General features: G+C 70.9%; 46 protein-coding genes, 2 tRNA genes and 2 pseudogenes (1 of these 50 running past the window's edge). 44 read left to right on the forward strand and 6 right to left on the reverse strand.

Going from position 1 to position 57671, the window contains the following annotated elements; translation table 11 throughout:
• Positions 1 to 254 precede the first annotated feature (254 nt).
• The gene (gene ppdK, locus ACFQUZ_RS06500) at positions 255 to 3002 is read left to right on the forward strand and encodes a pyruvate, phosphate dikinase (RefSeq protein ID WP_377438860.1); all 2748 of its coding nucleotides are present in this window, start codon (positions 255 to 257) and stop codon (positions 3000 to 3002) included.
• A 138-nt stretch (positions 3003 to 3140) separates the two neighbouring features.
• On the opposite strand, the gene ACFQUZ_RS06505 is transcribed toward ppdK, so the two are convergent.
• Complete coding sequence (locus ACFQUZ_RS06505; RefSeq protein ID WP_377438863.1) at positions 3141 to 3677, reverse strand: roadblock/LC7 domain-containing protein; 537 nt, start codon at positions 3675 to 3677, stop codon at positions 3141 to 3143.
• Positions 3678 to 3917: 240 nt separating this feature from the next.
• Here ACFQUZ_RS06505 and ACFQUZ_RS06510 point away from each other — a divergent pair, with 240 nt between their 5' ends.
• The 8 genes from ACFQUZ_RS06510 to ACFQUZ_RS06545 all read left to right on the forward strand — a co-directional run bounded on the left by ACFQUZ_RS06510 (position 3918) and on the right by ACFQUZ_RS06545 (position 11831).
• The gene (locus ACFQUZ_RS06510; RefSeq protein WP_377438865.1) at positions 3918 to 4280 is read left to right on the forward strand and encodes a VOC family protein; all 363 of its coding nucleotides are present in this window, start codon (positions 3918 to 3920) and stop codon (positions 4278 to 4280) included.
• A 39-nt stretch (positions 4281 to 4319) separates the two neighbouring features.
• On the forward strand, positions 4320 to 5567 hold the full coding sequence (locus ACFQUZ_RS06515) for a deoxyguanosinetriphosphate triphosphohydrolase (RefSeq protein ID WP_377438868.1): 1248 nt from the start codon (positions 4320 to 4322) through the stop codon (positions 5565 to 5567).
• A 139-nt stretch (positions 5568 to 5706) separates the two neighbouring features.
• Positions 5707 to 7059: a tachylectin-related carbohydrate-binding protein gene (locus ACFQUZ_RS06520; RefSeq protein WP_377438871.1), complete on the forward strand. Its 1353-nt coding sequence runs from the start codon at positions 5707 to 5709 to the stop codon at positions 7057 to 7059.
• A gap of 94 nt (positions 7060 to 7153) precedes the next feature.
• The gene (locus tag ACFQUZ_RS06525) at positions 7154 to 8401 is read left to right on the forward strand and encodes a M23 family metallopeptidase (protein WP_377439424.1); all 1248 of its coding nucleotides are present in this window, start codon (positions 7154 to 7156) and stop codon (positions 8399 to 8401) included.
• Between the two features lie 123 nt (positions 8402 to 8524).
• Positions 8525 to 9382: a siderophore-interacting protein gene (locus ACFQUZ_RS06530; RefSeq protein ID WP_377438874.1), complete on the forward strand. Its 858-nt coding sequence runs from the start codon at positions 8525 to 8527 to the stop codon at positions 9380 to 9382.
• Between the two features lie 133 nt (positions 9383 to 9515).
• Entirely contained in the window at positions 9516 to 10148 is a 633-nt protein-coding gene (locus tag ACFQUZ_RS06535; protein WP_377438877.1) for a universal stress protein, read from the forward strand.
• Positions 10145 to 11299 (forward strand): AI-2E family transporter, encoded by a 1155-nt coding sequence (locus ACFQUZ_RS06540; protein ID WP_377438880.1) that lies wholly within the window; start codon positions 10145 to 10147, stop codon positions 11297 to 11299. Before ACFQUZ_RS06535 ends, ACFQUZ_RS06540 begins: the two co-directional genes overlap by 4 nt.
• Positions 11300 to 11387: 88 nt before the next feature.
• Positions 11388 to 11831, forward strand: coding sequence for a hypothetical protein (locus ACFQUZ_RS06545; protein WP_377438882.1), 444 nt, complete (start codon positions 11388 to 11390; stop codon positions 11829 to 11831).
• 233 nt (positions 11832 to 12064) lie between these two features.
• Here ACFQUZ_RS06545 and argS read toward each other — a convergent pair whose 3' ends face one another.
• The gene (gene argS, locus ACFQUZ_RS06550) at positions 12065 to 13837 is read right to left on the reverse strand and encodes an arginine--tRNA ligase (protein WP_377438884.1); all 1773 of its coding nucleotides are present in this window, start codon (positions 13835 to 13837) and stop codon (positions 12065 to 12067) included.
• A 505-nt stretch (positions 13838 to 14342) separates the two neighbouring features.
• On the opposite strand from argS, the gene ACFQUZ_RS06555 reads away from it, so the two are divergent.
• Genes ACFQUZ_RS06555 through ACFQUZ_RS06565 form a run of 3 tightly spaced genes read left to right on the forward strand, consistent with a single transcriptional unit; the run spans position 14343 to position 16433 of the window.
• Complete coding sequence (locus ACFQUZ_RS06555) at positions 14343 to 15323, forward strand: ABC transporter ATP-binding protein (protein ID WP_377438887.1); 981 nt, start codon at positions 14343 to 14345, stop codon at positions 15321 to 15323.
• Positions 15320 to 16168 carry an ABC transporter permease gene (locus ACFQUZ_RS06560; protein ID WP_377438889.1) on the forward strand — a complete coding sequence of 283 codons (849 nt, stop codon included), beginning with the start codon at positions 15320 to 15322 and terminating at the stop codon, positions 16166 to 16168. The genes ACFQUZ_RS06555 and ACFQUZ_RS06560 overlap by 4 nt, the downstream gene beginning before the upstream one ends.
• A gap of 13 nt (positions 16169 to 16181) precedes the next feature.
• Positions 16182 to 16433 carry a helix-turn-helix transcriptional regulator gene (locus ACFQUZ_RS06565; RefSeq protein ID WP_377438891.1) on the forward strand — a complete coding sequence of 84 codons (252 nt, stop codon included), beginning with the start codon at positions 16182 to 16184 and terminating at the stop codon, positions 16431 to 16433.
• Positions 16434 to 16600: 167 nt separating this feature from the next.
• Here ACFQUZ_RS06565 and ACFQUZ_RS06570 read toward each other — a convergent pair whose 3' ends face one another.
• Positions 16601 to 18178 carry an FG-GAP repeat domain-containing protein gene (locus tag ACFQUZ_RS06570; protein ID WP_377438894.1) on the reverse strand — a complete coding sequence of 526 codons (1578 nt, stop codon included), beginning with the start codon at positions 18176 to 18178 and terminating at the stop codon, positions 16601 to 16603.
• A 360-nt stretch (positions 18179 to 18538) separates the two neighbouring features.
• Here ACFQUZ_RS06570 and ACFQUZ_RS06575 point away from each other — a divergent pair, with 360 nt between their 5' ends.
• The 6 genes from ACFQUZ_RS06575 (at position 18539) to ACFQUZ_RS06600 (ending at position 26897) form a co-directional block, all read left to right on the forward strand.
• Positions 18539 to 21682 carry a BTAD domain-containing putative transcriptional regulator gene (locus tag ACFQUZ_RS06575; RefSeq protein ID WP_377438897.1) on the forward strand — a complete coding sequence of 1048 codons (3144 nt, stop codon included), beginning with the start codon at positions 18539 to 18541 and terminating at the stop codon, positions 21680 to 21682.
• Between the two features lie 112 nt (positions 21683 to 21794).
• A complete protein-coding gene (locus ACFQUZ_RS06580; protein WP_377438899.1) occupies positions 21795 to 22385 on the forward strand; it encodes a hypothetical protein in 591 nt (196 codons plus the stop codon).
• Positions 22386 to 22530: 145 nt separating this feature from the next.
• Positions 22531 to 24411 carry a DNA primase gene (gene dnaG / locus ACFQUZ_RS06585; protein WP_377438901.1) on the forward strand — a complete coding sequence of 627 codons (1881 nt, stop codon included), beginning with the start codon at positions 22531 to 22533 and terminating at the stop codon, positions 24409 to 24411.
• Positions 24412 to 24413: 2 nt separating this feature from the next.
• Entirely contained in the window at positions 24414 to 25061 is a 648-nt protein-coding gene (locus tag ACFQUZ_RS06590; protein WP_377438903.1) for a hypothetical protein, read from the forward strand.
• Between the two features lie 142 nt (positions 25062 to 25203).
• The gene (locus ACFQUZ_RS06595) at positions 25204 to 25851 is read left to right on the forward strand and encodes a PadR family transcriptional regulator (protein ID WP_377438905.1); all 648 of its coding nucleotides are present in this window, start codon (positions 25204 to 25206) and stop codon (positions 25849 to 25851) included.
• A 182-nt stretch (positions 25852 to 26033) separates the two neighbouring features.
• Positions 26034 to 26897, forward strand: coding sequence for an alpha/beta fold hydrolase (locus ACFQUZ_RS06600; protein ID WP_377438907.1), 864 nt, complete (start codon positions 26034 to 26036; stop codon positions 26895 to 26897).
• Positions 26898 to 26912: 15 nt separating this feature from the next.
• Here ACFQUZ_RS06600 and ACFQUZ_RS06605 read toward each other — a convergent pair whose 3' ends face one another.
• Complete coding sequence (locus ACFQUZ_RS06605; RefSeq protein WP_377438910.1) at positions 26913 to 27506, reverse strand: TetR/AcrR family transcriptional regulator; 594 nt, start codon at positions 27504 to 27506, stop codon at positions 26913 to 26915.
• Positions 27507 to 27578: 72 nt separating this feature from the next.
• Here ACFQUZ_RS06605 and ACFQUZ_RS06610 point away from each other — a divergent pair, with 72 nt between their 5' ends.
• The 18 genes from ACFQUZ_RS06610 (at position 27579) to ACFQUZ_RS06695 (ending at position 51289) form a co-directional block, all read left to right on the forward strand.
• Positions 27579 to 28151 (forward strand): dihydrofolate reductase family protein, encoded by a 573-nt coding sequence (locus ACFQUZ_RS06610; protein WP_377438913.1) that lies wholly within the window; start codon positions 27579 to 27581, stop codon positions 28149 to 28151.
• Between the two features lie 133 nt (positions 28152 to 28284).
• Entirely contained in the window at positions 28285 to 29415 is a 1131-nt protein-coding gene (locus ACFQUZ_RS06615) for a YihY/virulence factor BrkB family protein (RefSeq protein ID WP_377438916.1), read from the forward strand.
• A gap of 156 nt (positions 29416 to 29571) precedes the next feature.
• Positions 29572 to 30750 carry an ROK family protein gene (locus tag ACFQUZ_RS06620; RefSeq protein ID WP_377438918.1) on the forward strand — a complete coding sequence of 393 codons (1179 nt, stop codon included), beginning with the start codon at positions 29572 to 29574 and terminating at the stop codon, positions 30748 to 30750.
• 119 nt (positions 30751 to 30869) lie between these two features.
• The gene (locus tag ACFQUZ_RS06625) at positions 30870 to 32420 is read left to right on the forward strand and encodes a sugar ABC transporter ATP-binding protein (RefSeq protein WP_377438920.1); all 1551 of its coding nucleotides are present in this window, start codon (positions 30870 to 30872) and stop codon (positions 32418 to 32420) included.
• Positions 32421 to 32475: 55 nt separating this feature from the next.
• Positions 32476 to 33645, forward strand: coding sequence for an ABC transporter permease (locus ACFQUZ_RS06630; RefSeq protein WP_377438922.1), 1170 nt, complete (start codon positions 32476 to 32478; stop codon positions 33643 to 33645).
• A 95-nt stretch (positions 33646 to 33740) separates the two neighbouring features.
• The gene (locus tag ACFQUZ_RS06635) at positions 33741 to 34814 is read left to right on the forward strand and encodes a substrate-binding domain-containing protein (RefSeq protein WP_377438925.1); all 1074 of its coding nucleotides are present in this window, start codon (positions 33741 to 33743) and stop codon (positions 34812 to 34814) included.
• Positions 34815 to 34849: 35 nt separating this feature from the next.
• Entirely contained in the window at positions 34850 to 36058 is a 1209-nt protein-coding gene (locus ACFQUZ_RS06640; RefSeq protein ID WP_377438928.1) for a Gfo/Idh/MocA family protein, read from the forward strand.
• A gap of 505 nt (positions 36059 to 36563) precedes the next feature.
• Positions 36564 to 37709: an inositol-3-phosphate synthase gene (locus ACFQUZ_RS06645; protein WP_377438930.1), complete on the forward strand. Its 1146-nt coding sequence runs from the start codon at positions 36564 to 36566 to the stop codon at positions 37707 to 37709.
• Positions 37706 to 38653, forward strand: coding sequence for an SCO3242 family prenyltransferase (locus tag ACFQUZ_RS06650; protein WP_377438932.1), 948 nt, complete (start codon positions 37706 to 37708; stop codon positions 38651 to 38653). Before ACFQUZ_RS06645 ends, ACFQUZ_RS06650 begins: the two co-directional genes overlap by 4 nt.
• A 38-nt stretch (positions 38654 to 38691) precedes the next feature.
• Positions 38692 to 39606 carry a sugar phosphate isomerase/epimerase family protein gene (locus ACFQUZ_RS06655; RefSeq protein WP_377439426.1) on the forward strand — a complete coding sequence of 305 codons (915 nt, stop codon included), beginning with the start codon at positions 38692 to 38694 and terminating at the stop codon, positions 39604 to 39606.
• Positions 39607 to 39674: 68 nt separating this feature from the next.
• Positions 39675 to 40319: an EboA domain-containing protein gene (locus ACFQUZ_RS06660; RefSeq protein ID WP_377438934.1), complete on the forward strand. Its 645-nt coding sequence runs from the start codon at positions 39675 to 39677 to the stop codon at positions 40317 to 40319.
• On the forward strand, positions 40319 to 41167 hold the full coding sequence (locus ACFQUZ_RS06665) for a TatD family hydrolase (protein WP_377438936.1): 849 nt from the start codon (positions 40319 to 40321) through the stop codon (positions 41165 to 41167). The genes ACFQUZ_RS06660 and ACFQUZ_RS06665 overlap by 1 nt, the downstream gene beginning before the upstream one ends.
• Positions 41167 to 42405, forward strand: a complete 1239-nt coding sequence (gene eboE / locus ACFQUZ_RS06670; RefSeq protein WP_377438938.1) for a metabolite traffic protein EboE — start codon at positions 41167 to 41169, stop codon at positions 42403 to 42405. Before ACFQUZ_RS06665 ends, eboE begins: the two co-directional genes overlap by 1 nt.
• Complete coding sequence (locus tag ACFQUZ_RS06675; protein ID WP_377439427.1) at positions 42402 to 43796, forward strand: alkaline phosphatase family protein; 1395 nt, start codon at positions 42402 to 42404, stop codon at positions 43794 to 43796. Before eboE ends, ACFQUZ_RS06675 begins: the two co-directional genes overlap by 4 nt.
• Entirely contained in the window at positions 43793 to 45022 is a 1230-nt protein-coding gene (locus ACFQUZ_RS06680) for a polyprenyl synthetase family protein (protein WP_377438940.1), read from the forward strand. The genes ACFQUZ_RS06675 and ACFQUZ_RS06680 overlap by 4 nt, the downstream gene beginning before the upstream one ends.
• Before the next feature lie 279 nt (positions 45023 to 45301).
• Positions 45302 to 48166: a carbohydrate-binding protein gene (locus tag ACFQUZ_RS06685; RefSeq protein WP_377438942.1), complete on the forward strand. Its 2865-nt coding sequence runs from the start codon at positions 45302 to 45304 to the stop codon at positions 48164 to 48166.
• Between the two features lie 77 nt (positions 48167 to 48243).
• Positions 48244 to 49956 carry a ThuA domain-containing protein gene (locus tag ACFQUZ_RS06690; protein ID WP_377438944.1) on the forward strand — a complete coding sequence of 571 codons (1713 nt, stop codon included), beginning with the start codon at positions 48244 to 48246 and terminating at the stop codon, positions 49954 to 49956.
• A gap of 325 nt (positions 49957 to 50281) precedes the next feature.
• Positions 50282 to 51289, forward strand: a complete 1008-nt coding sequence (locus tag ACFQUZ_RS06695) for a sugar phosphate isomerase/epimerase family protein (protein WP_377438946.1) — start codon at positions 50282 to 50284, stop codon at positions 51287 to 51289.
• 123 nt (positions 51290 to 51412) lie between these two features.
• Here the strand turns inward: ACFQUZ_RS06695 and ACFQUZ_RS06700 are convergent, their stop codons facing one another.
• Positions 51413 to 51781, reverse strand: coding sequence for a hypothetical protein (locus ACFQUZ_RS06700; protein WP_377438949.1), 369 nt, complete (start codon positions 51779 to 51781; stop codon positions 51413 to 51415).
• Between the two features lie 282 nt (positions 51782 to 52063).
• Between ACFQUZ_RS06700 and ACFQUZ_RS06705 the strand changes: the two genes are divergently transcribed.
• The 8 genes and pseudogenes from ACFQUZ_RS06705 (at position 52064) to ACFQUZ_RS06740 (ending at position 57267) form a co-directional block, all read left to right on the forward strand.
• Positions 52064 to 52136: transfer RNA gene (locus tag ACFQUZ_RS06705), tRNA-Asn, on the forward strand.
• A gap of 144 nt (positions 52137 to 52280) precedes the next feature.
• On the forward strand, positions 52281 to 54443 hold the full coding sequence (locus ACFQUZ_RS06710; protein ID WP_377438951.1) for an MMPL family transporter: 2163 nt from the start codon (positions 52281 to 52283) through the stop codon (positions 54441 to 54443).
• Positions 54418 to 55661: pseudogene (locus tag ACFQUZ_RS06715) on the forward strand (NAD(P)/FAD-dependent oxidoreductase). Before ACFQUZ_RS06710 ends, ACFQUZ_RS06715 begins: the two are co-directional and overlap by 26 nt.
• Positions 55662 to 55736: 75 nt before the next feature.
• Positions 55737 to 55810: transfer RNA gene (locus ACFQUZ_RS06720), tRNA-Ile, on the forward strand.
• Between the two features lie 173 nt (positions 55811 to 55983).
• Complete coding sequence (locus ACFQUZ_RS06725; protein ID WP_377438953.1) at positions 55984 to 56331, forward strand: type II toxin-antitoxin system RelE/ParE family toxin; 348 nt, start codon at positions 55984 to 55986, stop codon at positions 56329 to 56331.
• Positions 56332 to 56333: 2 nt separating this feature from the next.
• Complete coding sequence (locus ACFQUZ_RS06730; protein WP_377438956.1) at positions 56334 to 56633, forward strand: multiprotein-bridging factor 1 family protein; 300 nt, start codon at positions 56334 to 56336, stop codon at positions 56631 to 56633.
• A 38-nt stretch (positions 56634 to 56671) separates the two neighbouring features.
• Positions 56672 to 56953, forward strand: a pseudogene (locus ACFQUZ_RS06735) (type II toxin-antitoxin system RelE/ParE family toxin); the annotation flags it as partial.
• Positions 56953 to 57267, forward strand: a complete 315-nt coding sequence (locus ACFQUZ_RS06740; RefSeq protein ID WP_377438959.1) for a helix-turn-helix domain-containing protein — start codon at positions 56953 to 56955, stop codon at positions 57265 to 57267. The pseudogene ACFQUZ_RS06735 and the gene ACFQUZ_RS06740, both read left to right, overlap by 1 nt.
• Before the next feature lie 185 nt (positions 57268 to 57452).
• Here ACFQUZ_RS06740 and ACFQUZ_RS06745 read toward each other — a convergent pair whose 3' ends face one another.
• Positions 57453 to 57671 carry the 3' portion of a Txe/YoeB family addiction module toxin gene (locus ACFQUZ_RS06745; protein WP_377438962.1) on the reverse strand. The gene runs 36 nt beyond the window's last position, so 219 of the gene's 255 nt are visible here — the last part of the coding sequence; its start codon lies off the right edge, out of view; the stop codon is at positions 57453 to 57455.

Consider the following 57671-nt stretch of genomic DNA (forward strand, 5'->3'; position numbering starts at 1 on the left):
GGGGAGGAGGGGGCGGGAGGGGACGGGGGAGGGTGCGCGGTCGTGCGCGGAAGTGCGGTTCCGCGTGCTCTGTTGGGCGCGTTCGGTGGTGGTCGTTGTGCATATTGTCACCGGATGCTGCTCGGGTATTGGCCGTTCGCTTAGCCTTCGCCCACCAACGGCCCATGGTTGCTCTGGTGCGCCATGGCCATGCCGGGGTAAGAACAACGAACTAAACCTTCGTTCAGTGGCGAACGGCGCGCGGGAGGCTCACGGTGGCATCGCAGAACACGGCGGCACGGAAGTACGTCTACGACTTCGCCGAGGGCAACAAGGGCATGAAGGACCTGCTGGGTGGCAAGGGCGCCAATCTGGCGGAGATGACGAACCTCGGACTGCCGGTGCCACCCGGGTTCACCATCACCACCGAGGCGTGCCAGGCATACCTGGCGACCGGGGACACCCCGGACGGCCTGGCCGAGGAGATCGGCCGTCACCTCGACGCGCTGGAGAGCGCGATGGGCAAGCGGTTGGGCGACCCGGACGACCCGCTGCTGGTCTCGGTGCGGTCCGGGGCGAAGTTCTCCATGCCCGGCATGATGGAGACCGTCCTGAACGTGGGGCTCAACGACGCCAGCGTGCACGGCCTGGCCAGGCAGGCCAGTGCCGGCGGTGACGGAGCCGACGACCAGGGTGGGGAACGGTTCGCCTGGGACTCCTACCGCCGGCTTATCCAGATGTTCGGCAAGACCGTCTGTGACGTGCCGGGCGAGGAGTTCGAGCACGCCCTCGACGGCGCCAAGCGAGCCAAGGGCACCATTGACGACCTCGACCTGGACGCCAACGACCTGCGGATGCTTGTCGACGCGTACAAAACGATCTTCGTGAAGCACACCGGACGCGAGTTCCCCCAGTCCCCGCGCGAGCAGCTCGACCTGGCCGTCAACGCGGTTTTCCAGTCGTGGAACGCGGAGCGGGCGGTGCTCTACCGCAGGCAGGAGCGGATCCCGGCCGACCTCGGCACCGCCGTCAACGTCGTGGCGATGGTGTTCGGCAACCTTGGCCCGGACTCCGGCACCGGCGTCGCGTTCACCCGCGACCCGGCCAGCGGCGCCCAGGGCATCTACGGCGACTACCTGGCCAACGCCCAGGGTGAGGACGTGGTCGCCGGCATTCGCAACACGGTGCCGCTGCAGGACCTGGAGCGCCTCGACAAGACCTCGTACGACCAGCTGATCGACATCATGGCCCGGCTCGAGGGGCACTACAAGGACCTGTGTGACATCGAGTTCACCATCGAGCGCGGCAAGCTGTGGATGCTGCAGACCCGGGTCGGCAAGCGCACGGCCGGCGCCGCCTTCGTCATCGCCACGCAACTCGTCGACGAGGGGCTGATCGACCTGGACGAGGCGTTGACGCGGGTCAACGGGGTGCAGTTGAGCCAGCTCATGTTCCCCCGCTTCGGGAACAGCTCGGACGCCGAACGGCTGACCCGGGGCATGAACGCCTCCCCGGGTGCCGCCGTCGGCCGCGCCGTCTTCGATTCGTACACGGCGGTGAAGTGGTCCCGGTCCGGGGAGAAGGTGATCCTGGTCCGCCGGGAGACCAACCCCGACGACCTGGACGGCATGATCGCCGCCCAGGGCATCCTCACCTCGCGCGGCGGCAAGACCTCGCACGCCGCCGTGGTGGCGCGGGGCATGGGTAAGACCTGTGTCTGCGGCGCCGAGGAACTCGATGTGGACACCAAGGCCCGCCGGTTCACGGCGCCCGGCGGGGTGGTCATCGAGGAGGGCGACGTCATCTCCATCGACGGCACCACCGGTGTCGTCTACCGCGGCGAGGTGCCGGTCGTCCCGTCGCCGGTGGTGGAATACTTCGAGGGCCGACTGGAGCCGACCGACGAGGGCGCCGACGAGCTGGTCCGGGCCGTCCATCGGATCATGTCGCACGCTGACGAGGCGCGCCGGATGGCGGTACGGGCCAACGCGGACACCCCCGAGGACGCGGAGCGGGCCCGCCGGTTCGGCGCCCAGGGGATCGGGTTGTGCCGTACCGAGCACATGTTCCTCGGTGAGCGGCGGCAGTTCGTGGAGCGGCTCATCCTCGCTGACTCCGACGAGGAGCGGGAGCAGGCGTTGGCGGCACTGCTGCCGTTGCAGCGGGAGGACTTCCTCGGCATCTTCACCGCGATGGACGGGCTGCCGGTGACGGTCCGGCTGCTCGACCCGCCGCTGCACGAGTTCCTGCCCGACATCACCGAGCTGTCCGTCCGGGTAGCGGTGGCTGAGGCGCGCGGTGAGCGGCACGAGAACGAGCTGCGGCTGCTCCAGGCGGTACACCGGCTGCACGAGCAGAACCCGATGCTGGGGCTGCGCGGCGTGCGGCTCGGCATCGTCGTACCCGGGTTGTTCGCCATGCAGGTACGGGCGATCATCGAGGCGGCGGCCGAGCGGCGCAAGGCCGGCGGTGACCCGCGGGTCGAGATCATGATTCCGCTGGTGGACGCCGTGCAGGAGCTGGAACTGGTGCGCGAGGAGGCGGAGCGGGTCGTCCGGGAGGTCTGTGACCGCGAGGACATCGACGTGCCATACCTGATCGGGACGATGATCGAGCTGCCCCGGGCGGCGCTGACCGCGGGCCAGATCGCCGAGGCCGCCGAGTTCTTCTCCTTCGGCACCAACGACCTGACCCAGACCACCTGGGGCTTCTCCCGGGACGACGTGGAGGCCGCGTTCTTCTCCGCGTACCTGGAGCGGGGCATCTTCGGGGTGTCGCCGTTCGAGCAGCTGGACCGCGACGGCGTGGGCCGGCTGGTGCGGATCGCCAGCGAGGAGGGCCGCGCCGCCCGGCCGGATCTCAAGCTGGGTATCTGTGGTGAGCACGGTGGTGACCCCGACTCGGTGCACTTCTTCCACGAGGTGGGGCTGGACTACGTCTCCTGCTCGCCGTTCCGCGTTCCGGTGGCGCGGCTGGAGGCTGGTCGGGCGTCCGTCCAGACCACCGGCTCCGACAGCCGCTGATCACCGCCGCGTCCGGACCGACCGCCGCTGATCACCGCCCGGGTACGGGCGGACCGCTGACGGTCCGCCCGCACCGGGGCGGATGGCTGAGGCCGCTGCGGGGTGGCCTGGCGGCGCGGGCGTGGATGGCTGAGGCCGCTACGGGTGACCCGGGGGGCGGCGACGATCGTCGTGACCGTTGCGGGAGCCCGTCATCGGACTGCGCAGGCTCAGCGGGGGCCGTGGCTCGGGCGTCGGGCGGGACGCCGGCGCCAGCCTGCCCGGAGCGGTCATGCCCGGTGCCGTCGCGCCGGGCGCCGGCGGCCACAGCGAGTCGACCAGGTCACCGAGGCGGTGCGCCGCCGCTCGGGCATCCGGGTGCAGCCGGGACAGGTCGGTGTCGGCGGGGGTGATGACGGCGAGCAGCGCCTGCCAGCCGGCGGGATAGCAGACGACATGTCCCTCGGAGCCGTGCACCGTGAACTCGCGCAACCGGCCATGCCCGACGGTGTCGGCGAACCGGCCGGCCAGTCCGGCCCCGGCCGCGGCCATCGCCGCGACGTGTTCCGGGTTGACGCTCACCAGGTCGCTCGCGATGTGCAGGCCGTCAACGCCGGCAAGCACACATCCGGAAACCTCGGATCGGCGCCGGCGCAGCAGGTGCAGCTCGCCACGGAGGGTGGCTTCGGCATCCACGGGGTCTCTCCTCTGGGTGATGGGAGGCCGTCGCGGAATCGCGCTCCGACCCGACCGTGACGTTCCGCTTCCGCGAAGCTACACCCGGCCCCCGGGGACAGTGATCCCCAGTCGGTCGGCGATCGGACAGCAACTCCCGTCTGATCGGGGGTTGCGATCACCGCCCCGCGCGGCAGTTCCGCACGGCGTAACCTGAGCGTCACGCGCACGCCCCCGTTGCGCGCGAAGGAGGTACCCGCGGTGGGCAGTCTGTGGGAGAACCTGGTGATCGACGCCCGGGATCCTGCCCGGTTGGCGCGGTGGTGGGCCGAGGCGCTGAGGTACCAGGTGGTTGCCGACGAGCCGGACGAAGTGGAGATCCGGCGAGCCCCGGAGACACTGCCCGCCCTGATCTTCGTGCCGGTGCGGGATGAGAAGTCCGTGAAGAACCGACTGCACATCTGCCTGCGCCCGGACGACCAGGAGGCCGAGGTCGAGCGGTTGGTGGACATGGGCGCCCGGCACGTCGACGTGGGACAGCCGCCCGACGCGACCTGGACCGTGCTCGCCGACCCGGAGGGCAACGAGTTCTGCGTTCTCCAGGCGCGCGGGAACACCGGCTGACCCGGCGTGGTGACACCGGCCCCCGGCTACGCTCGGCCGGTGACAGCCACGCCCGACAGGTCCGACGACGACGCCGAGCGGTGGGTGACCGAGCAGCCGAAGGACACCGGGTCCGGACGGAGCCCGTACCAGCGCGATCGCGGTCGGGTGCTGCACTCCGCCGCGTTCCGGCGCCTGGCCGCGAAGACCCAGGTGCACACCGCCGGCACCGACGACTTCCTGCGTACCCGGCTGACCCATTCCCTGGAGGTCGCGCAGATCGCCCGCGAGATGGGCCAGCGGCTGGGGTGTGATCCCGACGTGGTCGATGTCGCCGGCCTGGCGCACGACCTCGGCCACCCGCCGTTCGGCCACAACGGCGAGCAGGCGCTGGACGATGTTGCCGCTTCTTGCGGCGGATTCGAGGGCAACGCCCAGACGCTGCGGGTGCTGACCCGGCTCGAGGCCAAGGTGTACGGCCCGGACGGTCGCTCGGCCGGACTGAACCTCACCCGCGCCGCGCTGGACGCGGTCGGTAAGTACCCGTGGCCGCGCCGCCCGGGGGAGCGGAAATTCGGCGTGTACGCCGATGACGACCCGGTGTTCGACTGGCTGCGTCGGGGCGCCCCGGACGGCGTCCGCAGCCTGGAGGCGCAGGTGATGGATTGGGCCGATGACGTTGCGTACTCGGTGCACGACGTCGAGGACGGCGTACACGGTGGATACCTGGCCCTGGCGGCGCTGCCGCAGGACGCGGACGAGCGGGCGGCGCTCTGCGCCGACGTGGCCGCCGCCTACTCGGCCGAACCGGTCGACTACCTGGCGGCGGTGCTTGTGGAACTGGTGGTCGACCCGGTGCTCGCGCCGCTGGCCGGGTATGACGGCAGCCACCGCGCGCAGGCTGCCGTGAAGGCCGCCACAAGTGTTCTGGTCGGACGGTTCGTCTCGGCCGCCGTCCAGGCCACCGAGGACCGCTTCGGGCCGGGACCACACCGCCGCTACGCGGCCGACCTGGTGGTCCCCCGGCGGGTACGCGCCGAGTGCGCGTTGCTTAAGGGAATCGCCCTGCGGTACGTGATGCGCCGCCCCGGAGCGCGGGACCGGTACGCCCGGCAGCGCGAGATCCTCGTCGACCTGGTCCACGATCTGGCATCGCGGGCGCCCGAGGCGCTGGACCCGGTGTTCGCGCCGCTGTGGCGGGCCGCCCCGGACGACGCCGCCCGGCTGCGCGTGGTGGTCGACCAGGTGGCGTCGCTTACCGATCCCGCCGCCGTCGCCTGGCACCGCCGGCTGTCCGGGGCGAGCTGACCCGGCCGTCCGGCTCAACGGCTGTGCCGGGCGTTCGTCGGCACCGCTGTTGAGCTGGTATAGAGGCCGAATTTCAGATTTCGTCAAGGGCTGACCCCAAGGCTGATCCGAACCGCAACCTCTGAGATCCGGAGATGCCATGAAACGATTGGTCCCCGCCGGCGTAAACGCCGTGCTGGCCCTGCTCGCCATCTCGGCGTCGTTGGTCGCCACACCGGCTGCCGCGAAGCCGGCCGACTCCACCACCTCCCCATCGACCACAGCCGGCGGGGACTCGCCGACCGGCGGTGTCACGGCCGCCTATGCCACGGCCGCATGCGTGGGCGGTGGGCCCACCACCCAGGACACCTCGCTGGCGAGCTATCTCAACACGAAGCTCAGTGGCACGTTGGACGGATACATGACCGCATACCGGGTCTCCTGCGCTCGCAAGGTGGTGCAGGCCGTGCAGGCGCGCGGACTTGACCAGCGGGCGGCGGTCATCGCGGTCACCACGACGATCGTCGAGTCGACCATTCAGAACGTCGCCGAGGAGGTGGACCACGACAGCCTGGGCCTGTTCCAGCAACGGGCGTCATGGGGCAGTCGGTCGCAGCGGCTCGACCCGACCTGGGCGACCAACGCCTTCCTCAACAAGATGGTCAGCATCTATCCGAACAACTCCTGGCTGTCCAAGCCCATCGGCGAGGTGTGTCAGGCCGTGCAGGTCTCCGCGTATCCGGACCGGTACCAGGGTCAGGCGGCCGACGCGAAGATCATCGTCGAGGCCATCTGGCCTCCGGTGGCGTCGGTGTACGGGGCGTTGTCGGACGGCCGGTTGACGTACTCGTCCGTCGAGGGTGACTCCGGGCGGCGGTTGAAGACGGTGACGTCGACGGCGAAGTTGGGGTTCACGCCGGTGGCGATGGCGACGTTGAACTTCAACACGATCCTGTTCACGTCGTCGGCGGGTGACCTGTACCGGGTGGATGTGATCACGAATAACACGAGCCTGTCGTACAACGCTCCCGTGAAGATCAAGTCGGGTGGTTGGACGCACACCAATCTGAGTTTTGATGGTGCGGGGAATCTGTACGGGTTGAATTCGGCGGGTCATCTGTTGCGTTATGACGTGACCGCGGCGAAGCCGGCGGCGGGCAATGTGGTGAACGGTACGGACATCGGTGGCGGGTTCGTGTTGAAGACGTTCACGACGGCCGGGCCGGACTGGATTCTGGCGACGGCGGCGGATGGTCGGTTGTTGTCGTACAAGATCAATGGGGTGGGTAGCTGGTCGCCGGGTGAGTTGAAGTCGAGCACCTGGCAGGGCATGACCCACCTGATGTCGCCGGGTGCCGGGATCTACTACGGCCGGACCAGCAACGGCGCGCTGCACCGCTACCTCGACCGCGACCCGTACGACCGCAGCGGCGCCGACCTGTATGGACAGGGCACGGTCGACGACTCCGGCTGGACCCAGACCCTGCTCTCCGCCCACCTCTCCGGCAGGTGAGGTCGTGACCATCATCCCCGCGGCACGGTCCGCACGGCATCAGGAGATCATCATCACCCCATCGACCCGAGTCCGGCGCGCCCTGCCGACCGTGCTGACCGCCCTGGCCCTCGCCGCCACCGGCACGATCACCATTGAGGTGGCCAACCCCGCCGAAGCCCACGCCGCCGGCGCGCGGCCCGGATTCCAACTTCCCTTCCCGTGCGGCGAGTCATGGCGGCTGTCCACCTATCCCGGACACGACAACTACGACGTCGACATGATCGCCACGAGCGGCACGACGGCGGGGCGCTCGATCCTCGCGGCGGACGCCGGCACCGTGTCGTTCGCTGGCTGGAGCGACGGCGGCGGATGGTACGTCAAGCTCAACCACGGCGGCGGCTGGGAGTCGCTCTACCTGCACATGGTGTCGGCACCGGTGGTTTCCACCGGGCAGTCGGTCAGCCAGGGCCAGTTGCTCGGCAAGGTCGGCAGCACCGGTAACTCCAGCGGCCCGCACCTGCACCACGAGCAGCGACGGGACGGCACCAAGGTGGAGACCTACTACAACGGCGTCCGGTCCGAGATCACCACCGACGGCTACCCGTCCGGTGAACCGCAGTCGCCCCCGGTCGTCGCGGTGAGCGCCAACTGCGGCAACGTCTCGGTGTACGGGACGTTGTCAGACGGCCGGTTGACGTACTCGGCCATCGAGTCGGGGACCGGCCGGCGGTTGAAGACGGTGACGTCGACGGCGAAGTTGGGGTTCACGCCGGTGGCGATGGCGACGTTGAACTTCAACACGATCCTGTTCACGTCGTCGGCGGGTGACCTGTACCGGGTGGATGTGATCACGAATAACACGAGCCTGTCGTACAACGCTCCCGTGAAGATCAAGTCGGGTGGTTGGACGCACACCAATCTGAGTTTTGATGGTGCGGGGAATCTGTACGGGTTGAATTCGGCGGGTCATCTGTTGCGTTATGACGTGACCGCGGCGAAGCCGGCGGCGGGCAATGTGGTGAACGGTACGGACATCGGTGGCGGGTTCGTGTTGAAGACGTTCACGACGGCCGGGCCGGACTGGATTCTGGCGACGGCGGCGGATGGTCGGTTGTTGTCGTACAAGATCAATGGGGTGGGTAGCTGGTCGCCGGGTGAGTTGAAGTCGAGCACCTGGCAGGGCATGACCCACCTGCTCTCGCCGGGTGCCGGGACAATCTTCGGCCGCACCGGCAACGGTGCGCTGCACCGGTACGGCGACCGTAACCCGTACGACCGTAGTGGCGATGACCTGTTCGGGCTCGGCACGGTCGACGACTCCGGCTGGACCCAGACCCTGCTCTCCGCCCAGCCCTTCTGAGGCAAGCGCCGACCGGCTGGGGCCGGTGCCCACCATCCCGGTCCGGTGGGCACCGGCCCCGCTCCGTTGTGCCGTCGGGCGGTATCGGCCGACCGCTCTCGGAGTTAGGCTAGCCTTAGTGGCATGACGGATCGGCCGAAGAAGGTCACCACCGCGCGGGTGCTGCGCACCGAGTGGATCACGCCACACACCATCCGTGTCGTGCTCGGCGGGGACGGCGTGGCCGGGCTTCCGGTCGGTGATTTCACCGACCACTACGTGAAGCTGCTGTTCCCCCGGACGGGGGTGCGTTATCCCGAGCCGTTCGACCTCGCGGCGGTGCATCGGGAGCTGCCCCGCGAGCAGTGGCCGCGGTTGCGGGCCTACACCGTGCGCGCCTGGGACCCGGCGGCCGGCGAGCTGGCCATCGACGTGGTGCACCACGGCGACGAGGGGGTGGCCGGACCGTGGGCGGCGGCCGCGCGCCCGGGCGACGCCGTGCTGTTCCTCGGCCCCGGCGGCGCGTACGCCCCGGATCCGGCTGCGGACTGGCACCTGTTCGTCGGGGACGAGAGCGCCCTGCCGGCCATCGCCGCGTCCGTCGAGCGACTCCCGGCCGGCGTTACGGCGTACGTGTTCGCCGAAGTGGCCGGGCCGGCGGAGGAGCAGCCGCTGCACTCGGTCGCCGAGGTCGAGATCCGCTGGCTGCATCGCGAGGACCGGCCCGTCGGCGAGCGGTTGCTGGCGGCGGTGCGCGCCTGGGAGTTCCCGGCCGGTGACGTGCACGCGTTCGTGCACGGCGAGGCGACGTTCGTGCGGGAGTTCCGCCGGTTGCTCCGGGTGGAGCGGGGCGTGCCGCGGGCGCGACTGTCGATCTCCGGGTACTGGCGGATCGGGGTGGACGACGAGGGCTGGCGGGCATCGAAGCAGGCGTGGAACCGGCAGGTGGAGGACGAGGAGTTGGCAGTTCTCGGTTCGTCGCCGACACCGGCGGACGGATAGGGGCCGCCGTCCGTTGTGCCGTCCGACGGACGTGACATCCGAGGAAAAACTACATAATCCTCACTTTGTTTCCTGGGTGCCCCTATAAATAGCCTATGGGTGACTGCGCGCGGCGGCGTCGGAGTGACCGGCGGTGACCGTCCGGTACGTCATCCTCGTCTTCCTGGTCTGGTTCGTCGTCGGCCTGGTGACCGCGGCCGTCTTCGTCACCCGTGGCGGCCATCGCAGCGGGTACTGGTACCTGCTGGGCGGCCTGCTCGGTCCGTTGTTCGTACCCATCGCCGTGAGCCGCGGCGCGGTCCGCACCGGGCAGGTCGAGGTGCGGTCCCGGCCGGGGGACTCCGCGACATCCCGCGAGGGGCTAAAGGTGTTGGTGGGCCTGGACGGCTCCGCCGACTCGGACCGGGCCCTGCGGGCGGTCGCCAACGCCCTGGCCGGCACCACGAGCCTGCTCGTCCTGGCCACCGTGATCGACGAGGACCTGGTCGGACCGGACGCCGAGGCGGAACGGCAGCGAGCCCGGAGCATGCTGGACGCCCGGGTCGCGCGACTGCCCGCGGGACTCCCGGAGCCGGTGACCGAGATCCTCACAGGCCCCCCGGTCGAGGCGCTCCTGGCCGCCGCCGACAGTCGCGACGTGGATCTCCTGGTGGTCGGCCGGCACGGACACGGGCTGCGGGAGCGGCTGCTGGGCGGCGTGGCGGAGAAACTGGCGTACCAGTCGTCCCGGGCGGTCCTGCTGGGTAGCCTGCCGGACCGGCGATGACCAGCCACCGGCCCGGGCCGGCCGGACCCGACGCATCCGGGCGCGGGCGGTACCGGCCGGCCCGTCGGCGGTGGCCACCGGTTGGCTCCCGCAGCGCCTGGCAGGCCGTCCCGTGGCGGTTGCGGGTGGCCGCCCTGTACAGCCTCTGCTTGGTGGTGGTGGTCGCGGCCGGATACCTGCTCGGCAGGATGCTGGTCGCGGTGGCCGCACTGTCGGTGGCCGTGGCGGCGGCGTTCCTGCTGGCGGCCCTCCTCCACCCGGTGAACCGGCTGCTACGCCGGATCCGGCTGCCCCGCAGCCTCGCCGCGCTCGGCAGCGTGCTGACGATGGTGGCGGTTCTGGCCGGAGCGGCCGCGATGGTGACCACCCAGGTGGCCACCCAGTTCGCGGACCTGGGCCAGACGCTCACCAGTGGACTCCGGGATGTGCGGGGGGCGGTCCTGGCCAGCCCCCTGCCGATCGACGAGCGGCGGTTGGACGCGGTCGTCCAGGCGGCCCGGCGGTACGTCACCGACGCCGATCCCGAGGCCACCGCGCGCGGCACGATCGAAGGGCTCGGTGGCGCCCTGCTCGCCGTGGTCCTGCTGTTCTTCCTGCTCAAGGACGGGGACCGGATGTGGACCTGGTTTCTCCGGTTGTTCTCCGAGCGGACCCGAAGCACCGTCGCCGAGGCCGGCGAGGTGGGCTGGTCGACGGTCAGCCGGTACATCGTGGGTCAGGTCCTCGTCGCGGCCGTCGACGCCGTGGGCATCGGCATCGCCCTGCTGGTGATCGGGGTGCCGCTGGTGGGACCGCTGGCCTTGCTGACCTTCCTCGGCGGGTTCGTTCCCATCGTTGGAGCCACCGTCGCGGGCGTCGCCGCGGCACTGGTGGCGCTTGTCGCCAACGGACCCACCGACGCGCTGCTGGTGATCGCCGCGGTGATCGCGGTCCAGCAGCTCGAAGGAAACCTGCTGGAACCGTTGATCGTCGGCCGGGCGCTGCGGTTGCATCCCGCGCCCGTGCTGCTCGCGGTCACCGCCGGCACGCTTACCGCCGGCATCGTCGGTGCGGTGGTCGCGGTCCCGACGATGGCGGTGCTGTACCGGTCGGGAATGGTCCTGCTCGGCGACCGTCCCGGTCGCCGCCGCGCGTCGAGCGGGGCGGCCTGATCGGCCAGGTGGGGTGGCCTGTCCGCCCAGGTTTTCGCACCGGGGAGCCGGGTAGTCACCCGACTCCCAACGGAAGAGGTCCGCGCCGATGAGACACGGAGCGAACGCGGTCGCGACCGGGGTGGTCCGCGGCGCGACCGCCGCCATGGCCATGTCCGGGCTCCGTCAGGCCACCACGGCGCTCGACCTCGTGGCCCGGGTGCCGCCGGAGTCGGTGCTGCGCAAGACGGCACCACACGTGCTGAGCGCGGTGCCGGTCGGCCGACGGGACGCGCTGATCGAGGGGATCCATTGGAGCTACGGCGCCGCCGGCGGCGTGTTGTTCGGGCTGCTGCCCCGGGACCTGCGCCGTCGGGCATGGGCCGGACCCGCCTTCGGCACGGCGTTCTGGCTGGGGTTCGAGCTGGTCATCAAGCCCGTGCTGGGCATCGCCACGAACCAGGGCGGGATGAGCCAGAAGCTCGCCCTCGCCGCCGACCACCTGCTGTACGGGATGATGGTGGGCGCCTCCGAATGGCCGTACCGGGACTGACCCGGATGCCGGAGACGACCACGACACCTTTCGACCCATCGACTCGTACGCCTTCCTGTCGGACACTCACCCGGCGGCGCTGATCGGGCCCGACGGCGCGGTGGAGTGCGCCGATTCACCCACCTGGCCTGATCGAGGCGGCGCTGAACCTGGACGCTGTGACCGGTCCCGTCGGCCGGACCGGCGCGGGACGGCGCGGCGGGTAGCTGGCCGGGGGGGCCGTCCAACCCCGACTACAACTCGTCGGGGGCGGCTATGCCGAGCAGCCCCAGTCCGGTGCGCAGCACGTCACCGGTCAGCTCACTGACGGCGAGCCGGTACGCGCGAACCTCGGGCGTCGCGGACAGCACCGGGCAGTTTTCCCAGAACCTGCTGTACTCCTGTGCCACCGTGTACAGGTAGCCGCACAGCCGGTGCGGTTCGGCGGTCGTCGCCGCCTCGTCGAGCGCGTCGGCGAACCCGTCGAGGGTCAGTGCCAACCGCCGCTCCGGTCCGGTGAGTGCCGACTCCGGCGACTCGCCGCCGCCCAGCGGCTGGTCGCTGCTGGCCGAGTCCTGGGCGCGGCGTAGCAGGGACCGGATCCGGGCGTGCGCGTACTGGAGGTAGACCCCGGTGTTGCCGCTGAGCGCGAGCATCCGGTCCAGGTCGAACACGTAGTCCCGGACCCGGTTGGTGGACAGGTCGGCGTACTTGACCGCGCCGATACCCACCTGCCGGGCCCGCTCGTCGAGCACGGCCGCGGGCAGGTCCGGATACCGCTGCGTCATCGCCTCCCGGGCCCGGTCGACCGCGGCGTCGAGCAGGTCGGCCAGCCGTACGGCGTCGCCGGACCGGGTCTTCAACGGTCGACCGTCCACGCCGAGGACGGTGCCGAAGACCAGGTGTTCGGCGGCGACAGTCGTCGGCAACCATCCGGCCCGCCGCGCGGTGTCGAAGACCATCCGGAAGTGCAGCGCCTGCCGGGCGTCGGTCAGGTACAGGATCCGGTCGGCCCGCAGGGCGGTGACCCGGTGCCGTAGGGCCGCGAGGTCGGTCGCCGGGTAGCCGTAGCCGCCGTCGCTCTTGCGCACGATCAGCGGTACGGGCGATCCGTCCGGGCCGCGTACGTCGTCGAAGAAGACGCAGAGCGCGCCGGCGCTGATTCGGGCCACTCCGGCGTTCTCCAGTTCGGCGGCGATCCCCGGCAGGAGGTCGTTGTACCGGCTCTCTCCAGCGATGTCGGCGTCGGTGAGCTGGACACCGAGCCGGTCGTAGACTTCGGTGAAGTACCGGGTGGACTCGGCGACGAGGGTGCGCCAGGCGGCGACGGTGGGCGGATCGCCGGCCTGGAGTGCGACCACCCGATGCCGGGAGCGCTCGGCGAACGCGGCGTCGGTGTCGAACCTGGTCCGGGCATCGCGGTACTGGCGGGTCAGCCATCGCATCGCCGCGGTGCCGGACCCGGCCGTGCTGGACCCGGCGCGTTCGGCGCCGCCGTCCGGCTCCTCGACCAGGTGCTGGATCAACATGCCGAACTGGGTGCCCCAGTCACCGATGTGGTTCTGCCGGAGGACCGTGCCCCCGAGGAAGTCCAGGATCCGGCTCAACGCGTCACCGATGACGGTGGACCGCAGGTGCCCGACGTGCATCTCCTTCGCCACGCCCGGCGACGAGTAGTCGAGAACGGTTCGGACCTCCCGTTGTGTCGTGCCGGCGCCCAGTCGCGGGTCGGTGCGCAACTGGGTGATCCGCCGGCGCAGGGCGGCGTCGGTGAGCGTGATGTTGAGGAAGCCGGGGCCGGCGGGTTGGCAGGCCGCGATCGTGTCGTCCGGTTCGACCGCGCCGGCCACGGTCGTTGCGAGGGTCCGGGGCGATCCGTGCGTCCGGGCGAGTCCGAGTAGTCCGTCGGCTTGCAGGTCGGCGCGGTCGGATCGGCGCACCTGCGGGTCGAATCCGGCGAGATCCGGTGACACCAGCCGGCCGGCCGCGATGACCCGGTCGGCGACGATGGAACGCAGCGTACGCATAAAAATCCTCTGTGGACAGTGGTGGGAACGGTCGACGTCACGTCGCCTGTCGGTGTGCCCCGGGCGAGGCGGACGGGTGTGCCGGTGTGGAGAGTGCGGAGACGGCAGCGGTGTGCGCCGGTGTCGGCTGGGCAGAAACGTCAGCACGACGCCGTCACCGAAGGCCATCGTGGTGCGGCGACCTTCCGGTAACGGAAGTGCCTCGCCTACCCGGCGGCCTGGATCATCGTCGTCGGAGCGAGCGGCGTCGGTCGAGGGTGCTCGTCACGTTCCGACTCACCGCCTTCGCGCCGCGGGACCGCGGTTCCGCGGCCCGTCGTGCCCGGAAGCCTAGCAGGGCGGTACGCCTCGGATCGGTTCGCGAGCACGCGGGTTGTTGCTGTCGGAGCGATGGCAGCGGCGACAACCCCGCATGCTTGCCCGCCGAAGGAGGGAACCCAGACTGCAGGGATGTAGTAGAAGTGCTACATTTCGCGGTATGAGTAGTGCAGTAAGGGGGAGAGCTGTGACAGTTGTGGAGGAGTCCGGTCCCGCGCGGGCGACGTCCCCACCGGGTGACGACGTCGTCATCGACGTCCGGGACCTGCGGATGCGGTACGGCACGACGGACGTGCTCGACGGCGTCACGTTCACCGCCCAACGGGGCGAGGTGATCGCCCTGCTCGGTCCCAACGGGGCCGGCAAGACGACCACCATCGAGGTCCTGGAGGGCTTCCGGATGCGGTCGGCCGGCGAGGTGACGGTGCTCGGCGCCGACCCCGGCCGGGCCGACGAGCGGTGGCGGGCCCGGGTCGGCGTCGTCCTCCAGTCGTGGCGCGACCACGGCAGGTGGCGGGTCCAGGACCTGCTGACCCATCTCGGCTCGTTCTACACCGCGTACTCGACGGACCGGATCCGCCGCCCGTGGCCGGTTGACGACCTGCTCGCCGCCGTCGGGCTGACCGAGCACGGCGGCAAGCGGGTGAACACCCTCTCCGGTGGGCAACGCCGGCGGTTGGACGTGGCGGTCGGCATCGTCGGCCGCCCGGAGCTGCTCTTCCTCGACGAGCCGACGGTCGGGTTCGACCCGGCCGTGCGGCGCGAGTTCCACGACCTGGTGCACCGGCTGGCCGACCTGGACGACACCACCATTCTGCTCACCACACACGACCTGGACGAGGCGGAGAAGCTGGCCGACCGGATCCTCATCCTGACCAGCGGACGGATCATCGCCGACGGGTCCGCCGACGAACTGTCCCGCCGGGTGGCCGGCGAGGCCGAAGTCCGCTGGACGCACGACGGCGACCGGTTCGTGCACGCCACCGCCGACGCCACCCGGTTCGTTCGGGACCTGTTCCGGCAGCACGGCGACGCCATCGGTGACCTTGAGGTACGCCGGGCCAGCCTGGAGGACACCTACATGGCGATGGTCTACGAGCAGGAGTCCGGCAGCACCGACCGTCGGACCGGTGCCGCCGTCCGCGCGTTCGAGGAGGCGGGTCGATGAATCCCACCGCTCTGGCGGTCCGGGCCGGCGTCCACCGCGGCTGGATCGAGCTGCGCAACATCTTCGCCAGCCCGGCGGAGTTGTGGAACTACCTGTTCCCCACGGTGATCGTACTGATCACCATCTTCTTCATGCGCGGGTCCACGGTGCCCGGCACGGACTTCTCCCTCGGCGCCCGGACGCTGCCCAGCGCGCTCGGGATGGGGCTGACCTTCGGTGGCATGCTCGGACTCGCCCAGCAACTCGTGGCCGACCGGGAGGACGGCACGCTGTTGCGCGCCAAGGCCACTCCGAACGGCATGCAGGGGTACCTGATCGGTAAGATCATCATGATCTCGGCGGCGACCGTGTTCGCCATGGCCATGCAGCTGAGCCCGGCCCTGTTCTTCCTCGACGGGCTCGACCTCGGCCCGGCGGCCTGGCTCACCCTGACCTGGGTGACGGTGGTCGGGCTGCTGGCCATGCTGCCGCTCGGTGCGGTCTTCGGGTCGCTCGTCGAGAATCCGCGCAACATGGGCCTGGTGGTGCTGCCGATCTTCGGCCTCGTCGCGCTCTCCGGGATCTTCTACCCGATCAACACCTTTCCCGGCTGGCTACAGGGCGTCGCGCAGGTGTTCCCGCTCTACTGGCTAGGGTTGGGCATGCGCTCGGCCCTGCTGCCGGACGCCATGGCGGCCGTGGAGATCGGTGGCTCGTGGCGACACCCGGAGACCCTCGGGGTCCTCACCGGTTGGGCCGTGCTCGGCCTGGCGTTGGCGCCGGTCGTGCTGCGCCGGATGGCCCGCCGGGAAGCCGGCTCCCGGGTCGCCGCCCGGCGGGAGAAGGCCATGCAGCGGTGGGGATGAGAGGCGTTCGTCGATGAGTGAGACGGTCCACAACCGGATCGCCATGCTGCGCGCCGAACGCGGCGTCTCCCGGCGGCAACTCGCCGACGCGTTGAACGTGCACTACCAGACCGTCGGCTACCTGGAACGCGGCGAGTTCCGGCCGAGCCTGCACCTGGCGTTGCGGATCGCCGCCTACTTCGACGTACCGGTCGAAGTGGTGTTCTCGCTGGAGCCGTTTCCGCGCCTGGGCGACGCCGCGTCCGCCGACGGCCGGACGGCCTGACCGCGACGCCGGACCTCGGGACGGAGCAGCAACACCAGGATGGTACGAACCCGGATGGCAACGGCACCGGACGCGGACCAGTCACGCAGACGTGGGGCCGCCGGATATCCGACGGCCCCACGCTGTATGTGGCGAATCATCGGGTGGATCGCTGTCCGGTGGATCGGCTACCAGCTGCCGAGGACCATGCGGCCGCCGACGCGGTCGAGGTTGTAGCTGCCGGAGGTGTACCAGCGGCCGAGGCTGGTGAGTCCGTTCTTCCAGACGTAGAAGCCGAAGGTGCCGTCGGTGAGTTGGTAGGCCTGGACGATGTCGGCTTTGCCGTCGTTGTCGACGTCGGCGGCGGCGACGCGGTCGTCGACGTTGGACAGGGCCCAGGAGCCTTCGCCTTCGTAGTCGGTGGTGCGGGTGAAGTTGCTGCCGGTGGAGGTCCAGCGGTAGATGGTTTGGGTGGCGTTGCCGTTGTCGCGGATGAGCGCGGGTTCGGCTTTGCGGTCGCCGGTGAAGTCGGCGACGACGAGGCGGCCGGCGACGGGGCCGAGGTTGAAGGGGCCGGAGGTGTACCAGCGGCCGAGGCTGGTGAGTCCGTTCTTGAAGACGTAGAAGCCGAAGGTGCCGTCGGAGATCTGGTAGGCCATGACGATGTCGGCTTTGCCGTCGCCGTCGACGTCGTCGGCGGCGACCCGGTTGCCGACGTTGGCGAGTTGGAAGGCGCCTTCGCCGTCGTAGTCGGTGGTGCGGGTGAAGCTGCTGCCGGTGGAGGTCCAGCGGTAGATGGTCATGGTGGCGTCGCCGTTGTCGCGGATGAGGGCGGGTTCGGCTTTGCCGTCGCCGGTGAAGTCGGCGACGACGAGGCGGCCGCCGACGGTGTTGAGGTTGAAGGGGCCGGAGGTGTACCAGCGGCCGCGGCTGGTGAGGCCGCCGTCGAAGACGTAGAAGCCGAAGGTGCCGTCGCCGAGTTGGTAGGCCATGACGATGTCGTCGGTGCCGTCGCCGTCGACGTCACCGGCGGCGACCCGGTCACCGACCTGGGACAGCTGGAACGACCCCTCACCCTTGTAGTCGGTGGTGTGGGTGAAGCCGCTGCCGCTCGAGCGCCAGCGGTAGATCGTCTGGGTGGCGTCACCGTCGTCGTACGCCAACGCCGGGGCCGTCCGCTCGCCCTTCACCTCGTTGGTCAGGCCGGTCCGCCGGATCGGCTTGTACGAACGCAGGTCGGAGGCGCTGTTGAAGCCGAGGTTGCCGAAGTTCGTCCGCTTGGTGGGGTTCTGAACGGTCTCGCCGTTGCTGTTGAAGGAGTAGACGTAGGCACCCTTGCTGTGGTCGTTCTTGTCCGCCCAGTACGCGAACAACTCCATGTGGCCGGTGCGCACCATGGCGTCCCCGGCCTGGAACTCGTCGATGCTGCCCAGGGTCTTCCAGCGCGAGTTGCTGCCCTGGAAGTTGCTCGTGACATAGCTGGTGTTCAGGTGCCAGGCCATCGACACGAGGCCGGAGCAGTCCCGGCGGTACGTCTTGGAGCCGCCCGGGTCGGTGGCCCAGGTGCCCGTCTGGGTGTACGTGATGCCCCGGTCCACCCAGTTCTGGGCGCGCGACATGATCTCGCTGCGACCGATGGGGCCGTCGACCACTGATGCCTCGACGGGATCGGGGGAGAGGCCGACAAGGCCGCCGGCGGTAATTACCAACATGCCGATCATGGCGACCGATCTGCGGGTGAGGGAACTGCGGAGGATCCGCTGCACGATTGTTCCTTTCGTTGTTAGGGCCCGGGATGACCGCGGCGCCGGTGGTGGCGTGCGATGGGCATTGGCTGGAACGGATGGGACGGGTAGAGTCCGCGGCGCAGGATCAACTGGAGACCGGCCCTTTCGAAGCTGGTCCCGGTGCGATTCCTTATGTGGTTGTGAGTTCGTTGCCTTTCTCTCGATGTGCGCGGAGGTGGAAAGAAGAGGCGGATCCGGAGCAGTGGTCGAGCAGTCCGGGTGTTTCCTGCGAAGACTTTCGCGGGCGGACTCGGTAGCGAACCTGAACGGATCCTTGACGTTTCCAAACGGCCTGGTTACAGGGCGGCATGACGGGACTACGGACGCGGGGGCGATGCCGTGGAACTACGTGTACTCGGCGAGATGCAGGTCCTGGTGGACGGCCAGGTGTTGGATCTGGGCCCACCGAAACAGCGGCTGGTGTTCGCCGCGCTCGCCATCGACGTGGGTCGCAACGTGCCGATCGAGGTGCTTGTCGACCGGGTTTGGGACGACACCCCGCCGGCCGACGCCCGAGGCGTTCTCTACACCTACCTCACCCGGATCCGCCGGATCCTCGCCGCGCCGGGCGAGGCGACGGCAAGACCGGTCACCGTGAGCCGTGGCCACAGCGGGTATCTGCTGGAGGCTGATCCGGATCGGGTCGACCTACACCGATTACGCCGGCTGGCCGGGCAGGCGCAGGAACTCGCCGAGGATCACCCCGACCGGACCGTAATGCTGCGCGAGGCGATCGATCTGTGGCGCGGTGAACCGCTCGACGGCCTGCCGGGTGGCTGGGCGGAGCGGGTCCGGGAAGGGCTGCGCAAGCACCTCGTCCAGGTCCTGCTGGACTGGGCCGACAGCGAGATGCGACAGGGTCACCCCGCGCGCGTCGCCGACCGCCTCGCGCAGGCGCTGGACCGCAGCCCGCTCACCGAGCCGCTCGTGCTGAACCTGATGCGGGCCCTCCTGTTCAGCGGCCGCCGGGCTGAGGCGCTGGCTCTGTACGCCCGGACCAGGACGCTGCTGGCCGACGAATTGGGTGTCGAGCCCGGTGCCGAGCTGCGGGAGCTGCACCGGGACATCCTCCGGGACAACCTGCGTCGCCCCGTGGTGGCGGCCGTCCGGGCGTCGACGGCGGAGCCGCCCGCGCCGCCCGAGCCGGAGCCGGCGGGTCCACCGCGAGCCGGGGCACCGGGCTGCCAACTGCCTGCCGACCTGCCCGACCACATCGGTTGCGAACCCGAGATCTCGTGCGCGCTCAGCGTGTTGCAACCGGCCGGTCGGGCGGCCGACGGCACGGCGGGACCCGTCGTCATCCTGTCCGGCCCCGGCGGGGTGGGGAAGACCGCGCTCAGCGTACGGCTGGCGTACCTGCTGCGGCGTTCCTATCCGGACGGACAGATCTTCGTGACGCTGGGTGGTCGCAACGGCGACTCCGTCGATGCCCTGGACCGGGTGCTGCGCGCACTGGGCGTGCCGAACGTCCAACAGTTGCGGACGATGGAGGACAAGCTCGGTCAGTACCGTTCGATGCTCAGCGGTCGTCGCATCCTGATCGTGCTCGACTCCGCGGCGAGTGCCGAGGAGGTCCGGCCGTTGGTCCCTGGCGGGCCGGGGAGTGCCCTGATCGTGTCCAGCCGGGCGATGCTCACCACCGTTCCCGGTGCCGAGCACATCGAGGTGCCGCTGCTGACCCGGGCCGACTCGATGGCCCTGTTGGAGCGCATTGTCGGGGTGGAACGTGTCGTCGCCGAACCGGAGGCGGCGACCGAACTGGCCGGCATGTGCGCCGGCCTGCCGCTCGCCCTGCGCATCGTGGGAGCCCGGATCGCCGCCCGGCGGCACCGGCGGATCGCCCGTCTCGCCGACCGGATGCGGGACGAGCGCGGCCGACTGGACGAAATGGCGGCGGACGGGCTGGCCGTACGGGTCAGTGTCGGGATCGGCTACCAGGCACTCGAACCCGCGGTCCGCAAGGCGTTCCGGCTGTTGGGCTTCCTGGGGGCGACTGATTTCTCTGGCTGGCTCGCGGCGGCGTTGACCGGCCACAGCCTCGACACCATCGAGGAGTTGCTGGAGCAGTTGTGTGACGCCCGGCTGGTGACCGCCATGGTGGACCCGACGAGCCAGGTGCTCCGTTACCAGATGCACGACCTTGTTCGACTGTTCGCCCATGAGCGTGCCGTGGCGGAACACACCGACGGTGACCTGCGCGCCGCGGTCGCCCGGGTGCTGATGGCAGGTACGGAACTGTGTGAACGGCTGGGTCAGCGGTTGCCGTACGCCGTACCGCCGCTCTATCGGCAGGCGCCGATGCCGATCGACCTGGAACCGGCGGTGCTCGCCGCGGACCACTCGCGTGCCGGTTGGTTGGAGACGGAGGCCCCGTGCCTGATCGCGGCCGTCGAGCGCGCCGCGGACCTGGGTCTGGACATCGCCGCATGCGCGCTGGCCGACGCGCTTGTCTTCGCGTCCTTCGCGGTGCGTAACGATTTCCTGGGCTGGAACCGGACCCACGCGGCGGCGCTGACTGCGGCGCGTAAGGCCGGTAACGCGGTCGGGGAGGCCGTCATCGCGTGCGGCATCGCCCTGCTGCGCTACAAGGAGGACCGCTTCGTCGCGGCGGAGCGGAGCTTCCGCGACGCCGTTGAGCTGTTCGACGCGGCGGGGCACGAGCACGGCGCCGCGGCGGCGCGCAACGGTCTCGGCACGGTGCTGCGCGAGGTGGGCCGGCATCGGGAGGCCGTTCCTCTGATCACCGCCGCCGCGGACACGCTGTCCCGCCTGAACGACGAGAACGGTGCCGCTCACGCGGTTTACGGACTCGGACACTGCCACCGCGAACTCGGCGAGGACGAGGTCGCCCTGGCCCGGCTGACCGAGGCGATCGACCGTTACCGGGCATTGGGGAACTGGCGGGGCGAGGCGATCGGGGATCGCGGGGTCGGCATGGTGCACCGGGCGAGGGGCGAGCTGGCGGAGGCGGAACGCTGGTGCGCGCGGGCACACGAGGTGGTGACGGGCCACGACGAGGCGCACCTCGCCTGTTACACCATGCAGGCGCTGGCCAAGGTCTGGTTCCGCCAGGGTGATGTGGCGCGACCCCTGGAGCCGTTGGACCGTGCCCTGCGCACCTGCCGCCGGTTGCACGACAAGTTCGGCGAGGCATTGGTGCTGCGGACGATCGGGGAGTTGCACCTCGCGGGAGGGCGGCCGGACGAGGCGTTCGACACGCTGACCGTCGCGTACGACTCATGGCGGGTAATGGACCACGACCTGGGCATGGCGCGGACGCTGCGGGATCTCGGCGCGGTGCATGCCGCCCGGAACGACGTCACCGCGGCGCACGCGGCGTGGGAGGCGGCGGCGTCGACCTTCCGGCGGCTGGGCACCCGGGAGTATGCCGAGGCACCGGGTTGGCACCGTCGCTGGGGATGCGGATGCGTGCCCGCCGACCCGGTGCCGTCCGCCACGAACGTCGTCGTCAACCCCCGCTGAACCCCTCCCACCGGCGCTTTCAGGTTTTGTTCAGATCTTCCGGGGGTCTCCCTCCTAGCGTCAGCCACAGCCCGGTCCGCTCCGGCCGGCGCATCACGGACGGGAGAACATGATGATCATCCGACGAGGCGGCCTGCTGGCCCTTGCGGTTGGCCTGACCGTCGCGGCGGCGGCGTGCGGGCACGACACATCGGCCGGGGAGACGCTCGGGACCGCGCCGGCGCCGACCGCCACGATCGACGGCGGGTCGTCGGCCGCACCGGCACCGGACGGGACCGGCGCGCCGGTGATGCCGGACGGGTCCGGCGTGCCAGCCGGGTCCGCGGCGGTGCCGGGGCAACCCGCGGCCCCCGGTGGAGCCGTCCCGCCGGTACCGTCCGCCACCCAGCCGACCAAGCTCGCCGCTCTCCCGCCGACGGCGGACTCCGATCCGTCGTGCCGCCCACCCGTGCTGCTCGAGGCCACCGAAGCGGCACTGACCACGACGAGCCTGGCGCGGGTCGAGGTACTCGGCTGCCGCGGCGGCGTCGCCCGGTTGCTCGCGGTCACCGACCCGGAGTCCGAGATCCCCGGAGGCAACCAGGTGTTTCTCCGCCTGGACAAGGGAATCTGGCGGGTCGCGGGACGGGTCTCGTCCGGCACCGACTGCGGCGATCCCCACCTGACCACCGATATCCGCTCGATCTGCACCGGGCTGGCCTGACGGCGGGTGGACGGGTCGCCGGCGCGCCCCGGAAGGACGGTCCGTCGGCCTGCCGCCCGGGGGTGGACGGTTCGCTGGCGACACCCCGACCCCGGGTGGGCGAGATCGCCGACACAGGGCAGGATGGGGGTCGAGGGGGTGGGCAATGGCGGGACGGATCCGGGACGAGGACATCGCACTGGTCCGGGAGCGCACCTCCATCGCCGACGTCATCTCCGAGACGGTCACGCTCCGGCCGGCCGGTGGCGGCAACCTCAAGGGGCTGTGCCCGTTCCACGACGAGAAGTCGCCGTCTTTCAACGTCTCCCCGGCCCGCAACGTCTGGTACTGCTTTGGCTGCGGCCTCGGCGGGGACGCCATCAAGTTCCTGATGGACGCCGAGCACCTGACGTTCGTCGAGTCGGTGGAGCGGCTCGCCGCCCGCGCCGGCATCCAGTTGCGGTACGTGGAGGCCGGTCCGGCCCCGGTCCGCGCCCAGCAGGGGCAGCGGCAGCGGCTGGTCGCCGCGCACGCGGCGGCCGTCGAGTTCTACGCCGATCAGCTCGGCACGGCCGGCGCCCGACCGGCTCGCGAGTTCCTCGCCCAGCGTGGGTTCGACCGGGCGGCGGCGCTGCGGTACGGCTGCGGGTTCGCACCGGACGGGTGGGATCCGCTCACCCGGCACCTGCGCGGGCGCGGGTTCACCGGGCCGGAGCTGATCACCGCCGGGCTGTCCCGGGAGGCGCGGTCCGGTTCGCTCATCGACCGGTTCCGGCGCCGGCTGCTCTGGCCGATCCGGGAGCTGAGCGGCGACACCATCGGGTTCGGGGCGCGCAAGCTTTTCGACGACGACGACGGACCGAAGTACCTGAACACGCCGGAGACGCCGATCTACAAGAAGTCACATGTGTTGTACGGCGTCGACCAGGCCAAACGGGAGATCGCCAAGCAGGGCCGGGCGGTGATCGTCGAGGGGTACACCGATGTGATGGCGTGTCACCTGGCCGACGTTCCGGTGGCGGTGGCGACCTGTGGCACGGCGTTCGGCGCCGACCACATCGGCGTACTGCGTCGGCTGCTGATGGACACCGACGGCCGGGACGGCGAAATCATCTTCACCTTCGACGGGGACGCGGCGGGGCAGAAGGCGGCGTTGCGCGCCTTCGAGGAGGACCAGCGCTTTGTCGGGCGGACCTTCATCGCGGTCAGCCCGGACAACATGGACCCCTGCGAGTTGCGGCTGGCCAAGGGGGACACGGCGGTCCGCGACCTGGTCGCCCGTCGGGAGCCGCTTGTCGACTTCGCGATCCGCCAGGTGATCAGCCGGTACGACCTGGAGACGGTCGACGGTCGGGTGGAGGCGATGCGCCGGGCGGCGCCACTGGTCGCCCGGATCAAGGACCGGGAGAAGCTGTCCGAGTACGTCCGGAAGCTGGCTGGCGATCTGGGCATGGAGATCGAGCCGGTGCAGCGGGCGGTGGCGTCGTCCGGGGCGGATCCGGGGCGTGCCTCCCGGGGTTCGGCGCGCCGGTCGCCCGACCCGGTGGCGGTCCGCCGTCCCGAGCCGTCCGTCGACAGCCCGCAGTCGCTTGTCGAGCGGGAGGCGTTGAAGCTGGCTCTCCAGGTGCCGGTGCTGGCCGGCCCGATGTTCGACGCGCTGGACGCGGTGGTGTACCTGCACCCCGTACACCAGGCGGTGCGGGCGGCGGTCGGCGTGGCGGGTGGCGCGACGGCGGCGACCGGCGGTGCGGTGTGGATCGAGTCGGTCCGCGACGCATGCGCTGACCTGGCGGCGCAGGCCCTCGTCGGTGAGTTGGCGGTGGAGCCGCTGCGGATCGACGGTGAGCCCGACCCCCGGTACGTCTCGGTGACGCTGGCCCGGCTGGAGCTGGGCTCGGTGACCACCCGGGTGCGGGAGCTGAAGTCCAAGATTCAGCGGATCAACCCGGTGGCCAACAAGGACGAGTACTTCGCCCACTTCGGCGAGCTGCTCTCCCTCGAACAACACGCGCGGGCGCTGCGCGAGCAGGCCGCGGGAGGGTGGTAGGAGTGCGTCTGTTCCGGCGTACGCCGAAGCTGCCGGCGGACCGGCGGCCGCCGCTGGACCCGGAGGAACGGGTGCTGGCCTGGGCGGTGGTGGACCGGCAGGCGGGCACCGTGGTGGCCACCAACCGCGGCCTCTGGCTGCCGGAGCCGGTTGGTCCCTCGACGGAGCCGGTTGGTCCCTCGACGGTATCGGAGCCGGTGAAGCTCTCGACGGTGTCGGCGCCCGGGGGGCCGGAGGCGACCGCCGGCCCGGTGGCCGGGTCGCGACGGTGCGGCTGGCACGAGGTGCACAAGGCGGTCTGGTCCGGCCGCGAGCTGACGGTGACCCCGGCCGAGCGGATCGCCGAGCGGGACGGCTACCAGGTGGTGGCCGACCTGCCCGCCCGGACGTTTCTGCTGCTGGAGCCGGGTGAGTTGCCGGAGCAGGTGCGGGCCCGCGTGACGAAGTCGGTGGCGTACACCGCGCACCACCGTCTCGACGGCGGTGGCGTGCGGGTGGTCGCCCGCCGGGTGAGCGGGGTGGACGGGCTGACCTGGACGGTCCGCTACGACCCCGGCACCCCGCCCGACGACCCGTCGGTAATCGCGACCACCGACGCCCTGATCGTCGCCGCTCGCGCCGAGCTCCCCACCGCCCCATCGTCGAGTTGATCAAGAGGTCCGCGTCACGGATCGCCGGCACGGTTGACGCGAATCTCTTGATCACCGGGGAGCAACGGACAGGCCTAGAACCCTATAGTTGACATCGACTATTTGGGCCCGGATAGTTGGCATCAACTATCCAGGGGGCGCGATGGCCGAGCGGCGGGCGGTGGGCAATCCGTTGGCCCTCGCCGTGCTCTGCTACCTGAGCCAGCGCCCCATGCATCCGTACGAGTTGAGCCGCACGTTGCGCGACAACGGTGACGACCGGAGCATCAAGTTCACCCACGGCTCGCTCTACATGGTGGTGCAGCAGCTCTCGCGGGCCGGATTCGTCGCCGAGCGGGAGTCCGTTCGCGACGGCGCCCGGCCGGAGCGCACCGTCTACGCCCTCACCGCGTCCGGCCGGGTCGAGCTTCGCGACTGGCTGCGCGACCTCGTCGAGCAGCCGCGACACGAATATCCGCAGTTCGTCGGAGCCCTGTCGTTGATCGGCGCATTGCCGCCCGACGAGGTGGTGGAGCTGCTGGACCGGCGGCTGCGCCGGTTGGCCGAGCGGCGCGCCGAGATCAGCACACTGATCGACGATTCGCGCGCCCGCGGAGTGCCACCGCTGTTCCTGGTCGAGGAGGACTACCGGCTCGCGTTGCTCGACGCCGAGGAGACGTTCTGCCGCGACTTCCGGGCCCGGATCACCGACCCGGAGACGGGTTGGGCGCCGGAGTGGGCCCGCCGGCATCGACGCCGCGACACCGACGACGGCGCGTCGGCCGTGGACCGGAAGGGAGGGGACGACTGACCGGCGCGGGCCTCGCGAGGTGCGCCAACACCCCGCGAGGCCCGCGAAACCCGGGACCGAGACCCGTGGGCGGATCCCCGGCCACCAGGTGGCACCTGAAAGGTTAGCTGGGCGTCCGCTCCCGGACCGGTCCGACATCCGGCCGGCCACCGCCGGCCGGTCGAGCACCCATGGGAGCAGGCATGTTGACAGAGATACGCACCGGCTCGGTGCCGTCCCGGGACGGCACCACCATCGGATACCGCAGGCAGGGCGCCGGACCGGGGCTGGTGCTGCTGCACGGCGCGATGCAGTCGTCGCACAGCCACCGGGACCTGGCGTCGGTGCTCGCCGACGCCTTCACCGTTTACCTGCCGGATCGCCGAGGACGGGGCCTGAGCGGCCCCCACCCTCCGGCGGGCGACGTCCTCCGTACCGAGGTCGACGACCTCGCCGCGCTTATCGCGGAGACCGGCGCGGAACGCGTCTTCGGTGTCAGCTCGGGAGCGCTTGTCGCACTGTGTGCGGCGCTGGAGGTGCCCGCCATCCGGCGGTTGGCCGTCTTCGAACCGCCGCTGTATCCGGCGCGTGACTCCCCGGCGGCCGTGCTTGAGCGGTTCGACCGGGAGTTTACGTCGGGCCGGCTACCGGCCGCGATGGTCACCGCCATGCTGGCCGCCGAGATGGGTCCGGCGCTGTTCCGGCGGCTCCCGCGTCGGCTGCTGGAGCGGCTCACCGCGCTCGCGATGGCGCAGCAGGACCGTCGGCCGGTCGACGGGATGATCCCGATGCGGCGGCTGGGGCCGACGTTGCGTCACGATCTCGGGGTCGTCACCGAACTGGCCGGCACGGTCGAGCGGTTCCGGCCGCTCGGCATCGAGGTGCTGCTGCTGGGTGGCGGGCGTACCCGGCCATACCTGAAACGTGCGTTGGACGACCTGGCGCGGGTGTTGCCGCTGGCCCGGCGGATCGAGCTGCCGGGCCTCGACCACGGGGCGACCGGGAACTCCGACGAACGCGGGCGGCCGGCGGTGGTGGGCGAGGAACTGCGCCGGTTCTTCGGCTGACGGTCCGCGGCGCGGTCAGCCGGCTTCGTCCGCCGGCTGACGGCCGCCGACCAGCCGGTGCACCAGGGCGGACACCACCTCGTCCGGGTCGGTGTCCGCGCCGATCGAGGTGGTGAGCAGGTCGAGCAACAACCCGTCCATGGCGTAGTGCAGCAGCGCCAGTTCGAACGGCCCGCCGGGAAGGCCGCTGCCCCGGTGGAAGGCGATGTCGTCCGCGTACCCGCGGCGGAGCTGGTCGCCGAGCGTCTCGGCCAGCGTCGGGTTGCGAGCCGCCTCCAACCGCAGCTCGATCAGGGCCCGGGTCAGGTCCGGCTGCCTGGTGGTGCGGTCCAGAACGTGGCGCAGGTAGTCGACGAACAGGTCCAGGGACGGCGGGCGTCCGGCCAACCGGGCAAGCACCGCGTCGTCCGGAGCGAACCGCTCGAAGATCCGGCTGCCGAGGCCGCCGAGCAGGGACTCCCGGGTCGGGAAGTAGTTGGAGGCGGTCCCGATGGGCACCCCGGCCTCCGTGTCCACCGCGCGGTGGGTGAGACCTCGGGCGCCGGCCGTCGCGAGCACCCGCAGACCCGCGTCCGCGAGCAGCGCCCGCCGCGCTTCGTTCTTCGCCATGACCTCAGGGTAGCAGTAACCACGACGCCTGTTGTACATTCAACCACGACAGCAGTTGTGATTGGAGATACGATGCGAGACCTCGTTTACTACGTCGCCAGCAGCCTCGACGGCTTCATCGCGGGGCCGGAGGGGGAGTTCGACTTCTTCCCGTTCGAGGGCGGTCTCAAGGCGTACGTCACCAGCACCTACCCGGAAACGTTGCCCACGCCCTACCGGGCGGCAGTGGGACTCGACGTGCCGAACGCCCGTTTCGACACGGCGATCATGGGTCGGGGCACCTACGAGCCGGGCCTGCGGGAGGGTTTCACCAGCCCGTACGCCCACCTGCGGCAGTACGTGTTCAGTCGGACGCTGCCGGCGGCGCCAGACCCCGAGGTGACCGTGCTGGCCGACGATCCGCTGCCATTCGTCCGCGAACTGAAGCGACAGGAGGGGCAGGACATCTGGTTGTGCGGCGGCGGGACGCTGGCCGCCGAGTTGCTGCCGGAGATCGACGAGTTGTGCGTGAAGCTGAACCCGGTGGTGGTCGGCGCCGGGATCCCACTGTTCACCCGGAGCTTCGAGCCGTGGCGGTTCACAATCACCGAGACCCGGCCGTTCGACACCGGCGTGGTGCTGCTGCGGTACCGGCGGACGTCCTGATCCGGGCTGGCGGGATTACCGCCGGCACCCGTGGGGCATTGACCCGGACGGGTCCGACCAACGCGGCGTTTCGCCGTACCGCCGGCGGCAACCTCGCCGGCGTGGCCGGACGCATCCGATTCGAGGAGGGGCGATGGCCGCGGACAACGCCGAGCGGCGCGGGAGCGCCACCGAGCCCGTCGAGCGCCGGGCCGACGCTACCGAGGGCGGGCGGGATGAGGGGGGCCGCCTCGGCCGGCTCTTCGGCGGCCGGGACCGCCACCGGGACGACGACCGGCCGGCCGGCTCCGCCGACGATGAGCACGGTCCGGCCGGGCCCGAGGACGGCCCGGACAGTCCGGCCGACCTGCCGGGCACCTCGGTCTGGTCGGCGCTCAAACGGACCGGCAAGGAGTTCCAGGACGACAACCTGACCGACTGGGCGGCCGCGCTCACCTACTACGGCGTGCTGTCGCTGTTTCCCGCGCTGCTCGTGATGGTCTCGGTGCTCGGCCTGCTCGGCGACCAGACGGTGCGGGACGTGAAGGACACCATCACCGACCTGGTGCCGCAGCAGGAGACCAGGACCATCATCGAGAACGCGATCACGCAGGTCTCGGAGAGCCCCACCGCCGGCCTGGTGGCGATCTTCGGTCTGCTCGGCGCGTTCTGGTCCGCGTCCGGTTACATCGGCGCGTTCATCCGTGCCTCGAACTCGATCTACGACGTGCCGGAGGGCCGGCCGATCTGGAAGACGATGCCGCTGCGTGTGGCGGTGACCGCGCTCGTCGGGGTGATGGTGTTGGCCAGCCTCCTGATCGTGGTTTTCACCGGCAAGTTCGCCGAGCGGGCCGGCGAGGCGCTGGGCCTCGGCCAGACGGCGGTGACCGTATGGGACATCGCCAAGTGGCCGGTGCTGCTGGCCCTGGTCAGCCTCACCTTCGCGGTGCTGTACTGGGCCGCGCCGAACGCCCGGCACGGGGGATTCCGGTGGATCACTCCCGGTGGCGTCTTCGCGGTCGTGCTCTGGGTGGCCGTCTCCGGCGGGTTCGCCCTGTACGTGTCGAACTTCGGCTCGTACAACAAGACGTACGGCGCCCTGGCCGGTGTGATCATCTTTCTGGTCTGGCTGTGGCTGACCAACCTGGCCATCCTGCTCGGCGCCGAACTCGACGCGGAACTGGAGCGGAGCCGGGCGATCGCGGCTGGCCTGCGGCCGCCGGACAAGGAGCCGTTCGTCGAGCTGCGCGACGACCGAACGCTACGTAAGCATGACGAGAAGTAGACCGTCCCCGACCTCGGGACCGGCTTTCGTTCGGTTGGACAAAAGTTAGCTACGGTCTGGCTAAAGGTCTTTACAGCGGTACGGAACCCTCCTACTGTGTCGGTCACCACATCGATGTTCATGTCGATGGTCTGACGGACTCGGAGGTGAGCCGGCGTGCGTACCGCCGAGCCCCTGCACCTGCGGCTGCTGCGGCTGCTGCGCGACGAGGGGGCGGTCTCCCGCGCGGAGCTGGCCGATCGGCTGTCGATCCCCCGGCCGCGACTGCTCGCCGAGCTGGAACGCCTGGTGGCGGCCGGTTACGTGGCCGAGGCCGGCCTCGCCGCCTCGCGCGGGGGCCGGCGCTCCACTCTGGTCGAGTTGAACCCGGAACTCCGCTTCGCCGCCATCGACCTGGGCGCGAGTTCGGTGGACGTCGAGGTGGTAAACGGTCGACTGGAACCGCTGGCCGCCTATACCGAGCCGGCCGACATCCGGAACGGTCCCAAGGTCATCCTGGCCCGGGTCAACGACCTACTGGCCAAGGCCAAGGTGGACGGTGTCTACCGCCGGCTGGACGCGATCGGTGTCGGCGTGCCCGGTCCGGTCAGCTTCCGCGACGGGGTGCCGGTCTCCCCGCCGATCATGCCGGGCTGGGACCGCTACCCGGTCCGTGAGCTGCTGACCCGGGAGCACGGCTGCCCTGCCGTGGTGGACAACGACGTAAACATCATGGCGATCGGGGAGCGACACGGTGGAGTCGCGCACTCGGTCGACGACTTCCTCTTCGTCAAGATCGGCACCGGCATCGGCTGCGGCATCTATCTCGGCGGCGAGGTCTACCGGGGCACCGACGGATGCGCGGGCGACATCGGCCACATCCAGGTCGACGCGCACGGTCCGATGTGCTCGTGCGGCAACGTGGGGTGCCTGGAGGCGTTGTTCAGCGGTGCTGCGTTGGCCAAGGACGCCACCGCGGCGGCCCGCGCCGGGACGTCGCCGGCGCTGGCCGAGCGACTCGCCACCACCGGCGCGGTCTCCGCCCGGGACGTGGCCGAGGCCGCCGTCGAGGGGGATCCGACCTGCATCCGGCTGATTCGCGACGGCGGTCGGCGGGTCGGCGGCGTGCTGGCCGGCCTGGTCAGCTTCGCCAACCCGTCGATGATCGTCATCGGCGGTGGGCTCGCCCAACTGGGCCACATCCTGCTCGCCGAGATCCGCAGTGTGGTCTACCGGCGCTCCTTGCCGCTGGCCACCGGGAACCTGCCGGTCGTGCTGTCCGAACTGGGCCCGCGCGCCGGGGTGGCGGGTGCGGCGGTGCTGTCCAGCGACACGGCATTCGGGGAGGCTCAGTGAGAGCGCGAGGAGTGAGCCGGGTTTGCGAGCCCCGCAGTCGCGAACGGAAGGTGGCTCAGTGAGAGCGCGAGGAGTGAGCCGGGTTTGCGAGCCCCGCAGTCGCGAACGGAAGGGTCGCTGTGAGCGCGAGGAGTGAGCCGGACACGGTTCCCGGTGAGGTGGTGTTGCGGCTCACCGACGTGGTGAAGACGTTCCCCGGGGTCCGGGCGCTGGACGGCGTACGGCTGGAGGTGCGAGCGGGCGAGGTGCACTGCCTGCTCGGTCAGAACGGCGCCGGCAAGTCGACTCTCATCAAGGTGCTCTCAGGCGCGCACCGGCCGGACTCCGGGCACATCGAGTGGCGCGGTGCCCCGGCGACCTTCGTCGGTCCGCAGGCGGCGATGCGGTCCGGGATCGCCACCATCTACCAGGAACTCGACCTCGTCGAGGATCTGTCGGTGGCGGAGAACGCCTTCCTCGGCCACGAACCGCGCAGGCTGGGCTTCGTCCGCCGCGTCTTCATGGCGCGGAAGACCCGCGACATCCTCGCCCGTCTCGGTCACCCGGAGATCCCGCCCAACCGCATGGTGCGGTCCCTACCGGCCGCCGGCAAGCAGGTGGTCAGCATGGCGCGGGCGTTGTCCCACGACGCGCGCCTCATCATCATGGACGAGCCGAGTGCCGTACTCGCCCATGACGAGGTGGGCAACCTGTTCCGCATCATCCGGGAACTGACCGCCCAGGGAATCGCGGTCATCTACATCTCCCATCGGCTCGAGGAGATCCGCGAGATCGGCGACCGGGTCACCGTCCTCAAGGACGGCCGGACGACCGCGGCCGACCTTCCGGCCCGGGACACCCCGACCCGCGACCTGGTGAGCCGGATGACCGGGCGCAACATCGAGTACGTCTTCCCGAACCGGCCGGCGGACGAGCCGTTCGGTGCCGAACTGCTGCGGGTCGACGGCCTGAGCCGGCCCGGCGAGTTCTCCGACGTCTCGCTGCGGGTCCGCGCCGGTGAGATCGTCGGGATCGCGGGCCTTGTCGGGTCCGGCCGATCCGAGCTGCTGGAGACGATCTTCGGCGCGCGCCGGGCGGCGAGTGGTTCGGTCCGGGTGGCCGGTCGGGCCGTTCGTCCGGGAAGTGTCTCCGCCGCCGTACGGGCCGGCATGGGAATGGCGCCCGAGGAGCGCAAGAGTCAAGCGCTGCTGCTCGGCGAGCCGATCTACCGCAACGTCACGTTGGCGACGTTCGGCCGGTACGCCCGCGCCGGATTCACCGACGCGGGTAGGGAACGCGCCGAGGCCGACCGGATCGCCGCCTCGCTGGACCTGAGGCCCAGGGACGTCAGCCGACCGGTACGCACACTGTCCGGCGGCAACCAGCAGAAGGTGGTGGTCGGCCGGTGGCTGCTGGGCGATGTCCGGCTGCTGCTGCTGGACGAACCGACCCGGGGCGTCGACGTCGGTGCCCGCGCGGAGCTTTACCAGGTGATCCGGGCGCTCGCCGACAGCGGAGTCGGGGTCCTGCTGGTCTCCAGTGAAGTGCCCGAGGTGCTCGGACTGGCCGACCGGGTGCTCGTCATGCGGGAAGGCCGACTGATCCACGAGGCACCCGCCGGGGACCTCGACGAAGACACCGTTCTCGACCTCGTGATGGCGGGGTCGCTGATGGAAGGGGCGCCGGCGTGAGGTGGACGGCCGCGACGGCGACGCATACGACAGCCGCGACGTTGGGGGAGTGGGCATGAGCGAGGGCGCGCCGACGGCCGTACCGGAACGGGAGGGACTGCCCGCGCAGTCGCCGCCGGCCGCACCGGACGCGACGACCGGTTCGGCCGGGGCCGGCACGCCGGCAGCCGGCGGGGCGGCCACCGGCGCGGTGGTGACCGGTCGGGCCGACCCGGCCCGGCTCGGTTGGCTGCGCGGTGACGCGAGCGAATCGATGTGGCGCAACCTGGGGCTGCTCGGCGTGCTCGTCGTGCTGATCGTCATCGGTGCCGCGACCCGTCCGGACCTCTACGGCAACTCCGCCTGGGTGTGGGACAACATCCTGTCGATCCTCAAGCTGGCGTCGGTGATCGGAGTGGTCACCGTCGGCATGACGTTCGTGATTATTGGTGGTGGGATCGATCTGTCGGTCGGCGCGATCGTGGCCCTGGCCGGGGTCTGGTGCACCACCCTGGCGACGCAGAGCTACGGCGCGGGCGGCATGATCTTCTGCGCTCTCGTCGTGGGGGTCTGCGTCGGCCTGGTCAACGGCACGCTTATCGCGTACGGCCGGTTGGTGCCGTTCATCGCCACCCTGGCCATGCTGGTCGCGGCGCGGGGGCTGGCCGCGGAGATCTCCAACAAGCAGACCCAGGTTTCCAGCAACACCTCGATCAATGCCATCGCGAGCGACAAGATTCTCGGCATCCCGCTGCTGGTGTACATCCTGGCGCTGGTGGTGGCGGCCGGTTGGGTGCTGCTCAACCGCACCACCTTCGGTCGGCGCACGGTCGCCGTCGGCGGCAACCCGGAGGCGGCCCGGCTGGCCGGCATCAACGTCCGGCTGCACACTCTGTTGCTGTACGCCCTGTCCGGGCTGTGCTGCGGCATCGCGGCCATCATGCTGACCGCCACGGCGAACTCCGCCCAGGCCGGCATGGCCAACCTGTACGAGCTGGACGCGATCGCCGCCGCCATCATCGGCGGGACGCTGCTCAGCGGCGGGCGGGGCACCATCATCGGTTCCCTGCTCGGTGTGATCATCTTCGCGACGATCACGAACCTGTTCGCCATCAACGGACTGTCGACCGAAAGTCAGAACATGGTCAAGGGCGGCATCATCATCGCCGCCGTCCTGATCCAGCAGTTCCGCTTCCGGTCCCTGACCCAATTCCTCGCCCGGAACAAGGCCCTCACCACGACCTGACGCATCGCGACTGCGCACCTGGTGACGGCCCGTCGGGCCGCCGCCGGGTCGGTCACACCCAGATATCGCCCATCAGCAGAGCCCAGGAGGTCGTCATGACCCAGCACGAATCGTCCCGGCCGGTCCGCGATCCATCACGTCGCCGCCTGCTGTTCGGCGGCGCCGCGCTCGGCGCCGGCGCCCTGCTCACCGCCTGCACCAGCAATTCCGAGGGGCCGAGCGCCGCGCAGACCGTGGGCGCCGGTGCCGGGGCCAGCGGCAACGCGTCGCCCGGCAAGAAGGTCGTCATCGGCTTCTCGGCGCCGGCGGACGACCACGGCTGGATCGGCGCCATCACCAACAACGCCAAGGCGCAGGCCGGGGCGTACTCCGACGTGGAGCTCAAGCCGGTCGCCGCCGGCGCGGACGCGGCGGCCCAGCGGTCCGCGCTGTCCACCCTGATCTCGCAGAAGCCGGACGTGATCGTCCTGCTGCCGTTCGACGGCAAGGAACTCAACGCCTTCGGCCTGGAGGCGATGCAGGCCGGCATCCCCGTGGTCAACCTGGACCGGGCCTTCCCGGACGCCCGTGCCTACCGGCTGCAGATCAAGGGCGACAACTTCGGAATGGGGGTCGCCGCGGCGACCTACATGATCGAGCAGTTCAAGGCCAAGGGCATCAGCAACCCGATCATCGGTGAGATCGCCGGCATCGACGAGCTGGAGCTGACCCAGGAACGATCGAAGGGTTTCCGGGACACCCTCGGGGCCGCCGGCTTCAAGGTGGCGAACCGGCGGGCGGCGCGGTTCACCGTGGACTCCGGTCAGCAGGAGGCAGCGCAGCTGCTCCAGGCACTGCCCAAGATGGACGCGTTGTGGAATCACGACGACGACCAAGGCGTCGGCGTGCTCGCGGCCATCAACCAGGCCAGCCGCAAGGAGTTTTTCATGGTTGGTGGTGCCGGTTCCAAGAAGGCCATCGAGGACATCCAGTCGGACAGCACGGTTCTCAAGGCGACGGTGACCTACAGCCCATCGATGGCCTCCTCGGCGATCTCGCTGGCCCGGCTGATCGGTCAGGGGCGCGGGATGGCCGACCTGGTGGAACTCCAGGTGCCCAAGGAGATCGTGCTGGCCTCGGAGACCATCACCAAGGACAACGCGGGCGACTACGTGAAGCTCGGATTCTGACGTACGGGGGGAGACCCACCTTGTCCAGTCCAGACATGCAGCTACGGGTCGGCATGGTCGGCTACGCGTTCATGGGCGCCGCCCACTCGCAGGCGTGGCGCACCGTGAACCGGGTGTACGACCTGCCGGCACGGGCCCGGATGGCGGTGATCTGCGGCCGGGACTCCTCGCGGGTCGCGGCGGCCGCCGACCGGCTCGGCTGGGAGGGCCACACCACCGACTGGCGGGACCTCGTCAACCGGGACGACATCGACGTGGTCGACATCTGTACGCCCGGAGACAGCCACGCGGAGATCGCTCTCGCCGCCCTGGCCGCCGGCAAGCACGTGTTGTGCGAGAAGCCACTGGCCAACACGGTCGACGAGGCACGTGAGATGACCACCGCCGCGGCCCGGGCGCGCGGCGACGGGATCCGCTCGATGTGCGGCTACAACTACCGCCGGGTGCCGGCCGTGGCGCTCATGCGCCAACTCGTGGCGGACGGTCGGATCGGCACCATCCGGCACATCCGGGCCTCGTACCTGCAGGACTGGATCGTCGACCCGCAGTTCCCGCTGGTCTGGCGGCTACGCCGGGAGGTGGCCGGGTCGGGCGCGCTGGGTGACATCGGCGCGCACATCATCGACCTCACCCAGTACGTCAGCGACCAGCGGATCACCGGGGTCAGTGCGGTCACCGAGACGTTCGTCCGGCAGCGGCCGCTGCCCGCCGAGTCGAGTGGCCTGAGCGCCACGGCGGACGGGCACGGTGCCCCGGCGGAGATGCCGACCACCGGCGAGGTGACCGTGGACGACGCGGCGGTGTTCGTCGCCCGGTTGGACGGCGGGGCGCTGGCGACGTACGAGGCCAGCCGGTTCGCCACCGGCCGCAAGAACGCGCTGCGGGTGGAGATCAACGGCTCGCTCGGCGCCGTGGCGTTCGACCTGGAACGCCTCAACGAACTGGAGTTCTACGACGCCACGCAGCCGAGCCCGGAGCAGGGGTTCCGCCGCATCCTGGTGACGGAACCGGAGCATCCGTACCTGTCCGCCTGGTGGCCGCCGGGCCACATCATCGGGTACGAGCATTCGTTCACCCACCAGGCCCGGGACTTCCTGACGGCGATCGCCACCGGGGCCGACCCGGCGCCGTCGTTCGCCGACGCGTTGCAGGTGCAGGTGGTGCTGGACGCGGTGCTGCGCTCGGCCGAGCGCGGCTCGTCCTGGACGGAGGTGGAGCCGGCCCTGGCCCCGGTCGCGGCCTGACCACCGACGGCGGGGTGGACAGCCCCGCACACCGGAGGACCGGTCACCTGTTGGCCGGTCCGCCGGTTCATCGCTCGCCGGCGGGACCGGCGAGGGCCGGTCGCGGTTGCGCCCCGCGGCCGGAATGCGGTCCCACCGGTCGAGGCGTACCGCCGTGGTGGCGCGTACGCGGGCCGTCGGGTGCGGCCGGTCCGGGAATCCGAGCCCGGCCGCACCGGACGGAAGCAGGTTCGTCAAGGAGGTGCGCCCGCTCACGACGTCGAAGACGCGGGGGAGGCAAGGCCGCGACGCCGACTGGCCTTGCCTACCGGGTCCCGTCCGCCCGATCCGGGCCGGGAAGGAAGGCGGTCCGGTGGCCGCCGACTCCGGCACCGCCGACCGTCCCGGTCCACTCGGCCGGGCGGGCGGGGCCACCTTCGTCGCCTATGGATCGTGTGACATCGATTGACGATCCGGGTGCACTTTGGAAGGTTGGAACCCAGTTCCCGGACCACGAGGAGCGGACATGGCGACCGGAGTGTGGCTGATCGGAGCACGCGGATCGGTGGCCGTGACGAGCGTCGTCGGGGCGTTGGCGCTGCGCGCCGGCCTGGCGGAGCCGACCGGCTGCGTCTGTGAACTGCCCGCCCTGCGCGGCCTGACCCTGCCCGGCCTGGGTGACCTGGTGTTCGGCGGTCACGACATCGTGGACACTCCGCTGTCCAAGCGGGCGGACGAACTCGCGGCGGCCGGGGTGCTGCCGGGCCGGTTGGTCACCGCGGTCGCCGGCGACCTGCCCACGGTGGCGGAGGCCCTCCGTCCGGTGCCGGCGGGTCGGTGTCAGTCCGAGATCGCCGACGGCATCGCGGCCGACATCATCGCCTTCCGGGACCGGCACCACCTCGACCGCGTGGTGGTCATCAACGTGGCGTCCACCGAGGCGGTGCCCGTGCCGCGGTCGGCGCACGCGGACCTCGCGGCCCTGCGCGCCGCCCTCGCTCGGCCGGGAGCCCCGCTGCCACCGAGTTCGCTGGCCGCGTACGCGGCTTTCACCGCTGGCTGTCCCTTCGTCGACTTCACCCCGTCCACCGGTGCCCGGCTCCCGGCGTTGCACGAGTTGGCGACGAGCAGCGGGTTGCCGTACGCCGGCAACGACGGCAAGACTGGGGAGACGCTTGTGAAGTCGGTGCTCGCCCCGATGTTCGCGATGCGGAACCTGACCGTCCGGACCTGGTCGGGGACGAACCTGCTGGGCGGCGGGGACGGAGCCAACCTGGCGGATCCGGCGGCCAACGCCGCCAAGACGGCCAGTAAGCAACGGCTGCTGGCGGAGATCCTCGGCTACCAGCCGCAGGGCACCACCCGGATCGAGTACGTCGACGACATCGGCGACTTCAAGACCGCCTGGGATCTGATCACGTTCACCGGTTTCCTCGGCACGTCGATGCGGCTGGAGTTCTCCTGGCACGGCTGCGACTCGGCACTGGCCGCCCCGCTGGTGCTGGACCTGGCCCGGATCACCGCCGCGGCGCACCGGGCCGGACTGAGCGGGCCCCTCGCCGACCTGGCCTTCTTCTTCAAGGACCCGCTCGGCGCCACGGACCATTCGCTGGCCGAGCAGTGGGCGGCGCTGTGCGGGCTGGTCCGCCGGGTCGGGGCAGCGTCCAGGTGACGCCGGCATGGGGCGACCTCGCGGACCTCGTCCGGGCGCCGGCGGCGCTGTCGGTGCCCGGCGACGTGGCCGCGGGCGCGGCCGCGGTGGGAGCGGGTGGTCCCCGCGCCGTCGGTCTGGCCGGTGCCTCCGTGCTGCTGTACTGGGCCGGCATGGCGGCCAACGACTGGGCCGATCGCCGGCTGGACGCCACCGAGCGGCCGGAGCGACCGATCCCGAGCGGGCGGGTGGCTCCGGCGGTGGCGCTCGGGGTCGCGGCCGGTCTCACCACCGTCGGGGTGGCGCTCGCTGGCCTGGTTGGTGGCCGGCGGTCGCTCGCGGTCGCGGTGCCGCTCGCGGGGGCGGTGTGGGTCTACGACCTGGTGGCGAAGGGTGGCCCCGCGGGCCCCGCGGTGATGGCGACCTGCCGCGGGCTCGACGTGCTGCTCGGTGCGAGTCTCGGGCGCCGGGCCGGTCTCGGGCGCCGGGCCGGGATGCTGGCCGCGGTGCCGGCGGCGGTGACCATCGGGGCGCACACCTGGACGGTGACGGCGTTGTCCCGGCGCGAGGTGTCGGGGGCGGACCGGTGGTTGCCGGTGGCCACCCTCGGCGGCACCGCTGTGGTGGCCGTGAGCGCGGTCGCGACCCGGTGGTCCCGGGACCTCGCGGTCGCGGGCGGGCGAGCGGTGCCGTCCGGCGGGACAGGATTCCGGAGGAACCGGTCGGCGGCATTGCCGGCCGCGCTGGCCTCCTGGTACGCGGCCCGGTACGGTGCCGCGCAGGCCAGGGCGGCCGTCGATCCGGTGGCTCCGCGGGTCCGGGACGCGGTCGGCGCGGGCATCACCAGCCTGCCGGCCCTCCAGGGCGCCCTGGCGGCCCGGGCTGGTGCCGGCCTGCTCGGGCTCGCGGTGGCCGCCGCAGCGCCGCTGGGCCGCCGGCTCGCTCGCCGGATGTCGCCGACATGACCGGCCGGGCTGCCGACACGACGGGCCGGGCTGCCGACATGACCGGCCGGATCGCCGACCGCCGGACCGGCACCCATGGGCTCCGGTTCGGGTACGGCACGAACGGGTTCGCGAACCACCGGTTGCCCGACGCCCTCGGCGTCCTCGCCGACCTCGGGTACGACGGGGTGGCGCTGACCCTCGACCACGACCACCTCGACCCGTACCGGCCGGGTCTCGCCGACCGGGTGGCCGCGGTCGGCCGTCGGCTCGCCGACCTTGGCCTCGGACTCGTGATCGAGACTGGCGCCCGGTACCTGCTGGACCCCTGGCACAAGCACGCGCCGACCCTGGTGGACGACGACCCGGCGCGACGGATCGACTTCCTCCGGAGGGCGATCCGGATCGGGGCAGACCTGAACGCCGAGGCGGTGTCCTGCTGGGCCGGCGTGCGGCCATCCGGAGTGGACAACGAGACGGCCTGGAGCCGGCTGGTGGCGAGGTGTGCCGAGGTGGTGGCCGAGGCTGACGCGGCCGGGGTGACCCTCGGGTTCGAACCGGAGCCCGGCATGGTGGTGGCGGACATCGCCGACTGGCACCGGCTGCGGACCGCACTCGGCGCGCCGGCCGGGTTCGGCATCACCCTGGACATCGGACACTGTCGCTGCCTGGAACCACTGCCGGTGCCGGCGTGCGTCGAGGCCGTGGCGCCGTACCTGGTGAACGTACAGATCGACGACATGCGGCGGGGCGTGCACGAGCATCTCGAATTCGGCGACGGTGAGATCGACTTCCCACCGGTGCTGGCCGCGCTCAGCGCCGCCGGCTACTCCGGGCTGGTCGCCGTCGAGTTGCCCCGGCACTCGCACGCGGCGCCGGCGGTGGCTCGACGGTCGCTGGACTTCCTGCGCGCCGCCGCCGCGCATGCCGGGGATTCGCGGGAGGCGTTGTCGGCGGAGTCGCGGGAGGCGTAGGCGGCGGGAGAAACACGGGCGGCGTAGGCGGCGGGATCACGCGGCGTGGGCGGCGAAGGGGAGGCGCGATGCACGAGCGACCGGAGGAGCTGCGGGCCGCGCTGGCGGCCGTACCGGACGAGGGCTGGCTGGCCGACGCGGTGCGCCGCGTCGGATCCCAGCCCGCCGCACTGCCCCGGCTGTTCGCGGCCGCCGGGCGGCGCTGCGGTAGGGCGGAGTTGCCGGACGCCCCGGGCTGGAGCGCCGACGACGCCGCCCGTGTCGTGCTGCTGACCGCGTTGCCGCCCGGTGAGGCGACGGCCCGAGTCGAGAACCTCTACCGCCACGGAGACGCGGCGGAGAAGCGGGCGGTGCTGCGGGCGCTGCCGATGCTGCCGATCGGGGACATCGCGGTGCCGTTGCTGCACGACGCCATCCGCACCAATGACACCCGGCTGGTTTCCGCCGCGCTCGGCGGGTATGCCCGGCACCTCGACCAGCCGGCCTGGCGGCAGGCCGTGTTGAAGCTGGTCTTCATGGGTGTGTCGCTGTCCGTCGTGGACCGGCTCGACGAGCGGGCCGACGATGAGCTGCGGGTCATGCTCGCCGGTCTGGCCGCGGAGCGACAGGCGGCCGGCCGGTCGATGCCCGCCGACGCCCTCGCTCTGCTGGAGCGGCTGACCAGCGCCGGCGCCGACCAGGATGGCCAGCCCGTACCCTCGAAGGAGGCCTGATGCGGATCTTCGACCCGCACATCCACATGTCCTCGCGCACCACCGACGACTACGAGCGGATGGCGGCGGCCGGGGTGCGGGCACTTGTGGAACCCGCCTTCTGGCTGGGGCAGCCGCGCACCAGCGCGGCGTCGTTCGCCGACTACTTCGACTCGCTGATCGGCTGGGAACCGTTTCGGGCCAGCCAGTTCGGCATCCGGCACCACGCCACCATGGCGCTCAATCCCAAGGAGGCCAACGACCCCCGCTGCCGCCCAGTGCTGGAGTTGTTGCCGCGCTATCTGGACAAGGACGGCGTGGTCGCCGTCGGCGAGATCGGGTACGACTCGATGACCCCGGACGAGGACGACGCCTTCGCCGCCCAACTGGCGTTGGCCGTGGAGCACGACCTGCCGGCCCTGGTGCACACGCCGCACCGGGACAAGGCCCGGGGCACCGGGCGCAGTCTGGACGTGGTCCGCGAGTCGGGCATCGACCCGGGCCGGGTGGTGATCGACCACCTGAACGAGGTGACCGTCGACCTCGTCCGGGACACCGGTTGCTGGCTCGGTTTCTCGATCTATCCGGAGACCAAGATGTCGCCGCCGCGGATGGTCGAGCTGCTCCGCCGGTACGGCACCGAGCGGATCCTCGTCAACTCGGCGGCCGACTGGGGGCGCTCCGATCCGCTGTTGACCCGGGCGACCGGCGACGCCATGCTGGCGGCCGGCTTCGGTGACGACGACGTGGACCGGGTGCTGTGGCGCAATCCGATCGAGTTCTACGGTCAGTCCGGCCGGCTCGACCTGTCGATCGGCGAGCTGGCCGGCACCTTCGAGGGCAACTCCATCCTGCGTGGGGGGAGCTGATGCGGTTAGGGCACCCGGACGGCCAGACCGTCCACCTCAGCTACTGCACAAACGTCCACCCGGCCGAGGACCTGGCGGGGGTGCTCGACCAGCTGGACACGTACGCCCTGCCGATCCGGCACCGGCTCGACGCCGACGTCCTCGGGCTGGGGCTCTGGCTCGCCGCCCCGCTGGCCGCCGCGCTCGCCGCCGACCCTGGGGCCCGCATCCGGCTGCGCGCCGAACTCGACGCGCGGGGCTTGGAGGTCGTCACCCTCAACGGGTTCCCCTACCGGGCGTTCCAGGCGCCGGTGGTCAAGCACGATGTCTACCGGCCGGACTGGACGGAACCAGGGCGGCTCGCGTACACGCTGGACCTGGCGCGGGTGCTGACGGACCTGTTGCCCTCCGACGCCGCCCGGGGTTCCATCTCGACGCTGCCGCTGGCCTGGCGCGAGCCGTGGGACACCGGCCGGGCCGGCACGACCGCCCGGACGCTCGACCGGCTCGCCGCCGGGCTGGCCGCGGTCGAACGTGAGTCGGGCCGGGTGATCCGGGTCGGGTTCGAACCGGAACCGGGCTGTGTCGTGGAGACCACGAGGCAGGCGGTCCACCTCTTGTCCGACATGGACACCGAGCGGCTCGGCGTCTGCCTGGATCTGGCTCACCTGGCGTGCGCCTGGGAGGATCCGCCGGTCGCGGTGCGCCGGTTGGCCGCCGCCGGGCTGCCGGTGGTCAAGGTGCAGATCTCCGCCGCGCTGGAGGCGGGCGACCCGGTCGCCGCGGCCGACCGGTTGGCGGAGTACGTCGAGCCGCGGTTCCTGCACCAGACCCGGAGCGCCGCCGTCGCGGAGCCGGACCCCGCCGACCCGGCGCACGCCGCCGACGACCTGGACGACGCGCTGGTACGCGGACTGCCCGGACCGTGGCGGGTGCACTACCACGTGCCGCTGCACGCCGTACCCGAGCCACCGCTGCGCTCGACGGTGCCGGTGCTGCGCTCGGCGCTGGCCGAGCTGCTGGGTGGGCCGACAGCCGGCTGCGACACCTACGACGTCGAGACGTACACCTGGGGGGTGTTGCCGGTGGCGCGGCGGCCGGGCACGGCGGCGGAACTGGCCGACGGCATCGCCGCCGAACTGGCCTTCGCCCGCGACGAGTTGACCGGTCTCGGTCTGACCCCGACGGAGGCCGGCGCGGTGCGGGCTGGCTCGACGGAGGCCGGCGCGGTGGCGTCCGGCGGGAAGGTGGTGTCCTGATGAGACCGCTCGTGGTGCTCGACGTGGTCGGGCTGACCCCCCGGCTGCTGGAGCGGATGCCCCGGCTGCGGGCGGTGGCGGACCGAGGGTTCACCGCCGAGCTGGGCACGGTGCTGCCGGCGGTGACCTGCTCGGCCCAGGCCACCTTCCTCACCGGGGCGCTACCGGCCGAGCACGGCATCGTCGGCAACGGCTGGTACTTCCGGGACCTCGGCGAGGTGTTCCTGTGGCGGCAGCACCACGTGTTGATGGGCGGGGAGAAGGTGTGGCAGGCGGCCCGCCGGGTCCGGCCGGGCTACACGGTGGCCAACGTGTGTTGGTGGTACGCGATGGGTGCCGACGTCGACTGGACGGTCACCCCGCGGCCGATCTACTACGCCGACGGCCGGAAGGAGCCGGACTGCTACACCGACCCACCGGAGCTGCACGACGTGTTGACCGGGGAGTTGGGGACGTTTCCGCTGTTCACCTACTGGGGTCCTGGTGCCGGGCTGCCGTCGTCCCGGTGGATCACCCGGGCCGCGCAACGGATCATGGAGCTGCACGCGCCGGATCTGACCCTTGTCTACCTGCCGCATCTCGACTACGACCTGCAACGCTTCGGCCCGTCGGCGCCGCAGGCGGTGGCCGCGGCCGCCGCCCTGGACGAGGTGCTCGGCCCGCTGCTGGACGCGGCGGTGGCCCGGGACGCCGTGGTGGTGGCGCTCTCCGAGTACGGCATCACCGAGGTGTCCCGCCCCGTCGACGTGAACCGGATGCTCCGTACCGAGGGAATGCTGCGGGTCTACACGCAGGACGGGATGGAGTACCTCGATCCGTGGACCTCCCGGGCGTTCGCGGTCGCCGATCACCAGGTGGCGCACGTCTACGTGCGTGATCCGGCGGACCTGCCCGTGGTGACCAAGCTGTGCGCGGCGGTGCCGGGGGTGGCCGAGGTGCTGGACCCCGCGGGTCGGTCCCGGTACGGGTTGGACCATCCGCGGGCCGGCGAGCTGGTGCTGGTCGCCGAGGCGGACGCCTGGTTCACCTACTACTACTGGCTGGACGACGCGCGGGCGCCGGACTTCGCCCGGCTCGTGGAGATCCATCGCAAACCGGGGTACGACCCGGCGGAACTGTTCTTCGATCCGGCGGGTCCGGGGGCCGCGAAGCGGCGGGCGGCCGTGGCGTTGGCCCGCAAGAAGCTCGGCCTGCGTTATCTCATGAACGTCGTGGGTCTGGACGCCGGGGCTCGGGCGGTACGCGGTTCGCACGGGCGGCTGCCCGCCGATCCGGCGGACGGACCGGTGCTGCTGTGCTCCGATCCGGCCGCGGCGCGGGACCGGTTCGCCGCCACCGATGTGAAGGGTCTGCTGCTCGACCTGGCGGGAGTGTCTGGAGCCCCCCGGTGACCGTCGCGGCCGACCCGGGCCGGTCCGGTCCGCGGCCGGGCGACCCGGTGGCGGCATCGACGTCGACCGGTCTGGCGTCGGCGCCGCGCGCCCCGGCGTCGGCGCCGCCGGCTGGTGACGCCGCGGCCCAGTTGCGCCGGCGGTTCGACGGCGCGGTGGCCGCGTTCCTCGACCGGCGGGTGGGCGACCCCGGAGTCCCGGACGATCTCGTGGAGACCGTCCGGGCGTTCGCCCTCGGTGGCGGTAAGCGGCTCCGACCGATGTTCTGCTACTGGGGCTGGCGGGCGGCGGGCCGGCCGGAGCAGCCCTCCCTCGTGGTGGCGGCGGCGGCGCTGGAACTGTTCCACGCCTTCGCGCTGATCCACGACGACATCATGGACCGCAGCGACCGCCGGCGTGGAATACCGACGTTGCACCGTCACTACGGGGACCGGCACGCGTACGCGGGCTGGCGGGGCGATCCGGAGACGTTCGGGACCGCCACCGCGCTGCTCGTCGGCAACCTCTGCCTCACCTGGTCGGCGCGGATGTTCCAGGAGTGTGGTGGCACACCGGCCGAGGTGCGTCGGGGCTACCGGGTCTACGCGGCGATGCGGACCGAGGTGATCGGCGGGCAGTACCTCGACCTGGTCCGGGCCGCGAGCGTCGGCGGTGGGGCGGTGGGCGGTGGTGCCGCGGATGGTGCTGTGGCGGGGCTGGGCCCACCGGTGGGTGGCGATCCGCTGACGGGCGCGTGGACGGTGATCCGGCTGAAGACCGCGCGGTACACGGTGACCCGGCCGTTGCAGATCGGGGCGGCCTTGGCCGGCGGCGGGCCGCCGGTACTGGAGGCTCTCGCTCAGGCGGGCGACCCGCTGGGTGACGCCTTCCAACTGCGTGACGACCTGCTCGGCGTTTTCGGCGATCCGGCGCTGACCGGCAAGTCCACGGTGGATGATCTGCGCGAGGGCAAGCCGACGGTGCTCATGACGCTGGCCAGGGCCGCCGCCGACGAACGGCAGGCGGCGCGGTTGCGACTGCTGGTCGGTCGTCCCGACCTGGACGCGGCCGGTGCCGCCGAGGTCCGTCGGATCATCGCCGACACCGGGGCGAGGGACCAGGTGGAGGCGATGATCCGGGCCCGTGCCGAGGCCGCGCTGAGCGCGTTGACGGCGGCCCCCATCGACGCCACCGCGCGGGCCACCCTGACCGGCCTGGTGGGTGCGGTCGTCGACCGCCGGCACTGAATCGTCGGTTCCGCCACTTTCATCGGCATCGACAAAAGTTCAACTCGTCCAGCGAAAAGTATGGACACATCGATCGTGAAGAATTACTGTCGCCAACACGAAATTATTTCGTCGAGGTAACCGGCGGCGCGGTTGACCCCCGACTGGTGACCACCGATCAACGTCGGCGGCCACACCGACCCCCAACGGTCGGCCGTACCCCACCCGCTGGGCACCCGGCGCGACGGCGCGCGCCCCTTGCCTGCCTCCGCCAGGAAGGGCTGGACCCGCATGTCCTCCATGGAAGCCATCCCCATCGCTCAGCCGAAGACAGCACGAGACAACACCCGGATCACCCGGACCATCGCGGCCGGGGTGACCCTGCTCCTGACCGCGAGCGTCCTGACCGCCGCCGTGGGCGGCACCGCGCCGGCCGCCGCACATCCCATCAACGCCACCGACTTCCAGCAGGTCGAACTCGCCCGCGGCGCGGCCGAGGTCGGCGAGCCGATGTCGCTCGCGGTGCTGCCCGACCGGTCGGTGCTGCACACGGCCCGCAACGGCACACTCCGCCGGACCGACGCGGCCGGCACCACGACGGTGATCGGCACCATTCCGGTCTACACCCACGACGAGGAAGGTCTGCAGGGCGTCGGCGTCGACCCCGGATTCGCCAGCAACCGCCGCGTCTACCTGTACTACGCGCCGCCACTGTCCACCCCCGGCGGGGACGCGCCGGCCACCGGGACCAACTGGTCCGCCTGGCAGGGCGTCAACCGGCTGTCCCGGTTCACCCTCAACGCCGACTTCACCCTCAACCAGGGCAGCAAGGTGGACGTCCTGGACGTGCCGGCCGACCGGGGCATCTGCTGTCACGTCGGCGGCGACATCGACTTCGACGCCGCCGGCAACCTCTACCTCTCCACCGGCGACGACACCAACCCGTTCGACTCCGGCGGCTACGCCCCGATCGACGAGCGGACCAACCGCAACCCGGCGTACGACGCGCAACGCAGCGCGGCCAACACCAACGACCTGCGGGGCAAGATCCTGCGGATCAAGGTGAACGACAACGGGACGTACTCGATACCGAGCGGCAACCTGTTCGCGCCCGGCACCGCCAACACCCGGCCGGAGATCTACGCGATGGGGTTCCGCAACCCGTTCCGGATGAGCGTCGACAAGGCCACCGGCATCGTGTACGTCGGCGACTACGGGCCGGACGCCGGCTCCAGCTCCGCCCGGGGACCCAGCGGCCAGGTCGAGTTCGACCGGGTCACCGGGCCCGGCAACTACGGCTGGCCCTACTGCACCGGCACCAACACCACCGCCGAGACGTACGCCGAATGGGACTTCGCCACCGGCACCGCCGGCGCCAAGTTCAACTGCGCGGGCGGCCCCACCAACAACTCGTTCCGCAACACCGGCCGGTCAACCCTGCCGGCGGCCCAACCGGCCTGGATCCGGTACGCCGGAGACGCCGGCTCGCCCCCGGAGTTCGGCGGCGGGTCCGAGTCGCCGATGGCCGGCCCGGTCTACCGGTACGACGCGGCGAACCCGTCGACCACGAAGTTCCCCCAGTCGTTCGACGGTCAGTTCTTCGCAACCGAGTTCGGCCGCGGCTGGATCAAGCCGATCCACGTCAACGCCAACGGCACGCCCGGCACCATCGACAGCTTCCCGTGGACCGGCAAGCAGGTGATGGACTCGGCGTTCGGCCCGGACGGTGCGTACTACGTGCTCGACTACGGCACCGGCTACTTCAACGGGGACGCCAACTCGGCCCTGTACCGGTTCGACTACGTGGCCGGTGGCAACCGGGCCCCGGTGGCCCAGGCCAGCGCGGACAAGACCTCCGGGTCGGCCCCGTTGACGGTGAACTTCTCCTCCGCCGGGTCCACCGATCCGGACGGCGGCGCGTTGACCTACTCGTGGGCGTTCGGCGACGGCACCAGCTCCACCGCCGCCAACCCGACCAAGACGTACAACACCAACGGGACGTACACCGCGACGTTGACGGTCCGCGACCCACAGGGAGCCACCGGCAGCGCGAGCGTGCAGATCAGCGTGGGCAACACCGCCCCCACGGTGACCATCACCAGCCCGGGTGACGGTCAACTGTTCTCCTTTGGTGACACAGTGCCGTTCTCGATAAGCGTCAGCGACCCGGAGGACGGCTCGATCGAATGCGCCCGGGTGAAGATGACCTACGTCCTCGGCCACGACCAGCACGGCCACCAGATCACCTCGAAGACCGGGTGCTCCGGTTCGATCGCCATCCCGGTCGACGGCGAGCACGACGACGCGGCGAACATCTTCGCCATCTTCGACGCCGAGTACACCGACAACGGCGGGATCACCACGCACAAGCAGCACAGGCTCCAGCCCCGGCACCGGCAGGCCGAGCACTTCGGCACCTCGTCCGGCATCGCCACCTACGACAAGGCGGCGGCCGAGGGTGGCAAGACCGTCGGCAGCATCGACAACGGAGACTGGATCGCCTTCCAGCCCTACCGGCTGGGCAACGTCACCTCGTTCACCGCCCGGGTCTCCTCGGCCGGCGCTGGCGGCACGTTGCAGATCCGGGCCGGCTCGGCCACCGGCACCGTACTCGGCTCGGCAACCGTCCCGGTCACCGGCGCCTGGGACTCGTTCACCACGGTCACCGGCGCCGTCTCCGGGGCACCCGCCGGCACCACCACCCTCTATCTGACCTTCGCCGGTGGGTCCGGGGCGCTGTACGACGTCGACGCGTTCACGCTGAACACCGGCGGCGGGACCGGTGGCACCGGGCCGATCGTGGGTCTGGCCGGCAAGTGCCTGGACGTGCGGAACGCCGGGACGGCCGACGGGACGCAGATCCAGCTCTACACCTGTAACGGGTCGGCGGCGCAGACGTGGACGGTGACGCCGAACAGCACGGTAAAGGCGTTGGGCAAGTGCCTGGATGTCTCGGGTGGTGGTTCGGCGGACGGCACGAAGATCCAGTTGTGGACCTGCAACGGCACGGGTGCGCAGAACTGGTCGGCGCAGGCCGACGGGTCGGTGCGCAACCCGCAGTCGAACAAGTGCCTGGACGTGTCGGGCAACAGTTCGGCCGACTCGACCCCGGTGCACCTGTGGTCCTGCCACGGTGGCGCCAACCAGAAGTGGACCCTGCCCTGACCCCGATGTAAGGGAGGCCCCTTGTCCTGTGACCTAGCATTTCAAGGGGCCCTTCCTAACCGATAGGGAGAGCGAACATGCGAAGGAAACTCCGGTCCATCCTCGCCGGCGCGGCGGCCACGCTCGCCGTGCTGGCCTGCACCGCGCCGGCCAGCCCGGCCACCGCCGCCGACGCCCCGTACGACGTCTTGGTGTTCTCCAAGACCGCCGGGTTCCGGCACGACTCGATCGCGGTCGGTACCCAGGCCATCCGGGACCTCGGCGCGGCCAACAGCTTCACGGTGACCGCCACCGAGGACGCCGCCGCGTTCACCACCGGCAACCTCGCCCAGTACGAGGCCGTGGTCTTCCTCAACACCACCGGCGACGTACTCAACAACACCCAACAAGCCGCGTTCGAGTCCTACATCGGCTCCGGCGGCGGCTACGTCGGCGTGCACTCGGCCGCCGACACCGAATACGGCTGGACGTTCTACGGCAACCTGGTCGGCGCCTACTTCGCCTCGCACCCGGCCATCCAGCAGGCCACCGTCAAGGTGGAGGACCGCGCGCACGCGGCCACGGCACACCTGCCGCAGACCTGGACCCGCACCGACGAGTGGTACAACTACCAGACCAACGCCCGGTCCACCGCCCACGTGCTGGCCACCCTCGACGAATCGTCGTACTCCGGCGGCGGCATGGGCACCGACCACCCACACGCCTGGTGCAAGACCTACGCCGGCGGCCGGGCCTTCTACACCGGCGGCGGTCACACCCAGGCGTCGTACGCCGAACCGGCGTTCCGCGCGCACCTGCTCGGCGGCATCCGGTACGCGGCCGGCCGGGCCAAGGCCGACTGCCGGCCGGAAACCGGCTACACGACCCTCTACAACGGCTCCACCACCGGCTGGTCCCAGGCCGGCCCCGGCGGCTTCACCAACACCGACGCCACCCTGACCTCGTACGACGGGATGGGTTTGTACTGGTACAGCGCCAAGCAATTCACGAACTACTCGCTCAAGCTGGACTGGCGGATGGCCGGCGACGACAACTCCGGCGTATTCATCGGCTTCCCGCCGTCGTCGGACCCCTGGTCCGCGGTGAACAACGGTTACGAGATTCAGATCGACGCCACCGACAGCCCGGACCGGACCACCGGATCGGTGTACGGCTTCAAGTCGCCGGACATCGCGGCCCGGGACGCGGCGCTCAACCCGCCGGGGGAGTGGAACACGTTCGAGCTGCTGGTCGAGGGCGAGCGGCTGCGGGTCTACCTCAACGGGGCGCAGGTGAACGACTTCACCAACCCCGACCCGGTGCGCTCGCTGGCCGGCCACATCGGGCTGCAGAACCACGGCACCGGTGACGACGTGTCGTTCCGCAACATCCGGATCAAGGAACTCGGGGGTACGCCTCCGCCGGGGCCCCGTACCGGGCCGATCGTGGGCCTGGCCGGCAAGTGCCTGGACGTGCGGAACGCCGGGACGGCCGACGGGACGCAGATCCAGCTCTACACCTGCAACGGCACGGCGGCGCAGACCTGGACCGTGACGCCGAACAGCACGGTAAAGGCGTTGGGCAAGTGCCTGGACGTCTCGGGTGGCGGCTCGGCCAACGGCACGAAGATCCAGTTGTGGACCTGTAACGGCACCGGTGCGCAGAACTGGTCGGCGCAGGCCGACGGGTCGGTGCGCAACCCGCAGTCGGGCAAGTGCCTGGACGTGTCCGGCAACAACCCGGCCGACTCGACGCCGGTGCATCTGTGGACCTGTCACGGCGGCGCCAACCAGAAATGGGTAATGCCGTAGGCGTACGGGTGGTCATGCGGTGGCCGTGAGCCGCGCGTTAGGAAGGGCCCCTTCCTATACAAAAAGCGTTAAGAAGGGGCCCTTCCTTACTGCGGTCGGAGGCACCTAGAGTGGTCACCGGCGACCCGGATCGGCCGCCGGTGACCCGGCGGGAGGCGCAACCCACCGGGTGACGGCATCGCGATGCCCACCGGTGCTCCCATCCGGCCGCCGACCGGCGCGGCCGGTCTCCCTCGCACCGTCCACCGGCGTCGCCCCCGAGGCGTACGCCGGGATTCCTTGCCGAGCAGCGGGATTCCCAGGGCAATAGGGGAGGACGACGACAATGACCCGACCGATCACACTCTTCACTGGACAGTGGGCCGACCTGCCGTTCGAGGAGGTCTGCCGGCTGGCCTCGGAGTGGGGCTACGACGGGCTGGAGATCGCCTGCTGGGGCGACCATTTCGAGGTGGACCGCGCACTGGCCGACGAGTCGTACGTCGACCGCAAGCGGGAGACGCTGGCCAAGCACAACCTCCAGGTGTTCGCCATCTCCAACCACCTGGTCGGGCAGGCGGTCTGCGACCATCCGATCGACGAGCGACACCAGGGCATCCTGCCGGCCCGGATCTGGGGCGACGGCGAGCCGGAGGGGGTCCGGCAGCGGGCCGCGCAGGAACTCAAGGACACCGCCCGGGCGGCGGCGAAGCTCGGCGTCCGGACCGTCGTCGGCTTCACCGGCTCATCGATCTGGCACACCGTGGCGATGTTCCCGCCGGTGCCGGCGTCGATGATCGACAAGGGGTACCAGGACTTCGCCGACCGGTGGAACCCGATCCTCGACGTGTTCGACGAGGTGGGGGTGCGGTTCGCGCACGAGGTGCACCCCAGCGAGATCGCGTACGACTACTGGACCACGAAGCGCACCCTGGAGGCCATCGGGCACCGGCCGGCGTTCGGCCTCAACTGGGATCCGTCGCACTTCGTCTGGCAGGAGCTGGACCCGGTCAATTTCCTGTTCGACTTCGCCGATCGGATCTACCACGTGGACTGCAAGGACGCGAAGGTGCGTACCGGGGACGGGCGCCGGGGTCGGCTCTCCTCGCACCTGCCGTGGGCGGACCTGCGGCGCGGGTGGGATTTCGTCTCCACCGGGCACGGTGACGTGCCGTGGGAGGACTGCTTCCGGGCGTTGAACGCGATCGGATACGACGGTCCGATCTCCATCGAGTGGGAGGACGCCGGGATGGACCGCCTGGTGGGCGCCCCGGAGGCGCTGGGCTTCGTGCGCCGGCTGGCCTTCGACGCGCCCGCCGCGGCGTTCGACGCCGCCTTCGCCAGCAAGGACTGAGCCGCCCTCGGCCGGCGGCTGGTCCGCCCGGTCGAGGACCGCCGTGGAGTCCGGGGTACGAAAGCGGGCCGGCAGCCAGATGGCTGCCGGCCCGCTCGGCGACCGTCTTCCCGAGAGCGAGCCTCAGAGGGTGCTGCCGTTGGTGCCGGTGCCGGACGACTTCGGCCGCGTGCTGGACGACGACGGGCTGGTGGTCGAGCTGGACGAGGCCGGGGTGCCCGCGAAGGCGTTGTCGGCGCTGGTCAGCTCGCTGCTGCCGGTGTCCGTCCCGCTCAGCTTCTCGCCGAACTTGGTCTGGCCCAGCCGGTCCTTGCCCTCCGAGTACAGCCGGTTGGCCTGGGCCTGGGCGACGCCGGCCGCCTCCTGGACGGAGGGGTGGTCGAGGACCTTGCGGCCCTTGAGGACCAGCTCCTCGTACTTCTCCCGGCCGGCGCGGGCGCCCAGGACGAAGCCCGTAGCCAGCCCGCCGATGAACAAGAGCTTTCCGCGCATGGCGGCTCCTTTCGTACCTGACGCTCCGTTGTTCCCGGATCAGCCCGGGGGATCAATGGTGTCGCGCCTGCGTCGTCTGTGCCCGGTTAACTACCCAGCCGTGCTCCGGGTCATGCCTCCCCAACCGGATACCCGCCAACGGGCGTTACGCACCGGCGGGCGGCGTCGTCCGGGTCCGCGTCGGCGGTCGGGGCCGGGAACCCGGTGGACCGGCATCCCCGGTCGTCCTGTACTCTTATGGCCGTCGCGCGGCGCGGAGAGATCCGCTGCCGGCCACCGCGATCCCCCGTAGCTCAATTGGCAGAGCAGCCGGCTGTTAACCGGCAGGTTTTTGGTTCGAGTCCAAACGGGGGAGCTTTCCCACGAATCCCCGCCCGTCGGCGTCGCCGACGGGCATTGTTCTTATCCGGGGTACGTCATCGCGCTCGCGATTCCCTGCGCTTCCGGATTGCCCACCCTAGACTCCGGTTGCGTCGTTTACTGCGTCGATTGGAGCGGGATGACCGGGATGCGGACCCGGACGGCGATCTCCATCGCCATCGCGGTGGTGCTCGCCTGGTTGGCGATCGGCGCGTTCGCCGGCCCGTACTCCGGCCGGCTGAGCGAGGTCAGCACCAATGACAACGCCGCCTTCCTGCCCGCCGACGCCGAGGCGACAAAGGCGCTGAACCTGGCCCGTGGGTTCATCGAGCAGGAGACCACGCCCGCCCTGGTGCTCTACGAGCGGCCGAGCGGGATCACGCCCGAGGACCGGGCCAAGGTCGCCGCCGACGCCGAACGGTTCGCCCAGGTCTCCGGGGTGGTCACCCCGTTGTCCCCACCGATCCCCAGCCAGGACGGCAAGGCAATCCAGATCGTCGTCCCGATCGACAGCGCCGAGGGCGAACAGATCCAGACGGTGACCGAGGAACTGCGGGCGATAGTCGGACCCGACGAGGGCGGTCTCAACGCGTACGTGGCCGGGCCGGCCGGCGTGCTCGCCGACCTCGTCGAGGTGTTCTCCTCGATCGACGGGCCGCTGCTGCTGGTCACCCTCTCCGTGGTGCTGGTCATCCTGCTGATCGTCTACCGCAGCCCGATCTTGTGGATCATCCCGTTGTTCTCGGCCGGCATGTCTTACACGGTGGCGGTGCTGCTTGTCTACTTCACCACCGACGCCGGGATCATCACCCTGAACGGGCAGTCGCAGGGGATCCTCACGGTGCTGGTCTTCGGCGCCGGCACCGACTACGCGTTGCTGCTCATCGCCAGATACCGGGAGGAACTGCACCACTACCAGCGTCCGGTGGACGCCATGAAGGTGGCCTGGCGCGGTGCCGCCCCGGCGATCCTCGCCTCCGGATCCACAGTCATCGCCGGCCTGCTCTGCCTCCTGCTGTCCAGCCTCGAGTCCAACCGGTCGCTCGGGCCCGTCAGCGCGCTCGGCATCGGCGTCACCCTGGTCGTGATGCTCACCCTGCTGCCGGCATTGCTGCTGCTCGGCGGCCGGTGGGCATTCTGGCCCAAGATGCCGCGCGCCGACGACGAGCAGATCACGGGCAAGCTGTGGAAACCGATCGGACGGTTCGTCGGCCGGCGGGCCCGACCGGTCTGGGTCGGCACCACCCTGTTCCTCGCCCTGTTGATCGTCGGGCTCACCCAACTCGGTGCCACCAAGCTCGGCCAGACCGACCAGTTCACCCAGAGCACCGACTCCAAGCTGGGACAGCAGGCGATCGCCCGACACTTCCCGGGCGGCCAGGGCAGTCCGGTCACCATCTTTCCCACCGCCGCCACCGCCGGCGAGATCAGCCGGATCGTCGAGGGCCTACCCGGGGTGGCGGCCGTCCGGACGCTGCCGGCGCAGGGCTCCCCGAGCGGACCGGGTGCCGTCCCCGGCGGTCCCGAGGAGCCGGGGCAGACCCAGCCACCCAAGGTGGTCGACGGGCGGGTGCAACTCCAGGCGACCCTGACCGCGCAGGCGGACAGCGTGGCGGCGGAGAGAGTGGTGCGCGACATCCGGCGGGCGGTGGACGCGGTGCCGGCCGCGGACGCGATCGTCGGCGGCTACACGGCCATCGACCTGGACACCGCCGACGCGTCGGTACGGGACCGCAACCTCATCATCCCGGTGGTGCTCGCCGTCATCGCGGTGATCCTCGCCGCGCTGCTGCGCTCGATCCTGGCACCGGTGCTGCTCATCCTCACCGTTGTGCTGTCCTTCCTGGCCACGCTGGGTCTGTGCGCGATCCTGTTCACCCACGTGTTGGGTTTCCCGGGGGTGGACGCGTCGTTCCCGCTGTTCGCCTTCGTGTTCCTGGTCGCCCTGGGCATCGACTACAACATCTTCCTGATGACCCGGGTCCGCGAGGAGGCCCTGCGGCTGGGCACCCGGACCGGGGTGCTCAAGGGACTCGTGGTGACCGGGGGCGTGATCACCTCGGCCGGCGTGGTGCTCGCGGCGACGTTCTCCGCGCTCGCCGTACTCCCGCTGGTGGTGCTCGTCGAGATCGGCATGGCGGTCGCCATCGGGGTGCTGCTGGACACCATCATCGTGCGGTCGCTGCTGGTGCCGGCGCTGACGTACGACATCGGCCCGCGGGTGTGGTGGCCGGGGGCCCTGTCCCGGGCCGACCGGACGGACGAAGGGAACCGGCGTGACCGGGCAGTCGAGCGACTCTGAGGTCGTCATCGTCGGCGGGGGCCTGGCCGGGCTGGCCGCGGCCCGACGGTTGCACCGGGCCGGGATCCCCTGGCGCCTTGTCGAGGCGGCCGACCGGCTCGGCGGCCGGGTCACCACCGACGAGGTGGACGGGTTCCTGCTGGACCGCGGGTTCCAGGTCGTCAACTCCGCGTACCCACGGTTGCGCGCGCTTGTCGAGGTCGCGGCCCTGGACCTGGGCTGCTTCACCTCGGGTGTGCTGGTCCGGCGCGGCGACCGACTGCGCCGGTTGACCCACCCGGTGCGGGAACCGATCGGCGCGCCCCGCGCCATCGTCGCCGGGGTCGGCACCCTCGCCGACCGGGTCCGGTTCGCCGCGCTGGCCGCCCGCTACGCCACCGCGCCGGCGGCCCGGCTGCTCGGCGCGCCGGAAACCACGACCGTCGAGGAACTGCGCGCCGCCGGGCTCTCCGACAGACTTGTCGAGGAGGTGCTGCGGCCGTTCCTGTCCGGGGTCTTCGCCGAGCGGGACCTGGAAACCTCCAGCCACGTACTCGCGATGGTGCTGCGGTCGTTCGCCCGCGGGCGGATCGGACTGCCGGCAGGTGGGGTCCGGCGGCTGCCCGGCGCGGTCGCCGCGCCGCTGCCGGCCGACCGGCTCCGAGTCGCCACCCCCGTCTCCGCGGTGTCGTCCGGCCGGGTGCGGACCGCCGAGGGCGAACTGCGCTGCCGGGCCGTGCTGGTCGCCGTCGACCCGCCGGCGGTCACCGCCCTGCTGCCTCGACAGCGACGGTACGCATGCACGCCCTGACCACGTACTACCACGTCGCGCCCGAGGCGCCGCTCGCCGAGCCGATCCTGCTGCTGGACGGCGACCGCCGGGGGATCGTGGCCAACACCGCGGTGGTGAGCCGCGCCGCGCCGTCGTACGCGCCGCCGGGCCGGCACCTCGTCGCCACGTCGGTGGTGGGGGCGGTGCCGCCGCCCGAGCCGGTCGTCCGGGACGAACTGACCCGGCTGTACGGGGTGTCCACGGCCCAGTGGGAGCATCTGCGAACCGTTGAGATCCCAGCCGCGCTACCGGCCGCACCGCCGCCGATGGGCCGGCTGCGCCGGCCGGTGGAGTTGGGGGAGGGGATCTTCGTGGCCGGTGACCATCGGGACAGCCCGTCGGTGCAGGGCGCCCTGGCCAGCGGATGGCGGGCCGCCGGCGCCATCCTGCGGGCCCTGCGGGCCTGACTCGGACCGTTCCGTCCCGGGGAATGGCGCAGGACGGGCGGAACCGGATCGATAGGTTAGGCTTTCGCCCGGCAGGGGGCGGTAGCTCAGCCGGTTAGAGCAGGGGACTCATAATCCCTCGGTCGCGGGTTCGAGTCCCGCCCGCCCCACTCGAAACGGATACCCAAGCGGAGGGGTTCCAGGGCCAGAAGCGCAGGTGGTGGCCGATATCCCGGTTGGCTGCCTGCTCGGACCCGACTCGCATTCATACGAACCAGACGCCGGTACGCTCTGCCGGCGTGGGTGACCGATCGGCAGTTGCCACCGGTATAGCATCTTTGCTATGGCTTGGGGTGTGGTCGAGCTGGAGCCGGAGGTCGAGAAGTGGCTGGAGGGCTTGCCGACCGTGCTGTTCGCCAGGGCGGCGTTCTACGTCGATCTGCTGGCGGAGCAGGGCCCGCTACTGGGTGAGCCCTATACGAAGCAGCTTGACGGGAAGCTGCGGGAACTGCGGTTCCATCTGGAGCGGCAGGCGGTGAGGATCACCTACTGGATCGCGTCCGACAGGCGGATCATCCTGCTGACGGTGTTTCGCAAGACCCGGATGCGTGACGATCGAGAAGTTGAGCGGGCGCGTCGGGCGTTGGCTCGGTGTGTTGACGAGGCACACCGTTTGGCGGAGGAGGGCTAGTTGTGGGTGACCGCACGGATTGGCCGGCCATGCGTGACCGGCGGATGGCCGAGCCCGGGGCTGCGGAGGCGTACGACGCGGCGCGGCTGGCGTTCGAGCTGGGTCGTGCCGTTCGGGAGTTGCGGGAGCGCCGGGGGTGGAGTCAGTCTCAGCTCGCGCAGGCATCGGGGATGACCCAGTCGGCGGTTGCCCGGTTCGAGGCGGGCGGCACGGTTCCGACGCTGCCGGTGTTGGAACGGTTGGCGACGGCGTTGGATGTGAGTCTCAACGTCAGTTTCGCCCCGCGCGACGCGGCGGCCTGAGGTCCCGGCATCGGTTCTGCAACCGGTCGGTCAACGTGGCGATCGACATGCTCGCTGACGCCGGTCCGGGGTTGGGGCGTCCACTGGTCGACACGCTCAAAGGTTCGACCATCAGCAACCTCAAGGAGCTGCGACCGAGGTCTGGGCGGGAAGTCGCCATCCGGGTTCTGTTCGTATTCGATCCCTGGTCGCAGGCGGGGCTTTTAGTGGCCGGCAACAAGGCCGGCGACTGGTCTCGGTGGTATGAGGAAGCGATCCCGGTCGCCGAGGTCGCGTACGAGGGCTGGCTCGCCTTTGAGAGGAAGCGGAGGGAAGGCTGATGGGCGACTTCCATGACTGGGACGACATCCGTGCCGAGTTGCACGACGGGGACGACGACGCGCTCGATCTGGAGCGCGCCCGCACCGAGGCGTGGGTCAGCGCGTTCCACCTTGCCGAGGAGCGTAAGCGGCTCGGTCTCACTCAGCGGCAGGTGGCCGAGTTGATGGGGGTCACACCGGGCCGGGTCAGCCAGATCGAGAACGGCGACCTGGAGGCCAACGAGGTTGCGACCCTGAGCTGGTACGCCCGAGCGCTGGGCGCCCGTATGCGGATCATCTTCGACTACGGCAGCGATCTCCGTCAGATCGCCTGATCCTGCGCCGGGCCGCCGAGCCGCGCTCCTGACCGGCACATCCGCAGCGGCAACGGGTCTCCGGCGATGGTCGCCGGCTGGTTCGCATGGTGGTACCTCCGGCCCACCGAAACGGATATCTAAGCGGATCAGCACGCAGACTGTCGTGAGGCCACGTCCCTCGGCGGAGGGAGTGGTCCTCCACCTCATTCGTAGTGGTAGCGGCACTGCGCGATCTGCACCGTGTCGTCCATGACCCGGTATACGAGGCGGTGCTCCTGGTCGATGCGTCTCGACCAGAATCCCGCCCAGTTGCCGCGGAGTTGCTCCGGTTTGCCGATGCCTTGGTGGCCGTTGCGTCGGATGTCCTCGATCAACGCGTTCACTCGTTTGAGCATCTGGCGATCTCGTTGCCAGGTCAGGTA

Source organism: Plantactinospora sp. GCM10030261 (genome assembly GCF_042666615.1).
In the GTDB taxonomy this organism is placed as follows: Bacteria; Actinomycetota; Actinomycetes; order Mycobacteriales; family Micromonosporaceae; genus KBS50.

Bases quoted from the DNA above. Each gene is read 5' to 3' on its own strand.
- ACFQUZ_RS06605 (WP_377438910.1), bottom strand. From the start codon at position 27,506: ATGGCGAAGAACGAAGCGCGGCGGGCGCTGCTCGCGGACGCGGGTCTG.
- ACFQUZ_RS06725 (WP_377438953.1), top strand. From the start codon at position 55,984: ATGGCTTGGGGTGTGGTCGAGCTGGAGCCGGAGGTCGAGAAGTGGCTG.
- ACFQUZ_RS06595 (WP_377438905.1), top strand. From the start codon at position 25,204: ATGGCCGAGCGGCGGGCGGTGGGCAATCCGTTGGCCCTCGCCGTGCTC.
- ACFQUZ_RS06700 (WP_377438949.1), bottom strand. From the start codon at position 51,781: ATGCGCGGAAAGCTCTTGTTCATCGGCGGGCTGGCTACGGGCTTCGTC.
- ACFQUZ_RS06690 (WP_377438944.1), top strand. From the start codon at position 48,244: ATGCGAAGGAAACTCCGGTCCATCCTCGCCGGCGCGGCGGCCACGCTC.
- ACFQUZ_RS06580 (WP_377438899.1), top strand. From the start codon at position 21,795: ATGATCATCCGACGAGGCGGCCTGCTGGCCCTTGCGGTTGGCCTGACC.
- ACFQUZ_RS06665 (WP_377438936.1), top strand. From the start codon at position 40,319: ATGCGGATCTTCGACCCGCACATCCACATGTCCTCGCGCACCACCGAC.
- ACFQUZ_RS06710 (WP_377438951.1), top strand. From the start codon at position 52,281: ATGACCGGGATGCGGACCCGGACGGCGATCTCCATCGCCATCGCGGTG.
- ACFQUZ_RS06635 (WP_377438925.1), top strand. From the start codon at position 33,741: ATGACCCAGCACGAATCGTCCCGGCCGGTCCGCGATCCATCACGTCGC.
- ACFQUZ_RS06695 (WP_377438946.1), top strand. From the start codon at position 50,282: ATGACCCGACCGATCACACTCTTCACTGGACAGTGGGCCGACCTGCCG.
- ACFQUZ_RS06610 (WP_377438913.1), top strand. From the start codon at position 27,579: ATGCGAGACCTCGTTTACTACGTCGCCAGCAGCCTCGACGGCTTCATC.
- ACFQUZ_RS06545 (WP_377438882.1), top strand. From the start codon at position 11,388: ATGAGACACGGAGCGAACGCGGTCGCGACCGGGGTGGTCCGCGGCGCG.
- argS (WP_377438884.1), bottom strand. From the start codon at position 13,837: ATGCGTACGCTGCGTTCCATCGTCGCCGACCGGGTCATCGCGGCCGGC.
- ACFQUZ_RS06600 (WP_377438907.1), top strand. From the start codon at position 26,034: ATGTTGACAGAGATACGCACCGGCTCGGTGCCGTCCCGGGACGGCACC.
- ACFQUZ_RS06615 (WP_377438916.1), top strand. From the start codon at position 28,285: ATGGCCGCGGACAACGCCGAGCGGCGCGGGAGCGCCACCGAGCCCGTC.
- ACFQUZ_RS06565 (WP_377438891.1), top strand. From the start codon at position 16,182: ATGAGTGAGACGGTCCACAACCGGATCGCCATGCTGCGCGCCGAACGC.
- ACFQUZ_RS06660 (WP_377438934.1), top strand. From the start codon at position 39,675: ATGCACGAGCGACCGGAGGAGCTGCGGGCCGCGCTGGCGGCCGTACCG.
- ACFQUZ_RS06685 (WP_377438942.1), top strand. From the start codon at position 45,302: ATGGAAGCCATCCCCATCGCTCAGCCGAAGACAGCACGAGACAACACC.
- ACFQUZ_RS06560 (WP_377438889.1), top strand. From the start codon at position 15,320: ATGAATCCCACCGCTCTGGCGGTCCGGGCCGGCGTCCACCGCGGCTGG.
- ACFQUZ_RS06530 (WP_377438874.1), top strand. From the start codon at position 8,525: ATGACGGATCGGCCGAAGAAGGTCACCACCGCGCGGGTGCTGCGCACC.
- ACFQUZ_RS06520 (WP_377438871.1), top strand. From the start codon at position 5,707: ATGAAACGATTGGTCCCCGCCGGCGTAAACGCCGTGCTGGCCCTGCTC.
- eboE (WP_377438938.1), top strand. From the start codon at position 41,167: ATGCGGTTAGGGCACCCGGACGGCCAGACCGTCCACCTCAGCTACTGC.
- ACFQUZ_RS06645 (WP_377438930.1), top strand. From the start codon at position 36,564: ATGGCGACCGGAGTGTGGCTGATCGGAGCACGCGGATCGGTGGCCGTG.
- ACFQUZ_RS06740 (WP_377438959.1), top strand. From the start codon at position 56,953: ATGGGCGACTTCCATGACTGGGACGACATCCGTGCCGAGTTGCACGAC.
- dnaG (WP_377438901.1), top strand. From the start codon at position 22,531: ATGGCGGGACGGATCCGGGACGAGGACATCGCACTGGTCCGGGAGCGC.
- ACFQUZ_RS06540 (WP_377438880.1), top strand. From the start codon at position 10,145: ATGACCAGCCACCGGCCCGGGCCGGCCGGACCCGACGCATCCGGGCGC.
- ACFQUZ_RS06640 (WP_377438928.1), top strand. From the start codon at position 34,850: ATGCAGCTACGGGTCGGCATGGTCGGCTACGCGTTCATGGGCGCCGCC.
- ACFQUZ_RS06655 (WP_377439426.1), top strand. From the start codon at position 38,692: ATGACCGGCCGGATCGCCGACCGCCGGACCGGCACCCATGGGCTCCGG.
- ACFQUZ_RS06630 (WP_377438922.1), top strand. From the start codon at position 32,476: ATGAGCGAGGGCGCGCCGACGGCCGTACCGGAACGGGAGGGACTGCCC.